57 protein-coding genes (2 of these 57 cut by a window edge) are annotated in these 56,174 nt (G+C 45.7%); 29 read left to right on the forward strand and 28 right to left on the reverse strand.

The genetic code is table 11. From position 1 onward, the window contains the following. A protein-coding gene (ribA, locus tag L3V32_RS14025; RefSeq protein ID WP_074190277.1) for a GTP cyclohydrolase II crosses the window boundary here: on the forward strand, positions 1-289 show its final stretch. 773 nt of this gene lie to the left of the window's left edge; the window shows 289 of its 1,062 coding nt (coding positions 774-1,062); the start codon falls outside the window, past its left edge; it ends in the stop codon at positions 287-289. Between the two features lie 71 nt (positions 290-360). On the opposite strand, the gene L3V32_RS14030 is transcribed toward ribA, so the two are convergent. Beyond that, positions 361-1,116, reverse strand: coding sequence for an ABC transporter substrate-binding protein (locus L3V32_RS14030; protein ID WP_006740908.1), 756 nt, complete (start codon positions 1,114-1,116; stop codon positions 361-363). Between the two features lie 68 nt (positions 1,117-1,184). Here L3V32_RS14030 and L3V32_RS14035 point away from each other — a divergent pair, with 68 nt between their 5' ends. From L3V32_RS14035 to L3V32_RS14045, 3 genes are all read left to right on the forward strand, one after another. Then, entirely contained in the window at positions 1,185-3,080 is a 1,896-nt protein-coding gene (locus L3V32_RS14035; RefSeq protein WP_237284549.1) for an ATP-binding protein, read from the forward strand. Positions 3,081-3,180: 100 nt separating this feature from the next. Further along, on the forward strand, positions 3,181-3,390 hold the full coding sequence (locus L3V32_RS14040) for a DUF3283 family protein (RefSeq protein WP_005374484.1): 210 nt from the start codon (positions 3,181-3,183) through the stop codon (positions 3,388-3,390). A 135-nt stretch (positions 3,391-3,525) separates the two neighbouring features. Next, entirely contained in the window at positions 3,526-4,242 is a 717-nt protein-coding gene (locus tag L3V32_RS14045) for a YebC/PmpR family DNA-binding transcriptional regulator (protein ID WP_005392082.1), read from the forward strand. Between the two features lie 73 nt (positions 4,243-4,315). Here L3V32_RS14045 and rodA read toward each other — a convergent pair whose 3' ends face one another. Continuing rightward, on the reverse strand, positions 4,316-5,398 hold the full coding sequence (rodA, locus tag L3V32_RS14050; protein ID WP_005392081.1) for a rod shape-determining protein RodA: 1,083 nt from the start codon (positions 5,396-5,398) through the stop codon (positions 4,316-4,318). A 407-nt stretch (positions 5,399-5,805) separates the two neighbouring features. Here rodA and L3V32_RS14055 point away from each other — a divergent pair, with 407 nt between their 5' ends. The 8 genes from L3V32_RS14055 (at position 5,806) to L3V32_RS14090 (ending at position 13,142) form a co-directional block, all read left to right on the forward strand. Further along, on the forward strand, positions 5,806-6,474 hold the full coding sequence (locus tag L3V32_RS14055; protein WP_017189795.1) for a hypothetical protein: 669 nt from the start codon (positions 5,806-5,808) through the stop codon (positions 6,472-6,474). Positions 6,475-6,483: 9 nt separating this feature from the next. Further along, positions 6,484-7,182, forward strand: a complete 699-nt coding sequence (locus L3V32_RS14060; RefSeq protein ID WP_237284550.1) for an ABC transporter ATP-binding protein — start codon at positions 6,484-6,486, stop codon at positions 7,180-7,182. Continuing rightward, positions 7,170-8,438, forward strand: coding sequence for an ABC transporter permease (locus L3V32_RS14065; RefSeq protein WP_237284551.1), 1,269 nt, complete (start codon positions 7,170-7,172; stop codon positions 8,436-8,438). The genes L3V32_RS14060 and L3V32_RS14065 overlap by 13 nt, the downstream gene beginning before the upstream one ends. Next, the gene (locus L3V32_RS14070) at positions 8,431-9,216 is read left to right on the forward strand and encodes an outer membrane lipoprotein-sorting protein (protein ID WP_237284552.1); all 786 of its coding nucleotides are present in this window, start codon (positions 8,431-8,433) and stop codon (positions 9,214-9,216) included. Before L3V32_RS14065 ends, L3V32_RS14070 begins: the two co-directional genes overlap by 8 nt. Before the next feature lie 45 nt (positions 9,217-9,261). After that, the gene (locus tag L3V32_RS14075) at positions 9,262-10,608 is read left to right on the forward strand and encodes a hypothetical protein (protein WP_237284553.1); all 1,347 of its coding nucleotides are present in this window, start codon (positions 9,262-9,264) and stop codon (positions 10,606-10,608) included. Then, the gene (locus L3V32_RS14080) at positions 10,609-11,631 is read left to right on the forward strand and encodes a sensor histidine kinase (protein ID WP_114322673.1); all 1,023 of its coding nucleotides are present in this window, start codon (positions 10,609-10,611) and stop codon (positions 11,629-11,631) included. A gap of 15 nt (positions 11,632-11,646) precedes the next feature. Further along, positions 11,647-12,438, forward strand: a complete 792-nt coding sequence (locus L3V32_RS14085) for a LytTR family DNA-binding domain-containing protein (protein ID WP_065645241.1) — start codon at positions 11,647-11,649, stop codon at positions 12,436-12,438. 68 nt (positions 12,439-12,506) lie between these two features. Beyond that, positions 12,507-13,142 (forward strand): DUF2268 domain-containing putative Zn-dependent protease, encoded by a 636-nt coding sequence (locus L3V32_RS14090; protein ID WP_114322672.1) that lies wholly within the window; start codon positions 12,507-12,509, stop codon positions 13,140-13,142. A 119-nt stretch (positions 13,143-13,261) separates the two neighbouring features. Here L3V32_RS14090 and L3V32_RS14095 read toward each other — a convergent pair whose 3' ends face one another. The 4 genes from L3V32_RS14095 to L3V32_RS14110 form a co-directional block, all read right to left on the reverse strand. Then, on the reverse strand, positions 13,262-13,756 hold the full coding sequence (locus tag L3V32_RS14095) for a peptidylprolyl isomerase (RefSeq protein WP_020195057.1): 495 nt from the start codon (positions 13,754-13,756) through the stop codon (positions 13,262-13,264). A 122-nt stretch (positions 13,757-13,878) separates the two neighbouring features. Continuing rightward, complete coding sequence (locus L3V32_RS14100; protein ID WP_114322671.1) at positions 13,879-15,540, reverse strand: methyl-accepting chemotaxis protein; 1,662 nt, start codon at positions 15,538-15,540, stop codon at positions 13,879-13,881. Between the two features lie 180 nt (positions 15,541-15,720). Further along, a complete protein-coding gene (locus tag L3V32_RS14105) occupies positions 15,721-16,107 on the reverse strand; it encodes a thiol-disulfide oxidoreductase DCC family protein (RefSeq protein WP_005392063.1) in 387 nt (128 codons plus the stop codon). Positions 16,108-16,134: 27 nt separating this feature from the next. Further along, positions 16,135-16,929: a DUF4344 domain-containing metallopeptidase gene (locus L3V32_RS14110; RefSeq protein WP_237284554.1), complete on the reverse strand. Its 795-nt coding sequence runs from the start codon at positions 16,927-16,929 to the stop codon at positions 16,135-16,137. Positions 16,930-17,794: 865 nt separating this feature from the next. Between L3V32_RS14110 and gltS (L3V32_RS14115) the strand changes: the two genes are divergently transcribed. Further along, positions 17,795-19,030, forward strand: coding sequence for a sodium/glutamate symporter (gltS, locus tag L3V32_RS14115; protein ID WP_006740921.1), 1,236 nt, complete (start codon positions 17,795-17,797; stop codon positions 19,028-19,030). A gap of 101 nt (positions 19,031-19,131) precedes the next feature. Here gltS (L3V32_RS14115) and L3V32_RS14120 read toward each other — a convergent pair whose 3' ends face one another. Genes L3V32_RS14120 through L3V32_RS14130 form a run of 3 tightly spaced genes read right to left on the reverse strand, consistent with a single transcriptional unit; the run spans position 19,132 to position 21,187 of the window. Further along, entirely contained in the window at positions 19,132-19,962 is an 831-nt protein-coding gene (locus L3V32_RS14120) for a hypothetical protein (protein WP_237284555.1), read from the reverse strand. Further along, positions 19,962-20,819: an ABC transporter ATP-binding protein gene (locus L3V32_RS14125; RefSeq protein ID WP_005392047.1), complete on the reverse strand. Its 858-nt coding sequence runs from the start codon at positions 20,817-20,819 to the stop codon at positions 19,962-19,964. The genes L3V32_RS14120 and L3V32_RS14125 overlap by 1 nt, the downstream gene beginning before the upstream one ends. After that, positions 20,816-21,187, reverse strand: a complete 372-nt coding sequence (locus L3V32_RS14130; protein ID WP_005392046.1) for a GntR family transcriptional regulator — start codon at positions 21,185-21,187, stop codon at positions 20,816-20,818. The genes L3V32_RS14125 and L3V32_RS14130 overlap by 4 nt, the downstream gene beginning before the upstream one ends. Before the next feature lie 415 nt (positions 21,188-21,602). On the opposite strand from L3V32_RS14130, the gene gltS (L3V32_RS14135) reads away from it, so the two are divergent. Beyond that, positions 21,603-22,829 carry a sodium/glutamate symporter gene (gltS, locus tag L3V32_RS14135; protein WP_046875620.1) on the forward strand — a complete coding sequence of 409 codons (1,227 nt, stop codon included), beginning with the start codon at positions 21,603-21,605 and terminating at the stop codon, positions 22,827-22,829. Between the two features lie 157 nt (positions 22,830-22,986). Beyond that, entirely contained in the window at positions 22,987-23,853 is an 867-nt protein-coding gene (locus tag L3V32_RS14140) for a glycerol kinase (RefSeq protein WP_237284556.1), read from the forward strand. Positions 23,854-23,944: 91 nt separating this feature from the next. Here L3V32_RS14140 and nagB read toward each other — a convergent pair whose 3' ends face one another. After that, the gene (gene nagB / locus L3V32_RS14145) at positions 23,945-24,745 is read right to left on the reverse strand and encodes a glucosamine-6-phosphate deaminase (protein ID WP_006740926.1); all 801 of its coding nucleotides are present in this window, start codon (positions 24,743-24,745) and stop codon (positions 23,945-23,947) included. 374 nt (positions 24,746-25,119) lie between these two features. On the opposite strand from nagB, the gene L3V32_RS14150 reads away from it, so the two are divergent. Next, positions 25,120-25,371: a DUF3081 domain-containing protein gene (locus L3V32_RS14150; protein ID WP_005392042.1), complete on the forward strand. Its 252-nt coding sequence runs from the start codon at positions 25,120-25,122 to the stop codon at positions 25,369-25,371. Positions 25,372-25,518: 147 nt separating this feature from the next. On the opposite strand, the gene L3V32_RS14155 is transcribed toward L3V32_RS14150, so the two are convergent. Then, positions 25,519-25,872 (reverse strand): DUF413 domain-containing protein, encoded by a 354-nt coding sequence (locus tag L3V32_RS14155; protein ID WP_005392041.1) that lies wholly within the window; start codon positions 25,870-25,872, stop codon positions 25,519-25,521. A gap of 148 nt (positions 25,873-26,020) precedes the next feature. Here L3V32_RS14155 and L3V32_RS14160 point away from each other — a divergent pair, with 148 nt between their 5' ends. Next, a complete protein-coding gene (locus L3V32_RS14160; RefSeq protein WP_005374436.1) occupies positions 26,021-26,914 on the forward strand; it encodes a LysR family transcriptional regulator in 894 nt (297 codons plus the stop codon). 81 nt (positions 26,915-26,995) lie between these two features. Here the strand turns inward: L3V32_RS14160 and L3V32_RS14165 are convergent, their stop codons facing one another. The 3 genes from L3V32_RS14165 to L3V32_RS14175 all read right to left on the reverse strand — a co-directional run bounded on the left by L3V32_RS14165 (position 26,996) and on the right by L3V32_RS14175 (position 28,673). After that, positions 26,996-27,691 (reverse strand): pirin family protein, encoded by a 696-nt coding sequence (locus tag L3V32_RS14165; protein WP_237284557.1) that lies wholly within the window; start codon positions 27,689-27,691, stop codon positions 26,996-26,998. A gap of 9 nt (positions 27,692-27,700) precedes the next feature. Next, a complete protein-coding gene (locus L3V32_RS14170; protein WP_074190260.1) occupies positions 27,701-28,144 on the reverse strand; it encodes a DoxX family protein in 444 nt (147 codons plus the stop codon). Between the two features lie 325 nt (positions 28,145-28,469). Continuing rightward, a complete protein-coding gene (locus L3V32_RS14175; protein WP_017633816.1) occupies positions 28,470-28,673 on the reverse strand; it encodes a hypothetical protein in 204 nt (67 codons plus the stop codon). 194 nt (positions 28,674-28,867) lie between these two features. Here L3V32_RS14175 and L3V32_RS14180 point away from each other — a divergent pair, with 194 nt between their 5' ends. The 3 genes from L3V32_RS14180 (at position 28,868) to L3V32_RS14190 (ending at position 31,633) form a co-directional block, all read left to right on the forward strand. Then, a complete protein-coding gene (locus L3V32_RS14180) occupies positions 28,868-30,235 on the forward strand; it encodes an AlkA N-terminal domain-containing protein (RefSeq protein ID WP_237284558.1) in 1,368 nt (455 codons plus the stop codon). Further along, positions 30,232-30,714 carry a methylated-DNA--[protein]-cysteine S-methyltransferase gene (locus L3V32_RS14185; protein WP_134646323.1) on the forward strand — a complete coding sequence of 161 codons (483 nt, stop codon included), beginning with the start codon at positions 30,232-30,234 and terminating at the stop codon, positions 30,712-30,714. The genes L3V32_RS14180 and L3V32_RS14185 overlap by 4 nt, the downstream gene beginning before the upstream one ends. Positions 30,715-30,814: 100 nt before the next feature. Continuing rightward, positions 30,815-31,633, forward strand: a complete 819-nt coding sequence (locus L3V32_RS14190; protein ID WP_237284559.1) for a hypothetical protein — start codon at positions 30,815-30,817, stop codon at positions 31,631-31,633. A 79-nt stretch (positions 31,634-31,712) separates the two neighbouring features. Here L3V32_RS14190 and L3V32_RS14195 read toward each other — a convergent pair whose 3' ends face one another. Continuing rightward, positions 31,713-32,321, reverse strand: coding sequence for a YitT family protein (locus L3V32_RS14195; protein WP_006740933.1), 609 nt, complete (start codon positions 32,319-32,321; stop codon positions 31,713-31,715). Between the two features lie 201 nt (positions 32,322-32,522). Here L3V32_RS14195 and L3V32_RS14200 point away from each other — a divergent pair, with 201 nt between their 5' ends. Further along, entirely contained in the window at positions 32,523-32,918 is a 396-nt protein-coding gene (locus tag L3V32_RS14200; protein WP_167427139.1) for a GFA family protein, read from the forward strand. Positions 32,919-32,955: 37 nt separating this feature from the next. On the opposite strand, the gene nhaD is transcribed toward L3V32_RS14200, so the two are convergent. Both nhaD and L3V32_RS14210 read right to left on the reverse strand, forming a co-directional pair. Then, complete coding sequence (gene nhaD / locus L3V32_RS14205) at positions 32,956-34,386, reverse strand: sodium:proton antiporter NhaD (RefSeq protein WP_005392020.1); 1,431 nt, start codon at positions 34,384-34,386, stop codon at positions 32,956-32,958. Positions 34,387-34,806: 420 nt separating this feature from the next. Further along, a complete protein-coding gene (locus L3V32_RS14210; protein ID WP_237284560.1) occupies positions 34,807-35,832 on the reverse strand; it encodes an acyltransferase in 1,026 nt (341 codons plus the stop codon). 251 nt (positions 35,833-36,083) lie between these two features. Between L3V32_RS14210 and L3V32_RS14215 the strand changes: the two genes are divergently transcribed. Both L3V32_RS14215 and L3V32_RS14220 read left to right on the forward strand, forming a co-directional pair. Beyond that, positions 36,084-36,674: a TetR/AcrR family transcriptional regulator gene (locus tag L3V32_RS14215; protein WP_005392013.1), complete on the forward strand. Its 591-nt coding sequence runs from the start codon at positions 36,084-36,086 to the stop codon at positions 36,672-36,674. A 129-nt stretch (positions 36,675-36,803) separates the two neighbouring features. Then, positions 36,804-37,661, forward strand: a complete 858-nt coding sequence (locus L3V32_RS14220; RefSeq protein ID WP_005392011.1) for an alpha/beta fold hydrolase — start codon at positions 36,804-36,806, stop codon at positions 37,659-37,661. 174 nt (positions 37,662-37,835) lie between these two features. Here L3V32_RS14220 and L3V32_RS14225 read toward each other — a convergent pair whose 3' ends face one another. Next, entirely contained in the window at positions 37,836-40,382 is a 2,547-nt protein-coding gene (locus tag L3V32_RS14225; protein WP_104973236.1) for a glycosyl hydrolase family 18 protein, read from the reverse strand. Between the two features lie 369 nt (positions 40,383-40,751). Continuing rightward, entirely contained in the window at positions 40,752-41,255 is a 504-nt protein-coding gene (locus tag L3V32_RS14230; RefSeq protein WP_046876126.1) for a DUF2850 domain-containing protein, read from the reverse strand. 326 nt (positions 41,256-41,581) lie between these two features. On the opposite strand from L3V32_RS14230, the gene L3V32_RS14235 reads away from it, so the two are divergent. Beyond that, on the forward strand, positions 41,582-41,866 hold the full coding sequence (locus tag L3V32_RS14235; protein ID WP_005392006.1) for a pyrimidine/purine nucleoside phosphorylase: 285 nt from the start codon (positions 41,582-41,584) through the stop codon (positions 41,864-41,866). 131 nt (positions 41,867-41,997) lie between these two features. Beyond that, complete coding sequence (locus L3V32_RS14240; RefSeq protein ID WP_041853103.1) at positions 41,998-42,279, forward strand: hypothetical protein; 282 nt, start codon at positions 41,998-42,000, stop codon at positions 42,277-42,279. A 3-nt stretch (positions 42,280-42,282) separates the two neighbouring features. Here the strand turns inward: L3V32_RS14240 and L3V32_RS14245 are convergent, their stop codons facing one another. Then, positions 42,283-43,431 carry a GGDEF domain-containing protein gene (locus tag L3V32_RS14245; protein ID WP_048625526.1) on the reverse strand — a complete coding sequence of 383 codons (1,149 nt, stop codon included), beginning with the start codon at positions 43,429-43,431 and terminating at the stop codon, positions 42,283-42,285. A 533-nt stretch (positions 43,432-43,964) separates the two neighbouring features. On the opposite strand from L3V32_RS14245, the gene L3V32_RS14250 reads away from it, so the two are divergent. After that, the gene (locus tag L3V32_RS14250; RefSeq protein WP_237284561.1) at positions 43,965-45,305 is read left to right on the forward strand and encodes an MATE family efflux transporter; all 1,341 of its coding nucleotides are present in this window, start codon (positions 43,965-43,967) and stop codon (positions 45,303-45,305) included. A gap of 97 nt (positions 45,306-45,402) precedes the next feature. On the opposite strand, the gene L3V32_RS14255 is transcribed toward L3V32_RS14250, so the two are convergent. The 3 genes from L3V32_RS14255 to L3V32_RS14265 all read right to left on the reverse strand — a co-directional run bounded on the left by L3V32_RS14255 (position 45,403) and on the right by L3V32_RS14265 (position 48,680). Beyond that, positions 45,403-47,082 carry an RluA family pseudouridine synthase gene (locus L3V32_RS14255; protein WP_237284562.1) on the reverse strand — a complete coding sequence of 560 codons (1,680 nt, stop codon included), beginning with the start codon at positions 47,080-47,082 and terminating at the stop codon, positions 45,403-45,405. Positions 47,083-47,199: 117 nt separating this feature from the next. After that, a complete protein-coding gene (locus L3V32_RS14260) occupies positions 47,200-47,820 on the reverse strand; it encodes a DsbA family protein (RefSeq protein WP_237284563.1) in 621 nt (206 codons plus the stop codon). Next, the gene (locus tag L3V32_RS14265) at positions 47,814-48,680 is read right to left on the reverse strand and encodes an MBL fold metallo-hydrolase (protein WP_237284564.1); all 867 of its coding nucleotides are present in this window, start codon (positions 48,678-48,680) and stop codon (positions 47,814-47,816) included. The genes L3V32_RS14260 and L3V32_RS14265 overlap by 7 nt, the downstream gene beginning before the upstream one ends. A 126-nt stretch (positions 48,681-48,806) precedes the next feature. Between L3V32_RS14265 and L3V32_RS14270 the strand changes: the two genes are divergently transcribed. Together L3V32_RS14270 and L3V32_RS14275 are read left to right on the forward strand one after the other, a co-directional pair. After that, the gene (locus L3V32_RS14270; protein ID WP_069486027.1) at positions 48,807-49,694 is read left to right on the forward strand and encodes a LysR family transcriptional regulator; all 888 of its coding nucleotides are present in this window, start codon (positions 48,807-48,809) and stop codon (positions 49,692-49,694) included. A 95-nt stretch (positions 49,695-49,789) separates the two neighbouring features. Beyond that, on the forward strand, positions 49,790-50,593 hold the full coding sequence (locus L3V32_RS14275; RefSeq protein ID WP_046875603.1) for a Cof-type HAD-IIB family hydrolase: 804 nt from the start codon (positions 49,790-49,792) through the stop codon (positions 50,591-50,593). A 110-nt stretch (positions 50,594-50,703) separates the two neighbouring features. Here L3V32_RS14275 and L3V32_RS14280 read toward each other — a convergent pair whose 3' ends face one another. The 5 genes from L3V32_RS14280 to L3V32_RS14300 all read right to left on the reverse strand — a co-directional run bounded on the left by L3V32_RS14280 (position 50,704) and on the right by L3V32_RS14300 (position 55,177). After that, positions 50,704-51,093, reverse strand: coding sequence for a hypothetical protein (locus L3V32_RS14280; protein WP_006740947.1), 390 nt, complete (start codon positions 51,091-51,093; stop codon positions 50,704-50,706). Between the two features lie 24 nt (positions 51,094-51,117). Then, positions 51,118-52,215 (reverse strand): GGDEF domain-containing protein, encoded by a 1,098-nt coding sequence (locus L3V32_RS14285; RefSeq protein WP_005391988.1) that lies wholly within the window; start codon positions 52,213-52,215, stop codon positions 51,118-51,120. A gap of 5 nt (positions 52,216-52,220) precedes the next feature. After that, positions 52,221-52,676 (reverse strand): oxidoreductase, encoded by a 456-nt coding sequence (locus tag L3V32_RS14290; RefSeq protein ID WP_237284606.1) that lies wholly within the window; start codon positions 52,674-52,676, stop codon positions 52,221-52,223. Positions 52,677-53,127: 451 nt separating this feature from the next. Further along, positions 53,128-53,967, reverse strand: a complete 840-nt coding sequence (fghA, locus tag L3V32_RS14295) for an S-formylglutathione hydrolase (protein WP_237284565.1) — start codon at positions 53,965-53,967, stop codon at positions 53,128-53,130. Between the two features lie 61 nt (positions 53,968-54,028). Then, positions 54,029-55,177 (reverse strand): S-(hydroxymethyl)glutathione dehydrogenase/class III alcohol dehydrogenase, encoded by a 1,149-nt coding sequence (locus tag L3V32_RS14300; protein ID WP_046875600.1) that lies wholly within the window; start codon positions 55,175-55,177, stop codon positions 54,029-54,031. Positions 55,178-55,469: 292 nt separating this feature from the next. Here L3V32_RS14300 and L3V32_RS14305 point away from each other — a divergent pair, with 292 nt between their 5' ends. Next, a protein-coding gene (locus tag L3V32_RS14305; RefSeq protein ID WP_065645258.1) for an arylamine N-acetyltransferase crosses the window boundary here: on the forward strand, positions 55,470-56,174 show its 5' portion. 102 nt of this gene lie beyond the right edge of the window; the window shows 705 of its 807 coding nt (coding positions 1-705); the start codon lies at positions 55,470-55,472; the stop codon falls past the right edge of the window.

The raw sequence follows: 56,174 nt of genomic DNA on the forward strand, positions 1-56,174 counted from the left end.
GGACGATGGCGCCGATACTGTAGAAGCCAATGAACGTTTGGGCTTTGCTGCCGATATGCGTGATTACGCATTCTGTAAAGGGATGTTAGAGCATTTGGGCATTGATGCGGTGCGACTAATGACGAACAACCCACGTAAGCTGGCTGCGTTAAAAGCGGTTGATATCAACGTCATTGAGCGTGTGCCCTTGCAAGAAGGTAATAATCCAAGCAATCAACACTACTTGCAAACTAAGGCGAGTAAATTAGGGCACATGTTTGATCCTAAGTTTGTCAATCACACCAAGTAAAGCATCATCTATGTCTCAATAGATGAAAACGCCAACGATAGAATCGTTGGCGTTTTCATTCGTTAGGTCATTTATTGATACCTTTGAATGATCTCATCAATTTCACCCGATGTTTTTAACTCAGCCAAACGTGTATTAATGTAGTCCTGAGTTTCTGGCTGCATTTGGGGCGAAAAGGCCAAATAGATCGAGTAGTCAGGGATAACTGAGTCGAAAGATTGGATCTGAAAATCTTCTAGCGACAAATTGAGGCGTTTTAAGTTGTACATAACGCGTGATTCCATTTCGACGAAGGCTGTATCTCCTGGTGTTCGGGTTATCACTCGATATGCGGCATCATAATCTTTAACGCGTATTTCATTCACACTACCATCCTCAAAGAATGGGATTAAATTCGGATAATCAAAACCGAGTAGTAATACGATAGATCGGCCATGCATGGTGTCCATATTCTTGAACTCTAACGGTTTCTCACTACTCGATACCAATACATGTTTTACAGTGTAAATGGGCTCTTCAGATAAGTTTTCTGATTGCACCTTGCCCCAATTTGGGCTGCCGTAAGTTAGCCAGTTTGGTTCGCCACCTTCTTCTAATATGGAGATCATTCGTTTAAACGGATAAGTATGATAATTCACCTGATAATCCGATTCAGCGAAAATGGCACTGACGATGTCAGTCACAATCCCGGAATGCATTTGCCCCTGTTGTTCTATTTGAAATGGCCTTGCTTGGTCGGCGATAACGTAATAGTTCACTTCAGCGGCAGTAGCATAAGTTCCTATCGCAATAAAACTAAAAGCCAATCTAAGTAGAAGTCTTTTCATCGTATCCTCGATTATTATTTGCGCGTGGCTATATTTAGAGTAGCGCAAGTTTATCGGAGCGATTTCATATGGATGAAAAAGAGCGATCTCAACGTCGATTTAGTATCGGCAACCAACTTATGTTGGCGGTGTTAACGTTGAGTTTAATCTTTACTGTCATCATTTCCGCTGTGAGTTTATATCGAGTTTTTAACGAAGATTTAGCCCATTTGCACGTCGAGCTAAAGCAGGTCGAATCCAGTTACTTATCGAGCTTTTCTGCCAGCTTATGGGTGGAGGATAGGGAGCTGTTACTCACTCAAGCAGAGGGCGCAATGCGCATGCCCTCTGTGGATTATTTACGTATCGCTAATGAAGATGAAGTTATCGTCGAATTGGGCACCGCTCTTTCTGAGGATGTCGTAGAAAGAAGTTGGCCGATGCAATATCGTGTTGGTGATAAAACCTATGATCTGGCGACATTGACTGTTCAGGCGGATCTGAGCTCGATTTATGAAGATCTTTGGCAACAATTTTTTTTCTTGCTCACGACAGAAGCGATCAAGATCCTATTGCTCATAATTGGCGTGCTTTGGGTCGCCTTCCGCCTCTTGGTCAATCCTCTCCAACTGCTTTCCGGCGCCGTGAGCGATTTTAGTGGCGGGAAGGTCCCAAGCAAAGTTACGCTCCCAAAGCGTTGGTGTTTTGATGAAGTGAGTGTGTTGGCGGAGAAATACAACCGAAGCGTTGAGAAAGTCCGTGAACATCAGACTGAGCTTGAAGAAGAAAGAGATAGAGCGGAAGTCGCCAACCGCAAAAAAAGTGAATTTCTTGCCACCATGAGCCATGAAATTCGAACACCGATGAATGGCATTATTGGTGTCGCTTCATTACTGGGTGACACCAAACTCGATCCTCAGCAAAAAGAGTTTGTAGAGATCATCGATAGTTCTTCTCACTCTTTAATGACGATCATCGACGATATTCTCGACTTTTCTAAAGTCGAAGCAGGTAAAGTCGAATTAGAAAATGCAAGCTATGATCTGCGCCGTATTTTGGATGATGTGATCAGCTTACATACTGTCAAAGCCAAGCAGAAGAATCTGCAATTGCTTAGCGATATTGATCCTCACTTGCCAGCGGAAGTGCAAGGTGATGCTGCACGCTTAAAACAGGTATTGAACAATTTGTTGAGCAACGCGATCAAATTTACTGATCGTGGTCATGTGAAGCTTCTTGTTGAGTTAACACGTCAAGAGCATGATGTCGCCATGATTCGATTTCGCGTCGTTGATTCTGGCATTGGTATTGCGAAAGAGAACCAACAAGCTATCTTCGAACGTTTCCAACAAGCCGATGGCAGTACAACCAGAAAGTACGGTGGTACCGGCCTTGGTTTGGCGATTGGTGCTCAGTTGGTGAACTTAATGGGAGGAGAAATCCAACTGACAAGTGAGTTAGGGCTCGGTAGTTGTTTTGAGTTTTCGATTCCAGTTGTAGTAAAAGCACGGTCTACCTACACGGAACGACCTAATGTTTTGACGTTTCCAAAAGTTGAAGATAATGAAACCAGCCTCCAGCATGGCAATCAACCTTGGGTATTGATTGTTGAAGATACCATCGTAAACCAGAAAGTCGTCCGTATTATGTTGGAAAAGCTCGGCGTTCGAGTGAGCGTCGCAAATCATGGTGAAGAAGCGCTTCAGCTATGTGAGAAGCAAGCTTTTGACTTGGTGTTTATGGATTGCCAAATGCCAGTGATGGATGGCTTCATTACTACTGAGCGTATTCGACAAATGGGAGAGTGGGGGAAACACGTTCCCATTATTGCGTTGAGTGCCAATGTTATTAAAGAAGATCAACAACATTGCTTTGACGTCGGTATGAATGAGTTTGTCGCCAAACCTGTGACCAAAGATCGGTTGCATCAAATATTCGAGCAGTTTTTACCAAAAGCGCTGAAAATCAGTGCGGGTCCCAAATAGTTAACTTGAAATTGATCAAGTTAAGTGCGTTTCTATTCTGCAATTGTAACTCTGTATGCTATAGTGCGCGGCTAGTATTTAAAGTACCTTGAGGCTGTAAATGTCGTTCAATCTATCCCTATTGCCGCCTGATGAAAAAAACAAAATCGAACTGGATAAACAAGCGTCGTTTTTGGTTTGGAAGCTCAGAGAGGCCAAATCTGGTCCTGAAGCAATAGAAGAACAGTTGTCCAAGATTAACGATGCTGATGAAAAAGCGTTTTTTCAGCAATCGGTCGAAAAGTACAAACGAGTAATGGGTGTCGCTTAACGCGAATCGTGACAACGGTATAAAACTATGTGGCGAATGAGGTAACCTCCCCATTCCTTTGCTAAGCGAAATTGAAAAGGTTTCGCTTTTTGCTAAAATCCTTCGCATTAAATTTGAATTTAGAGAGACATCCCGATGGGAAGAAGTTTTGAAGTGCGCAAAGCCTCTATGGCGAAAACTGCAGGCGCGAAAATTAAAGTTTATTCCAAATACGGTAAAGAAATTTACATGTGCGCGAAAAACGGCGGTAGTGACCCAGACATGAACTTGTCTCTTCGCCACCTGATCGCGAAAGCGAAAAAAGATCAGGTACCAGCGCATGTTATCGACAAAGCACTAGACAAAGCGAGTGGCGGCGGTGGTGAAGATTACCAACCTGCGCGCTACGAAGGCTTCGGCCCTGGCGGTACTAGTGTTATCGTTGACTGTCTGACCGATAACGGCAACCGTACTTTCCAAGATGTACGCCAATGCTTTGTTAAAGTGGGTGCGAAAATTGGTGTTGAGGGCTCAGTTTCTCACATGTTCGATCACCAAGCGGTATTCCAGTTCAAAGGCGACGATGATGAAATCATCCTAGAAACGCTAATGATGGAAGATGTAGACGTAACTGACGTTGAGCTAGAAGACGGTGTGATCACTGTATTCGCTCCTCATACAGAGTTCTTCAAGACGAAGACAGCACTAAATGGTGCGTTCCCAGATCTAACGATCGATGTGGAAGAAATCACTTTCGTTCCTCAAACTCACACTCCAGTAGCGGGTGAAGATGCTGAGAAGTTCCAGAAATTCCTAGATCTTCTAGATGACTGTGACGACGTTCAGCAGGTTTACCACAACGCAGAGCTATAATTTCTTAGCTTCCACCGTTGTAAAAAGGCTTCCCTCGGGAAGCCTTTTTTGATCGCACTCTTTGCTAGCAGCATTATACGTTGCGATATTTGGAATAACACAGTGACATGATCACACCAAAGCAGATGCCTTGCGTCAGCATGGCCGTGCCGCCGTAACTAAAGAACGGCAAAGGGCTTCCCATTACTGGCAACAAGCCGCTCACCATGCCTGTATTGATAAAAGCATACAGGAAAAAGCTCATCGCTAATGCACCACTCACAAGCCGACTAAAAAAGTGATCAGACTGACATGCAAGCAACATGACGCGCGCGGTAATAAACAAGTACAGTGCGAGCAAGACTAAACTACCAACAAAACCCCACTCCTCGGCATAAGTCGAAAAAATAAAGTCCGTATGACTTTCTGGAATAAAGCCAAGTGTTCCTTGCGTAGCATTCATCCAACCTTTGCCTTTCATTCCGCCGGAGCCTATCGCAATTAAAGATTGGATGATTTGGTAGCCCGAACCTAACGGATCCGACTCCGGGTGCAAGAACTGAGTAACGCGGCTTTTTTGATACGTCTCCATGACGAAGAACCACAAAATTGGCGCCAACGTTAATATACTCGCGACAAAGCCACCGATTATTTTCCAGCTCATGCCAGCTAAAAATAAAACGAATAAGGCGTAAATGACGGTAAAAACCGCACCGTCTAAATCCGGTTGTAGCGCGATTAATCCGGCAGGAATCATAGTGATGAGTAAGCAAAATGCAATTTTCCTACTATCTGGTCTGCCGCCTTCAATATGTAGCATCCACGCGATCATGATTGGAATCGAGAGTTTGATTAGCTCCGAGGGTTGAAAGCGAAAAAAGCCAATATCGAGCCAACGTTGAGAGCCATTAGTGCTATCGCCAAACAAAGCGACAGCAAGTAGCAGCGCAACCGCAATAATGTAGAGATATGGAGCTGAGCGTTGATAGCTAGCGGCGGGAATCGATGACATGACCAATATACAAACCAAGGTCAGTCCGCAGCGTGCTAAATGCTTGAAGAGCATGGCCTCATTAAAGCCACTGGCACTCCAAAGTGTTAGTGTACTCAATAGCATGATCGGAATGATCGCCATCAGCAGTGGCAAATCGACCCTGGGGAAAAAACGCTTATTCATTTTCTACGACCTAATAACGCACCCAGTTCGAGCGCGAAAACAACCAGAACTCGAGAGTTCGAACTATTCCGATGCTAAGAATCCTATTTGGAAATAACAGACACCATGCAAAGGTGTGTATGAGAGGAGCGTCGATGTCGTCTGTTATGGGTAAGCTGCTTGGAAAGCTGTGGAATGGATAAATACACTAGACGCAGGTTTTAAGCCAGTATTTTTATTCCTATTGTGGTGAAAGACAGACGCTTACAAACAAGCTGGGATAAATGTTCTCTTTAAGGATGGAATGTCATTCATCGCAGCAAACAACCATTCACTCCGCATAACTGCCATTGGTCGCATGCAAAAGCAGCGTGCGATCTTCTCCCTTAATCTGAAACCATCAAATCACGTTCAACTAAGGACAGTACATGATGGTTTCTCAATCTCGCTCAATCAAAGCTCTTAAACTGGCAAGTACGTTTATCGCCGCATTTGCACTTAGCAGCAATCTGGCGCTGGCTAATCCAAGCGAGCGCACACTCAGTCAATTCAACCAAGCAGCGCAAGGCGACTCTGGCTTAGTTGATACTGTTTATGGCGAACTATCCAAACAACTCGAAGAGCAGGGCGCAACGCCGGTGACCTTGGTTTACTTGGGTAGTGCGGAGACGTTGCAAGGTCGTGAGGCGTTTATGCCTTGGAACAAGATGAAGTTCACCGAGCGTGGTCTTGCCACTATCCAAAAAGGTTTGGATTTAATGGCGAATCAGCCAGTACCACTGCAAGAGCAACAGCGCTTACAAGGCTTGCCGGAATACCAATTAGCCACCGCCATGGCAGCCACCACATTTACTTCTCTACCTGACATGTTCAATCACTTTGAGCGTGGCTACGAGCTGTACCTTTCATTGCTCGATGAGCCGAGTTTTAGTCAGCAACCTTTCGCCGCAACGTCTTGGATTTATCGCTACGCCATTGAAGCTGCATTGCGTGCTGAAGATGTTCAACAAGCCAAAACATGGTTAGCGCAAATGGAGCAGTTAGGTGATAGCAATCTAGAAACGCAAACCGCGAAAGCGCTGCTAGCGAAATATTAGGGAGGCGTCATGATCGTTTTTAATCAACTTAGCCGCGATTACGCCCTTGGTAGCCAAACCGTGCGTGCATTGCGAGACGTGTCTGGTGAAGTATTTGCCGGCGAAATGGTGGCATTGTGTGGACCGTCTGGCTCAGGCAAAAGCACCTTACTTAACGTGCTTGGCATGCTGGATACTCAATACCAAGGTCAGGTGACATTTGCCGGTAGCCCATACCCAACCGAGCAAATGCAGGCGGCGAAAATGCGCCGTGAAAAGCTTGGCTTTGTGTTCCAAAAATTCAACCTTGTGCCTGTGATGACGGCATTGGAGAACGTGGCTTATCCGCTGCATCTCAACGGCTTTTCAAAAGCAGAACAAACCGAGCTCGCCACACAAATGTTAGAACACGTTGGCTTGGGCGAGTTTATTCATCACATGCCCGATAACTTGTCGGGCGGTCAGCAACAACGCGTGGCAATTGCTCGTGCGTTAGTGCACAAACCAGCATTGGTGATTGCTGATGAGCCAACCGCAAGCCTTGATAGCCAAACTGCCAACAAGGTCATCGACATTATGAAAGGGCTCGGACACGAGCTTGGCACCACTTTTATCGTCGCCACTCACGACCCTCGCATGGCATCCCGCTGCGATCGAACCATTGAGCTGGTGGATGGCAAGATTACCCAAATACACGAGAGTGTGGAGGAGGTTTCATGGGCAAGCTAATTCCAGTTTCCGTTCGCCTTGCTTGGTTGAACCTGCAACGCAATCGCCGTCGCAGTTTGTTGTCGATGCTGATCATCGCCATTGCCGTGTTTGCCTTAACCAGTGCGGGTGGTTTTGGTCTATACACCTACGACAGTTTGAAAGAGTCGACAGCGCGTGACACGGGGCATCTGACGTTAACCACGCCAGGTTACTTCGCTAAAGAAGAAGAGATGCCACTAAGTAACGGTTTAACTCACGCCGACGACATCACCAAGCAATTGATTGGCTTAAACGAAGTGCGAGGCGTGCAGCCACGAGTCGAGTTCAGCGGTTTGATTTCCAACGGCAACAAGTCCTCGATCTTTATCGGCATTGGTGTTAACGAACGCGAATTCGATATGAAAGGACCGTTTTTGGATGTGCGCGAAGGGCAGACGCTGTCCAACATTCATGCATCGCGTTATGACCCTGCAGAGCCAGAAGTGATGCTTGGCGTTGATTTAGCGAACAATCTAAGCGTGCACGTTGGCGATTGGATTACCTTACTGGCGACCACAACCGATGGTGCATTGAACGCGTATGACTTCAAAGTGCGTGGCATCTACTCAACAGGCGTGCCTGAGCTTGATAAACGCCAGCTTTACGTACACATCAACAGCGCGCAATCGTTGTTGGGCTCCGACAAAGTCAGTGCGTTATCGGTCTTCCTGTTCGATACCAATTTAACTAATCAAGTCGAGCAACAAGTGGCTTCGGTTCTGAGTAAGCAAAAACAGAACTTTGGAGATCAAGATATTGAGATTACGCCTTGGCAAGAGCGTGCGTTCTTCTATCTCAAAGTGAAAGATTTGTACGACCGCATCTTCGGCATCATGGGCGCAGTAATGGCGTTGGTGGTCTTTGTCGCGCTGTTCAACACCATGACCATGTCGGTCACCGAGCGTACACGTGAAATCGGCACCTTGTCAGCACTTGGTAGCTACCCTCGCGAAATCATTACTGGGTTCTTGCGCGAAGCAGGGTTACTCGCGGTGATTGGCAGCTTAATCGGCGCTTTGTTCACTGCATTAGTCACCATTTTACTGATGGTCGTGGATGTGCAAATGCCGCCACCGCCAGGACGCACAGAAGGTTACCCATTGACGATTTACTTCTCTTGGGAGTTGGTGGCTGTCGCAGGATTCGCAGTATTGATGATTTGTTTGATTGCGGCGTTTTTCTCGGCACGCAAAGGGGTGAACAAGCCAATTACGGAGACACTGATTTATGTTTAATTTCAAATCACTATTACCAATTGCATTGCTGACGGCAAGCGGTGTTGCAAGCATGAATACCAGTGCGAATGAAACAGCACTAGATGCACAGCAAGTCGCGCAATTGATTGAAAAAGCTGATAGCTACCGCTTGCAAGATGATTCCTCCAAAGTGGTGTCACTGGTGCGCTTATATCAAGACCAAGAGTTAGATAAAACCCGCCTTTACCACGTTTACACGCGCCCAAACCGTGAATCGCTGGTGGTGTTCAAATCGGCAGTCGAAGCTGGGCAAAAGATGTTGATGATGGGCGACAACTACTGGCTGCAAATGCCAAAGAGCCGCCGTCCGATTCGCATTACGCCAATGCAAAAGCTACTTGGGGAAGCGTCTATCGGCGACATCTCAACCCTGACGTGGAGCCAAGACTATCAAGGTGAATGGATAGCGACAGAAACCGTTTCGGTGAACGGAGAAAGTGTCGCGGCTTATCATCTTGCTTTAACCGCGAAAACCAAAGGGGCGAGCTATCAGAAGATCGACTTGTGGTTGTCTGAGCAAGATGCGTTTCCAATCAAAGCTGATCTTTACTTGCGCTCGGGCAAACTCGCCAAGCAAGCGCAATACGGACGTGCAACCGACAACGGTGAAGACTATGTCAGTGAGATGACCTTGCTTGATAGCATTCAGCCGAGCAAAAAGACCGTTATCGAGTACCAAGAAATCGTGTCTTGGCAGCTGGATAACAAGTTCTACAACCCAAGTTATTTGCCGAAAGCCAATACGACTCAGCTTTAGCCTGAACTCCGTAAATAGAACCATGAAAACGAGCAAGGAAGTCACATGAAATCGCACCAGCCTAACCTTAACAAAAGCCCCAGTTTGTTGATTGCTGCCTCATTGTGTGTGGGCGCGTCAGCCCCTGCTTTTGCCAATGATGAACTGAGTTTTGAGTGGGATTGGGCTGTCAGTTACGAAACTGCCAAGCAGCGTGACAGCGCATTTATGCAGGTGCAGAGCAGTTCTCGTGATTCACTTAATGCACTCTTGGATGTGCAGGTGAACTATCAAAACTTCAGTGGCTTGTTCGCTCTGTACAGCCAAGGTTTGTACCTCGATCAACAAGGAGAGAGTGATTGGTGGAGTGAAGCTGATAATCAACTGTTGATTAGAGAGCTGGCTTGGCTAGGGGAGTGGCAAGTCGGTGATACCACTCTTGATGTGAGTTTGGGTAAGTTGCGCGTGGATTGGGGCGTGGGTTATGGCTACCGACCTTTGGATCTGTTTAAGCCTTATCGACAAAACCCTGTTGGCTTAGTCGCAGAAGAAGGTGCGGGTGTGTTTTCACTTTCACACTACGATATGGCCGGCGAGTGGACCGTCATAGCGACGGATTCAAGCTGGGGACAACAAGACCAAAGAGCACTTGATCAAGCCGCAGAGCAACAAGGTATTGGTATTCGTCGTTATGCGCTGGTGGGTGACTCCGAGTATCAACTTATTGGTTATTACGATGATGTGCGCCGAGGTTTACTCGGCGCCAGTGCCATTGCCGTGTGGGATGAATCCATCGCCATGCACGGATCAATGCTGTGGCAAAAGCAAAGTGTCGGCTATCAGTTTCAGCAAGACGATCTTTACCAACCCGTTTCGGTTGAGGAGCAGGGCAGTGCATTCCAAGCCTTAGTTGGGGTGAACTGGGCAAACCAAGCCGGACACAACGTGATTGCTGAATATTGGTACGACAGCCGAGCATGGTCGAAAAGCGAATGGCAACAAGCAATGGAGCGTGGCGAATTACTTTCTCAGATCCCTGATCCTAACAACTCTCTGTTGGCTAGCAGCGCTCTACTTGCGACAAGCTACGCCCAAGGGTTTCAGCATGCCAATATCGTTCAGCATAACGTAATGCTGCACTGGAGTTGGGATGTAGAAGCATGGGCTGCATGGAACGGTAAAGCGGATATGGGCTGGTTAAGCGATATAACACCCACGTTGGATGTGATGTTGTCGCCGCAAGATGGCGGTGTGATTGTCACGCATTGGCTTAACTACCAATGGATTGATACCGGCGATCAAAGTGTAGAAGTGGAAGTTGCCGCACGCTTTTTAACCGGAGACGACCAATCTACTTACGCACAAATCAATGATAAGCATATGATTGTATTTAACATCAAAGGGAAATTCTAAATGTATTCAGCTAAGTTAATGGTAGAAAGTGGATGGCTACGCAGTGTGGTTGTCACGACTTTATTCTGTTTGTTTATCTCGGTAATGACATTGTCTGTTTGGGGTGGTCCTTACTATGTACATGTATTGGTGAGCTTTGGTTTTGGTTACTCCGCCTTGTTCTTCTCTTGGTTAGTCGACAAGTTGTTTCCTAGCATCCCTCGTAGACTAGAAATTGCTTTGTCACTGACCGCCTGTTTGTTGTTTGGCGTCATTAATGCGCAGTTTTGGCTCGGTGAATACTTCGGCATTTCGGGCATGCTGCCAGTGTTGCTGATGGGCTTGTTATTCAGCGGCATGTGTTACTTTTATTTTCACTCACGAGAGAAAGAAGCGATTGCTCAGCGTGAATTAGAGAGTATCAAGCGTGAAAAGGCAGAGCAGGAACGTGCGCTGTTGCTAAGTCAGCTTAAACAGATGCAAAGCCAGATTGAACCGCATTTCCTATTTAATACCTTGGCAAATATCAGCGTGTTGATGTCCCAGGACGTTGATAAGGCCAAGCAGATGTTGGATCAACTTACCGCACTATTACGTGCGACGCTAAAAAGCTCACGTGAAGAGCACACCACGATTGAGAATGAAATTGCCTTAATTGAAGCCTACTTGAGTATTCAGAAGATACGTCTGGATGGACGTCTAAGCTACAAAATTGAAGTAGAAGACGGTTTAGGAACAACAGAACTGCCACCGATGATGTTGCAACCTTTGGTGGAGAATGCCATTGTTCACGGTATTGAGCCAAAGCGAGAAGGCGGCGAAGTCAGTTTGCTCATCAAGCGCGAACAACAGAACTTGCAGATTGAAGTCAGAGACACAGGTGTTGGCTTAAATCACGTTAGTGGGCACATGGGCTCCGGCGTGGGTTTGAGTAATCTCAAACAGCGAGTTGAAGCTTTGTTCGCAGGGCAAGGAGAGGTTGTTATCAGTGAGTCTGCTCAGGGTGGCGTTTGTGTTCGCTTGAGCTGGCCAATGGAATCGTAAGCAAGGAAGAAAGGAATGAATACAGGGTTTACTGCCATTATTGCTGATGATGAACCGTTATTGAGGCGTCATCTTGATAAAAGCCTAGCTGAAGTGTGGCCAGAGCTAGAGGTAATAGCCAAAGTCGCGGATGGTGAACAAGCGTTGCAAGCTATTAAGCACAACCAACCTGACATTGTGTTTCTTGATATTCGTATGCCAGTTTTGGATGGCATGACACTAGCGCAAAAACTCAATCAACTCGCCAATCCACCTTTGATTGTGTTTGTCACTGCGTACGATGATTACGCCATCAAAGCTTTTGAGCAAAATGCCGCCGATTATTTGCTCAAGCCTATCTCGGATGAGCGCCTCCTGACGACGTGTGAAAGAGTGAAAGCACGCCTTGCTAAGCGAGAGCAAGAAAGCAGCAATGTGCAGATGAACAGCCTGTTAGAACAGTTACAACAATTATCCGCGCCACAAACGCCGCAATATCTTCAGTGGATCAAAGCAACGCAAGGGGAAGATATTCATCTGATCGCCACGTCTGATGTGCTGTATTTCAAAGCGGAAGAAAAATACGTTTCTGTGTATGCCCAACAAGGACAAGGTAAAGTGCAGGAGTATTTGATTCGCACATCGTTGAAAGAGTTGATAGGGCAGCTTAACCCAGAACAGTTCTGGCAAGTGCACCGTTCAAGCGTGGTGCAAGTGTGCAAAATTAGCAAAGTAAACAAAGACTTTGCTGGAAGAATGTTTGTTCACATTGGGGAAAACAAGCTCGCTGTGAGCCGTGCATCTCAAAGTTTGTTCAAAGGGATGTAATCGCTAGAACTGCTCACTCTTTACACTGTAAACTCGCTGCTCTTAACCTACATTATCAAGGAAGATAAATGAGTTATCGCGTCACCCTCTTAAATGCGACGGGAGAGTTGTCTCCACTCGCTGAGTATTTACATCAGAAACTTGATGACCTGAGCTCACAGCTTTCTAGTTACTTTGATTTAAGTAACGTTGACCTGACCATTAGCCCGTTTGATCGCAATGACGTACCGCAGACGGGGATTGGTGGCTATTGCTTAAGCGCCCATCGTGTAGAAATTTTGCTTGATACTCAACGTGCAGATATTAAAAACGTGATTGAGAAAGAACTAGCTGCGGTGCTAGCGCATGAGTTGCATCACCTTTTCCGTATGCGAGCAGGAGAGAATGGCGTTGCACTTGGTGATGTGCTGATTATGGAAGGGTTAGCTTGTCATTTCGAACGTAAGGTGAATGGTGGCGTCACTCCGAGCTTGTTTGAGAACATCAAAGATCAAGATTGGCGTCCTTTCTATGCTGAGATGAAAGACAAGCTGACCAGTTTAGATTACAACTTCGATGCTTACTTTCTTGGCAGTGATGAAAGCCGCTGGCCGAAGTACATGGGGTATTGGGTCGGGTACAACCTTGTCGCGGAATATCTGGCTGATTTTCAGGGCTCTGAGCTGGATTTGGTTGGAGCAAAAGCCGAGCTTTTCTATCAATAACTCCGTTACTAAACTTAAACTAATAAGCTGAGCCTTCAAAACAAAAAGCGCCTAAGTCATAAGACGTTAGGCGCTTTTATCGTTTTATAGTGACGACTTCTTCGAAGAGGCGAGTGTGCTTATTCGCTGATCGTCACCTTCTCAATAATGATTGGATCGCATGGCACATCATCGTGACCAAGTTTAGAGGTCGTTTTCACTTTCGCGATACGGTTTACGACATCCATACCCGCGGTCACTTTACCAAACACCGCGTAACCCCAGCCTAGGTTGGTGGTTGCAGTGTGGTCTAGAAAATCATTGTCTTCCAAGTTAATGAAGAACTGAGCTGTTGCAGAGTGTGGTGCATCGGTACGCGCCATTGCGATAGTGCCAACAAGGTTCTTTAGACCACGGTTTGCTTCGTTTGCGATCGGAGCGCGCGTTGGCTTTTCTGCCATGTCTTCGGTGTGACCGCCACCTTGGATCATAAAGCCGTCGATAACGCGGTGGAAAATGGTGCCGTTGTAGAAGCCATCTTCACAGTATTTTTTGAAGTTCTTTGAGCTAACTGGTGCTCGTTCTAGGTTCAGTTCAATCTCGATGTCACCGAAATTGGTGGTCATAATAATCATCTGGTTTTGCCCTTGTGGGTGCTAAGTTGGCGGCATTATAGCTAAGTCGCATTATGATAGCAGAAATAAAAACAGCGACGTTTTGGCGTCGCTGTTTGCATGTTGAGTGCTTGAGGAAAGCTCTAGACCGTAAAGCGACCGACTAAGTCGTACAGCTCGTTGGCTTTGTGGTTAAGGTTGCCACTGCCTGCACGGTTTTGATTCGCAAGGCTTGCCGACTGACTGCTTTGTTGAGAGATCACTTCGATGCGCTGTGAAATCTCTTGTCCAACTTGGCTTTGCTCTTCGGTCGCGGTAGCGATCAGCGTGTTCATGTCCATGATATTCGCAATCGCTGCTTGAATATCTTGCAGCGCAACCGATGCAGCACGTGCTTCTTCTACTGTCGCTTCGCCACGTGCTTGGCTAGATTCCATCGCTTTTACTGCGGCATCCGATCCAGCTTTAAGTTGATCGATCATCTTGTGAATGTCACCTGTGCTGTCCTGAGTGCGGCTTGCAAGCTTACGCACTTCATCCGCTACAACTGCGAATCCGCGTCCTTGGTCGCCCGCTCGTGCCGCTTCAATGGCGGCATTTAGCGCAAGCAAGTTGGTTTGTTCAGCAATATCTTGGATGACTTCAAGTGAGGATGAGATGTTCTGCACGTCACTCTCTAGACGTGAAATTACAGTGCTTGCTTCAGATACCTCATTTGCTAGCGCTTCAACGGAGTTAGCGGCGGAGTCCACGATGTGCTTCGCTTGTTGTGCGTTGTCATCGGCGTTTTTAGCGGAATCGGCGGCTTGGTTTGCATTGCCAGAGATCTCGTGAGCGGTGGCCGTCATTTCTGTCATTGCAGTCGCGACTTGTTCCGTTTCCTCACGTTGACCAGAAGCCAATTCATCCACTTGTGAGGCGCGTTGAGACATGTTGTTCGTTTCTGATACTACCTCTTGTCCGACATGGCTGACGCTCTTAATAATTCCTTGCAAGCTCTCAACGAAGATATTGAAGTTATGCGCGAGCTGCTTAAATTCTGGCACGCTAGATTCTTCCATCCGCGCGGTTAAGTCGGCGTCACCTTGCGCGAAAGATTGGATTGAGCTGTCAAACTGTTCGATAGGGCGCATAATGCTACGGTTGACGAGTACGGCAAAAATGGCCACGACAACGGCAATAGAGACACAAAACATAGCAATAGCGGCTAAGGTATTGTTTAGCTCATCGTTTGCTGTGTTTTCCATATCTGTAATGATCGCATCGATATCATCAGTATAAAAACCTGTGCCAATCATAATATCCCACTTGGGAATGAAGATGGAGTAGCTGAGTTTTGGTAATGCTTCGGTTTGTCCTAACTTAGGGAAGTAGTAGGTTGTGAAGTCACCCGTTTTGGCGTTTTTCAACAGGTCTTGGATCAGGTAGTTGCCTTTTTTGTCTTGAAGGTTATAGAAGTTTTCTCCAACCCCTTTGTTGTTTTTTCCGACAACAACACGCACGCCTTTTGAGTCGTACGCAAAAATATAACCTGATTGGCCGAACTCTAGCTCTTTGAGCACTGGAATAGCTTCTTGCAATGAGGCATTACGATCCAATAACGGTTTGAGTGCGGAATGAGCCATCTGCACATAGTTTTTCAGTTCCGCTTTCTTCATCGCCATCATCGTCGTGTGCGTATGATTGATTTGTTGTTGGTTGTAGGTACTGGTTTGGAGGTAGGTAAACCACATCATACCCAAAGCAATCGTTAACACGGGAATGATGGAAAGAATATAAAGTCGCTTTCTTATCGTTAGATTCATAGGTACTTCCTTACGTCTCGGCGCAGCGTTACAAACTGGTAAACTTCAATAGCTTTACCAAATAAAAGTGTTAATAATTATTTTTGTACTGATTGCAGATTAACCGAGTTGGCGGGTGAGAAGTACAGGAAGTTGGTGATCGTGGACGAGAGAGACTCACATTTTTAAGCAGGATCACAATTAGCGAGAGCATTGGCCCGAGTTGCAGCGGGAGCTACCAGTAAGCCAGTATGAGACACGATACCTATTGTTGGCAAAGCGCAGGTAAAGCCAGTCTGCAATTGGCTTGAGTAATGGCCAACGTAGTGGAGCATATAGCCAACCTCGTCCTACCAACTGCCATGCTCGGTGAGTCACATCAAGACCAAGTATCAGTTCATTGTTGTCATTCAGCGCATGCAAAATAGTATTGGCTTTTTGCGCGTCTATCTGTGGGTAATCAGAAAATTCATCGCTGTAGATATCGACGATTTTTATCGCTTGTTTTACATCTCGTCGCTTAAGTGCGTGCATTTCTTTGGCGCACAGTGGGCAAGTTCCGTCATAAAATATGGTGAGTTTTGTCATTGCGATCGTCTTATTATTTGATTTGTCTTACTGAGTTCTACGTGGCGATTTTTCTTTTGGTTCATTATGTTGCAGGTAGTGGTTCCAATTCGCGCGTATGTTCTCGTAGTTATATTGGCAAAAGTCTTTGCGATCTCGTAGGTAGTCTTTTTCAACTTCATCGAGAAGCGACTTGTACTGTTCCGGATCACTGCCGTACACTAAACATAAGGTAGAGAAGTAGCGTTGCAAATCAAAACTGTGCTCATCAATGTACTCACCGAAGTCGTAGTAGTCCGGTCTGTCATCGGACTCAAATGCGAACATGTCGGCGGCGCTAATGGCCATCTCTGCGCCATCTTCTAGGAAGTCAATCATTAAGATCGTGGCAAAATTATCGACGGCATCTTCTTCTTTTCCGAGAACAGGGATGTTTTGATCTTCGATGTAAGCATGCCCGGCTTCATGCAGCAAGGCGTGTAATAACGTATCTAACGCCCCTGTTTTTGGGGATTTTCCAAGGCGTTCTTCATACTGGTTATTGGAGAAGTAATTGAGTGATTCCAAATAAAAAGTGTAAGGAATGTGTATCGTGTGCGTATCGGGATCGTACATTGGGCCATCTTCTCCGCCGTAAATCAGTGTGAGTGGTTTGCGAAATGGAAAGTGGATCTGAGATAGCTCAAGAAAAATTGGGTTTACATCGCTGTTTTGGATAGATTGCAGGGCGATGTTTTCATGGGTTGTTTCCACGGGAGAATATTCAATACGGATATTTTCCGCTGCAGTGGCAGATGAGATGGCACAGAGTAATAGCACAGGGAAAAGCAAATGAATTTTCATGTAGGGCTCTTGTTATTTGAATAACTTACATAAAAATTATACATGTTTTTGTGTGATTCATAACTGGGATTGTTTTTATCACCCAGAATCGGGTAGTTAGCCTCGAAAGACTACCATGACAACACCGTACATTTTGGTTGCTGGGCCCTCCAAAAAGCCTATCAAAACACGTTTTATTCAGGAGACGATAGATAAGTGATTGGCTTTTAAGGTTTATTTTTTGGTGAGGCTAAGCTGAATTGGCTTTGCTCTTTTGTCTGTAAAAATGCTATTCAGCAGTTAATCATTATGGAATGAAACCATGGGATTGGTGAATGTCACTGAATTGAAGAAAATTATCAGCAATATGTTATAATCCGGCTCCGTTGTGACGAAAACGTTTGTTGCAGCTTGAGAGTTTCCTTGGATTCGGCTCGTTTACACACCATGAGCCAGAGTTGAAAAACTACGACAGGAACAAGCAAACCCAATTGTTTTGAACGCGATCTCGGCGTTTAGAGGTTACAACGGGAAGGAACTTTGTTTGATAGTAATTGACACATTCTGTTTAAGTAAGGGAGCCCCACGTGGTTCAGAAAGTGTCACCCAGAATTTACTCACAACACTATACCCCAAGCAGTAACGCACAGGTATTGCGAGGGGGCATTTGAAGGAGCTATATCGGCTCCTTTCACATTTAAGGGCTGGCTAACAGCGGAAAACTGACACATCGCTAAAGGAGCGTCCCTTAAACTAGCCTAAGGCGCATCTACACCAACTTTTGAGTATTTTCGAAACAGTAAAGCGAGAACATTTGCTATTGAATGAAGGTTAAATTAACACTCGATCATTACGGAGGATGAAGAGAACAATAATAAGAGGCGATATGAATCATTTAATATCTGTAGGTGCACTGGAGTCCTTCTTGGTCGCAATCAGTGTGCTTTTCCTGGGGCATTTTATTAATGCTAAGCTACCGATTTTAAAGAAGTTCAACATACCTGAGCCGATTGTAGGTGGCCTTATTGTGGCCTGCATGATTACTGCTCTTCATTTCAACGGCATCGACTTGGAGTTCGATTTGCCGTTACAAAATACGTTTATGTTAATGTTTTTTGCGACGGTTGGTTTGGCCGCAAATTACACTCAGTTGATGAAAGGAGGTGCGAAGGTTTTTATCTTCTTAGCTGTCGCATCGTTTTACATCATCATACAAAACGGCGTTGGCGTTTCACTCGCGGCGGCGCTCGGTTTAGATCCTTTGATGGGGTTAATTGCTGGCTCGATTACTCTGTCTGGTGGCCATGGTACAGGTGCTGCGTGGTCACAAACCTTCCAAGACGTGTATGGATTGGATAACGTTTTGGAAATTGCGATGGCATCAGCCACTTTTGGTTTGATCATCGGCGGTATCATTGGTAGCCCAGTGGCACAGCGCCTCGTAGAAAAAAACAGCATTGAATCGGAGTATGGTCGTGGTGGTCGGGATGCCAAAACTCACGAAAAATTCCCTGAGTTGGTGACCTACAACGAATACGAAGAAGATAAAGTAACGGCGAAAAAAGTGGTGGAGAAACTCTTCTTCCTACTGATCTGTGTTACGGGGGCGAAGTATGTTGAGCAATGGGTTAGCACGTATGAAATCTCATGGTTGATGATTCCAGACTTTGTTTATGCGCTGTTCATTGGTGTGATCATCACGAACTTCTTAGAGGTGACCAAGCTTCGTAAGTTAGACGCAGAAACCGTCGATATGCTCGGTACCGTTTCTTTGTCATTGTTCTTGGCGATGGCATTAATGAGCTTGAAGTTATGGAATATCTTTGACTTAGCGATTCCATTCTTGGTCATTTTAGCTGTGCAGTCTGTGGTCTTAGCTATCTTCACTTACTACGTCACGTTCAAAGTGATGGGACGCAATTACGACGCTGCGGTTATTGCGGGTGGTCACTGTGGTTTTGGCTTGGGGGCAACCCCAACAGCCGTGATGAACATGGGCTCTATCGTTAACCGATTTGGCCCGTCGCCGCAGGCATTTATGGTGGTGCCAATTGTGGGGGCTTTCTTTATCGACATCGTTAACTTAATCATTTTACAAGGTTACATTTCATTCCTTGGTTAAATTTAAGTTCATGATCTCCTGAGGTCGAAATAAAAACGGTCACAACACAGGTTGTGACCGTTTTTTTATGGCTCGATTTTGGCCGTTTATCGAACGACGGATTATTGAATGGTTCGGCTGAACTTGAGACTAGCTGTCCAACCAAGAACGCCGATGAAAGCGTAAATGCCAACGTTTAACCAACCCGCTTGAGGAATTGCATTAAATGGGCTTGGTGCAACAATGGCGTGCAGTGGAAGGTAAAGCACTTCGGAGAAGAACTGATCTAGGCCGTAATAGCCAAATAGTGCGATTGGCATCCAGCGCAGCGCATAAATGGCGATAAACAAAATGACCAGTGGTGAGTTCACTTTCTGAGAAATAGCCATTGCGGTTAATGCCAACGGTAACAGTAGAATACCGGCGAACAACATTCTGATTAAAAACTCTCCCCAATGCAGCAGCACGTAACCTAACGAGGCTTGGCGGTACAATAAAGCCAATTGGTGATCGGTAGAGGTGTTCAGCAACCACAGCATCAAATCTGCTGCGAGCACAAGCGCCGAGCAAACGAGCGGAATCACCAATAAGCCAAACCCTAGCTTCACTAAGTGAGTTTTTATATCGCTGACCGGCATACTACGCCAAAACATAATACTGCCCTCTGCGCGCTCTTTGCGCAGTGTTCTCGGGAAGTATTGAACGGCTAACAAGATAGACAGCAGTCCCGCCCCGCCGGTAATCAACATGTTTACATCGTCACCAAGCTCTTTGTGAATGTCACTAACATCACCACCAAAGCTCATTTGAAAAAACATATTGTGTTGTAGAGTGTCGTTACTCATTAAACTGACAAAGAGGATAAGTCCACATGCCAACACAAACAGTGGAATACGTAAAACAAGAGGGTTTTCTAACCACTCTTTTTGCAACATCGCGACAACTGAACGCATTACGCTGCCTCCTTCTGCAATGCTAAAAATAGATCCGCTAACTTCACCCCATGGATGGCCCCCATTGTTTCTGCTTGTTGGGCATACTGGGCTTTGAGTAACCATTTCGTTGAACCGAGCCCTTTTTGTGACGAGAGTGGGTTCATCGCTTCAATTTGTGTGCGGTATTCGTCGCTGGCCTCAAGGATGAAGTAGTCTTCACTGATACTGTCCATCGAGGTTTGCAGAACGGGGCGGCCATGCTTGAGAATCAGCACATCAGTCAGCAAGTGCTCAATCTCTGATACTTCATGACTGGCGATGATCAACACGCGCTCGCCGTCGTGAAACCATTCCAATAAGTGACGATAAAACGTATCACGATACACGAGATCTAACCCGAGTGTCGGTTCATCCAATATGAGGATTTGGGTGTTGGTCGCGATTACAATCGCAAGGTGCAATTGCACCTTCATCCCTTTGGATAAAGATTTGATGCGCGCACGAGGTTTGATGTCCGTTTGACGAAGCAGCGTATCTGCTTGGGCGCGATTGAACCCTGGATGCACGCCTTCGGTATAGTTAAGCAGTTGAGCGACAGTCATCCAATCTGGCAGAACGTTCACATCCGAGATGTAGGACAAGCTCTGCATTATTTTGTCGCGTTGCATAATGGGTTCAAATCCGTTGATACGAACAGTGCCTTGATATTCATGTGCGCCGAGTAGGGCATTAATAAGCGTTGATTTACCTGCGCCATTATGGCCGAGTAAGCCAAGTACTTGTCCTGCATGTAGGTCGAAACTCACTTCATGCAGTGCTTCTCCTTGTTGCTGATATTGCTTGGAGACGTTGTTTACACTGACTAATGCGCTCATTGGTCACCTTTCAAGTGTGGTTTTAGTTGTTGAATGAATTCGTCGAGTGACATATCCAGACGCTGTATTGTGTCGGCTATCTGCGGAATTTGTTGTTGAAGAAAACGTGCCTTCTCGTCTGCGAGCAATTTGAGCTTTGCCCCTGAAGCGACAAACATACCTTGACCGCGTTTTTTCTCTACTAACCCCTCATCAACAAGCAATTGATAGCCTTTCATGACGGTGAGGTGGTTAATTTTCATATCCGCAGAGATGCTACGAACTGAGGGTAGAGCATCGCCTTCTTGCCAGATACCTTGCAGTATTTGTTGAGTGATCTGGTCAGCCAACTGTCGAAAAATCGGTTGGCGATCATGCCAATTGGTCATGAGTGAATCTCTTGGCTGAAATGGTGTTATATATAGGTATAACACCTAGTGTGCCAGAGAGAAAGTAATAATTTAAAATTAAGCGTATGTTCCAGCCTTCGCTTTTCCTAAATATCTACCTATGTGATAGCTAATTTGAATACTCTGTTATGAGCATAAATTAAACACTTCTCATAAGTTGAGAAGTGTTATTTTTCTAATCCAATCAAGGCATTTACCACCAGCTTGGTATTGGTATTCTCATCTAATGATAATCAGTGAGATTTTGGGTACATCCATTTCTTACTTGATGAGAATTGACGGCAAATACACCCTAGAAAACAAAAGGTTCGAGAGGCAATCTGATTGACTTAGGCACCTATCTCACGTTGGGCGCTTGCTCAATGAATGAGAAAGAGGAGAGTAAAGAGGTCTCATGAATCAGGTAATATCTATCGGCCCACAAGAGTCGTTTCTCGTCGCAATTTGCGTGTTATTTTTAGGGCAGTTCATTAACACCAAATTACCAACCTTAAAGAAATTCAATATCCCAGAGCCAATTGTTGGTGGTCTAGTTGTGGCTTGCGTGATCACGACGATGCACTTAAATGGTGTGGATGTATCATTTGATTTGCCACTGCAAAACACCTTTATGCTGATGTTTTTTGCGACGGTTGGCTTAGCCGCGAATTACACCCAACTGATTAAAGGCGGTGCGAAGGTTTTCATCTTCCTTGTTGTGGCATCGGTCTACATTCTTATCCAAAATGCGGTCGGCGTATCCTTAGCAACCGCATTGGGGTTAGATCCACTCATGGGGTTGATCGCCGGCTCTATTACGCTTTCTGGCGGACATGGAACTGGTGCGGCGTGGTCGCAAACTTTTCAAGAAATGTATGGTTTGCACAATGTCCTAGAAGTGGCGATGGCTTCTGCTACGTTTGGCTTGGTCATGGGCGGGATTATTGGCAGCCCTGTCGCGCAAAAGTTACTCAACAAGCACAACTTAGAATCGGAATACGGACGCACCAACCAAAGCCATCAGAGTTTCCCTGAATTGGTGACCTATAACGAACATGAAGAAGATCGTGTCACGGCGAAAAGAGTTGTAGAAAGCTTATCCATTATTTTGCTTTGCGTGACAGGCGCGAGCTATCTGGAGAGTTGGGTGAGCAGTTTTGGCATCAAGTGGTTGATGATCCCAGATTTTGTTTATGCGCTGTTTATTGGTGTTGTCATCACCAACATCATGGAAGTGACCAAGGTGCGCAAGGTTGATTTAGAAACCGTTGATATTCTTGGTACGGTTTCGCTATCGCTGTTCCTTGCCATGGCTCTGATGAGCTTGAAATTGTGGAATATCTTTGATCTTGCGATCCCGTTCCTTATTATTCTTGCTATTCAGTCGGCCGTACTCGCGGTGTTCACTTATTACATAACATTCCGCATGATGGGCAGTAATTACGATGCCGCGGTGATCGCCAGTGGACACTGTGGTTTCGGTTTAGGTGCCACACCGACTGCGGTCATGAATATGGGCTCTATCGTGAGTCGTTATGGTCCATCACCACAAGCATTTATGGTAGTACCAATTGTCGGTGCATTCTTCATCGACATTGTGAACTTAGTGATTTTGCAAGGCTGCATTGCTTTTATTAAATAGCCCCCGCTTCTTTCAACTTAACATAACAAAGCCAGTCCCTTGAGATTGGCTTTGTTATTTGTAACACGAAATCTTGTTTCTCTGACTTCAAGCCGTGAAATCAATACGTTACTATGATGACATAGTGTTCAGTTTTACAGCAGCATGAGGTACCCACATGTCTGAAAAAATATCGACGTCGGCATTAGCTAAAATGCGCAAGGTTGAAGCCAAGCTGTTGTTTGCCGATCTCAAACGTGCCGGCTACATTGTTCGTCAAGACGAAAAATGGATTCTGACGGAAGAAGGCGCCAAGTTTGGCGGCGAGTATGTGGATCACCCTAAATTTGGCCAGTTCATCGTCTGGCCGACCAATTTACATATTGAGCTGACTTCCAGCTCAGGGAAAACATTAAGCGCCACGCAGCTGGGTGAAAAGCTGAAACTGAATGCGAAGCGCATGAACCAACTGTTGAGTGAGTTGGGGTGGATCGCCAAATCTGAAGAAGGTTGGAGTGTCACTGAAGCTGGTATACGCGCTGGTGGCCAGCAAAGAACCGATAAAGAGACACAAAATACCTTTGTCGTATGGCACGATGTGGTGCTGCGTAATAAGCGTCTTAAGCAGTCTGTCATTGAATTTTTAGGGCAAGATGCCGAGTCACACTCCACGGATAAATCGTACTCAAGCTTTCGCCAAAAGTTTGAAGCCAAACACCGAACATTAGATGGGCATTACGTGCGCTCTAAGGGGGAGTTGCTCATCGACAACTGGCTGTACTTGGCTGGTGTGGTGCACGCTTATGAGCGTCAACTGCCGATTGACCAAGGTGTCACCAGTGATTTCTATTTGCCAGGCGGTAAAGTCTATTTACAGTTTTGGGGAAGTGATACTGGGGAGATGGCTGAGGCTGACCGTGAGACCATTCGTACTGTTTATGAGCAGCATCATTTTAACCTTATCGAAGTCGAACCGAGTGAACTAGACAAGTTAGATGAAGTGCTGCCTAAGCGTCTTCGTCAGTTTGGTATTAAAGCTTATTAACGGCTTAAGCCCGCTGTTCAGATAAGAAAAAACCCGTGATCAATCACGGGTTTCGTATTTTTAGCGTGCATCTAGGCTGTCATCCTATGGATTAAAAACCTTTGATGTTTTCCGCTTCTAGCTCCGAGAAGTACTTCACAGTCTTCACTTTCAGTTCTTGTTGAGCTGGCTCGTCACATACGATCACTGCTTTAGGGTGAAGTTGAAGTGCAGAAACCGTCCATAGGTGGTTTACACAACCTTCTACTGCTGCTTCAAGTGCTTGAGCTTTGTTATGACCTGTTACCAGAATCATCACTTCTTCTGCGTCTAGCAGCGTACCCACACCGATAGTCAGTGCGTATTTAGGCACTTGGTTGATATCGCCGTCAAAGAAGCGAGAGTTCGCAATGCGAGTGTCTTCAGTCAGTGTCTTGATGCGAGTACGAGAAGACAGAGATGACGCTGGCTCGTTGAACGCGATGTGACCGTCGTTACCCACGCCGCCCATGAACAAGTTGATCTTGCCGTAAGACTTAATTTTGTCTTCGTAACGCTTACATTCTGCGTCGTGATCGTCAGTGTTGCCGTTCAGTAGGTTGATGTTTTCTTCTTGGATATCAATGTGATTAAAGAAGTTGTTGTACATGAACGAGCGGTAAGACTCTGGGTGATCTGCAGGGATGCCAATGTACTCATCCATGTTGAAAGTCACGACGTTTTTGAAGCTCACTTCGCCGGCTTGGTAAAGCTCGATTAGGGCTTTGTAGGTTGCTAGAGGAGTGCCACCAGTTGGTAGACCCAGAACGAATGGACGCTCAGCAGTAGGTTTAAAGTCGTTGATACGCTTAGCGATATGCGCAGCTGCCCACTTACCTACTTGTGCTGCTCGAGTTAACGGGATAAGTCTCATTTTGTGCCCCTAGTTATTGGAATTTACGATGTACCGAAACATTAATTCGCATTATAAAATAAGTAATGACGAACTGCTATTGTTTTAGGTCAAAATTTTGCTTTTTCTTTAACCAGTGTTGATTTTATCGACTGTTTTTATATCTAAATGCTTTTATAAGCCGATTTTTTACAAAGAAATTGCATTATGAAACTGACGAATTGATAGATAAAATTTATGATCTAAATTAAGTTCTGTCTTCGCACTTAACCTTGTTTTTTAACAACCTACAGAGTGTGAAACCGCACACGAACTTCAAATATTATGGGATGGACATGGCACGACGCTCATTCCTTAACCATAATTGAAATGTGTAAACCAGTGAGGAATTCGGTATGAAAAATGAGTTAGATCCGAGCAAAGTACTACAGGCTTACGAATGTGTGATGAACAACGGTACACCAACCGAATTTGGCAAAATGTATGAAGGTGTAGAAGCGTTTTCCGATTACGACGGGTACAACGTTTTCTTACGAGGGAATGGTGTTGAGCTAAAGGTTGGCTTCCACAATACCTATCAATTGGAGTACGACCAAGAGCACTTGAAAGAGAGCTTTTTGAAAAAGATCGCGATGCTTGCAAAGTAGACTGGCAGCACTAAATACTAAAAAAGCCCTTGGGAGAACGCGCCCTTGGGCTTTAGGAGAAGAAATGAGCTTGTTTTGCTCGCTCAGTCAAACCAAACGAGCTTTCGCCTACTGCTAGAAAAAGGCGAGAATTAGTTTATTTGGTTATTAATCGTCTTCGACCAAACTCTCTTCAATGTAATCTTCTGTCGCGTCAGGCTTATTACGACCATTTAGCGTGTGGAAGCGCTTGCGACCACGAGCAAGTTGGGTGTACTTTAGCCACGTACGCTCAAGTTTTGTTTTTGCTTTGCCTGGGTTTTCTAGCACCTTGATGAAGTGTTTCTCTTCGCTATTTTCAGGTGTTAATTCGCCTGACTCTAAGCCAAGCATAGTATCCCCATAAATTGTTAGGATTTCCTCTTCCGAGAGAGTAAAATCGCCAGACTTTGCAAAGCCGCGTGGGAATTTTACGTTGTCGTAAAAACGTTTTTTGCCATGACGGAATTCAGTGTCAGACATGTCAACAGCCTCTGTAACCGTTATTGATGAATGTAGTGAACTACGGCGAAAATTAGGCGTAAAGCTAACAAAAGAAAAACAAAACTTTTTTGTCGTCATGATTTTAATTAGTTGTTAATCTGGTTTTATATTAACCAGGAGATGGTTTATGGATGTAAAAGTCTTTCGAACATTTTTAGAGCTGGCAAGGGTTCGTCACTTCGGACGCGCCGCTGAGAATCTTTATATTACCCAAGCTGCAGTGAGCGCACGTATCAAACAATTGGAAAGTTACTTCGATACGCAATTGTTTATTCGTGATCGAAATAACATAAAGTTGACCTCTGCAGGTGAGCGCTTAATCAGTTATGCAGAGGTGATGGTCACCACATTGCAACAAGCGAAGCTAGAGTTATCGCTTGAAGATGGTAAAGCGCTGCAATTAACGTTAGGTGGTACGCCAAATATTTGGGACGCCTACTTGCAGAACTGTTTAAGTGTCGTCACGGATTCATTTGGAGGCTATGGCTTCATGGCTGAAGTGATGGGGCGGGAAATGCTCAGTCGCAGCTTGCTAGAGCGCACGTTAGATATGGCATTTGCGTTCGACCAAATCAAAGCTGATGAGCTTAACTGCAAAAAAGTGGCCGATGTTGTTCTCGTTCTGGTATCGACTGAGAAAGACTCTTTAGACACCGTTTTTGAAAACAAATACGTGTATGTGGATTGGGGAACGCGCTTCTCATCAGAACATTCTGAACGTCACCCTAAGATCCCGGCTCCGTATCTGCGCACGTCAACAGCGCGTATAGCATTGGACTTTATTTTAGAGAAGGGCGGTGCCGCTTACTTACCCATCTCTCTGGTAGAGCCATTTATCGCTAACGGGCAGCTTCACAAGGTGTCTGGCGTAGAAGATTGGTGTCGCCCTATCTATTTGAGCTATCGTAAAGCTAGCTCGTCTGTAGACGCGATTAAGCAAGTGGAAGAAATTGTCAAAGAGATTGATCCACTGACGGCTTACAGTTTTCAGCAAATTGGTTCCGGCACTTCCGACGAATAGCGTTGAGTGAAAAGTCAGAGAAATTAAAAAGCCGCCTTGGCAAATCCAGGCGGCTTTCTTTTTATCTCGATGAATCGATAGCTATGGCAAGTCAAATAGCAGGGCGGTTGTGCTCTCGTTCGATGTATTGCGTAAAACAACCTTACTTTGTTGTTCGATCTTCGCGCCGTCGCCTGCCGTCAAGGTGGTATTGTCGATGCTAAGGCTTCCCGTTACTTGGTGAACGAATAAGTTTCTACCCGATTCTATCTCAAAGTTAAGTTCGCTATTTGGTTCAAGAATTAACTGATGTAATGTGGCATCTTGCTTAATAAGTAGCGTACCGTTTTCTCCTGTTGGAGTCGCGATAGTTGTTAATCCAGGCGTGCGACCAAAGTCTTTTTGCTGATAACCTGGTTTGGTTCCAAATGTATTTGGCTGAATCCAAATTTGTAGAAAGTGCAGCGTGTCGCGGTTCGACGCATTGTACTCACTGTGGTAAATCCCTTTCCCTGCCGACATGAGTTGGAATTCCCCAGCAGGTAATGTTTTCACGTTACCTTCGCTGTCTTTGTGTGCGATAACACCTTCCAGCACATAGCTGATGATCTCCATATCACGATGGCCATGTGTATCAAAACCTGCGCCAGGTTGGACTACATCGTCATTGATGACTCTCAATTCAGAAAAGCCCATATGTTGTGGATCGTAATAGCTACCGAAAGAAAACGTATGTTTGCTATCAAGCCAACCAAAGTTTGCTCGACCTCGGTCTGCTGCAAGTCTTACCGTAATCATAAGACCTCCCTAAGAGAGCTTTTTGTTCAAGAAGTTATCTAGCGCGACCTTACCTGCGCCAGAAAACGCCAGTGAAACACTTGCTGCCAGTAAAGCTAAGCCAAACTCGTAACCGTTGTTTGCCATGAACAAACCGTTTTCAAAGTGGACGGAGAATATCGCTACCACCATCGTGAACGCTAAAGCAACGGCTGCTGGGCGAGTTAGCAGGCCAAGCAAGATGAACAAGCCGCCAAAGAACTCTGCGCTGCCAGCAAGGAATGCCATTAGCACGCCAGGACCTAAACCGATGGATGCCATCCACTGACCTGTACCTTCTAACCCATAGCCACCAAACCAACCAAACAGTTTTTGTGCGCCGTGCGCCATAAAGATAATGCCGATTGGAATGCGAAGTGATAGTGCGCTGTAACCTGCGTTTGAAGTGGTGATTTTCTGTAATAGTGCTTTCATGATTCTGTCCTCTGACTCTTTTCAATGAGTGGGAAGCGTGTGCTCCCGTGCTGTTGAGAACAGTTTAGGTGGCGGTGAGAATAAAAATAACGGGAGTATTTTGATAAACTCGTTCTAAAAAGTTGAATAATGGTTTTTTGTTATTTTTAATCAGTTGCTTGAGTGTTTTTTATGAGTTTTTTATGCCAGTTTTGTCGTGTTTTAAATCAGGATCCATCATTATTTTCGATAAACATTTTTGCTGTTAAACAAAAAAAGAGCACAGGTTGCTGTGCTCTATTGCTTTCGCTATTAACAAGGGAGAAAGGTGTGTTAAAGAAAACCGTCAGAGGTTCATTAAGCTCTCTAGTGACTCCTCTACATTGTTGTAGTGATAGGTTCGAATATTACGCCCATCCGTGGCATTAATTTGAATTTCTGAGATCTCGTTATCTGAGTCTCGTTCGATAATTCCAATTGAATGATCTACGGATTTACTGGTAATAACCTTTTGGTTTCTTAGTACAATTACGCAAGTGTGTAAGTCCATGCCAATTCCCTTTAGCCGACGTTGTTGTGATGTTCTGAATCTAACTTTAGTGTACAAAAGCGCTAATGCCAATAAATCTCAATATTGAGTTCCGAAAATGGCTAATTGTAGACGCTTAAGCAAGCTACAATAACATTATATTGAACGATGCCTATGAACAATAAATGACAAAAGGCATGAGCAAGGAAAGCACTATGTTTATTCACCCCCATACCTCACTGACTTTCGAGCAGTGTCATAAGGCGCGAGTCGCGCGAGACAGCCGCTTTGATGGGCGATTTTATGTGGCTGTGAAAACAACGGGGATCTTTTGTCGCCCAATTTGTCCGGCTAATTTACCTAAAGAAGAAAATGTAGATTACTTCACCGATAAAGCGCAAGCTCTCCAAGCGGGGTACCGTCCATGTTTGCGCTGTCGACCTGATAGCGCGCCGGGTTCTTGGGCATGGAAAGGCGTAGAAACGACCTTTCAACGAGCGATTTCGTTAATTGATCGAGGGGAGTTGCATCACCACTCGGTGTCTGAGCTAGCAGAGCGTGTTGGGATTTCGGATCGCTACTTACGTATGTTGTTTGAGCAGTATCTAGGCATGTCACCCAAGCAGTATGCGCAATATCAACAATTAATGTTCGCCAAACAGTTACTTCATTCCAGTTCTATGTCGGTCACGGAAGTAGGCTTTGCCGCCGGTTTTAATAGTACACGCCGCTTTAACGATGCTTTCCAAAAGTTTCTCAAACTGACGCCTTCTCAAGTCCGTCGCAAAGAGTTTGACGGTATGGGTAGCAATCGAATTGCCTTGCCTTATCGAGGTGAATTGAATTGGCAGCACATGTTGGACTTCTACCGTTTACGAGCGATTGAGGGGGTTGAGCTGGTGAGTGATGAGAGTTATCAGCGCAACGTTTGTCTGGATACCAGTAAAGCGTGGTTTAAAGCAACCAAAGGTGAAGGGTACCTAGAGCTAGCGTTTGAAATTGAAGACGTAACGAAGCTGCAAAACTTGGTGTCTGACATTCGTCGTATGTTCGATCTTGACGCCGATATTTGTACTGTTGAGCAGCATTTGGATTATGTTGCACCAGGGCTTGTGTCGAGTAAAGGTATTCGGATTCCTGGTGTATGGAATGCATGGGAGGCTGGAGTTCGAGCGATTTTAGGCCAACAAGTGTCGGTTAAAGCGGCGATTGGTCAACTTAACTTATTGGTGACCACACTTGGTGGAGAGTCAGAAAAACGCTTTTTCCCGACACCAGATGCGATAGCGAATGCCGACGTGAGCTTTTTGCGCATGCCGCAAAGCCGTAAAGAGACGCTAGTGCGCTTCGCCCAGTTCATGCAGGATAACTCAGACGCCGACCCCCAGCAGTGGCTAGCCTTGAAAGGCATTGGACCTTGGACAGTCAGTTATGCTCAACTGCGAGGGCAATCTCAACCCGATTGCTTTTTAGATAAAGATTTAGTGGTGAAAAAGGCGATGCAGCGTTACCCATCACTGAATACGCACACTGCGGCCCCTTGGGGAAGCTACGCGACGTTTCACTTATGGAATCAATCATGAAAACATTTTATACCGAAATGCCGAGCCCATTAGGAACGGTGACCATCCAATCTAACGCTGAGGGCTTGCTTGGCATTTGGTTTGAAACATGCACCACTAAGCCGAGTGAACTGGGAGCGCGAGACGCTCAACACCCAGTTTTGCGCCAAGCTGTTACCCAGTTGAATGAATATTTTTCTGGCCTACGTAATGAATTTGAGCTGCCTTTGGCGGCTACAGGCACGGATTTTCAAAATCAAGTTTGGCAGGCACTAACTACCATTCCATACGGCGAAACGTGGAGCTATCAAGATCTCGCCAACGCGATTGGCAACCCTAAAGCTGTGCGCGCTGTTGGGTTGGCAAACGGAAAAAATCCTATTTCTATCGTGGTGCCTTGTCATCGCGTTATTGGCAAAAGCGGTAAATTGACAGGGTATGCTGGTGGAGTAGAGCGCAAGCAACGTTTACTTGCGTTGGAGCAAGGTACACCGCTTTAAGTGAGGCGATTCTCATATTGTGACTAAGCGTGCTGCACAGGGGAAACGATAGTGTAGAGTTTCATATTCGTTATACGAATAGAAAAAGGATAATAAGGACATGCCTTTCAAAACGGATTTTGATGCATTCATGAGTGAGTGTTGGCAGCATCACGAAACACAGCCCGAACAAACTTATGCTCAATTGGAAACGGCTCTGAGTGAGGTGGAAAACGTTAGCCACATCGAGCGAATATTCGCATTGATGCTGCACACCGCGATTGGTCACCTCCAGTGCCCAGAACAGTTTCTTACCTGTTTAGAGCACTTTGATGAACGCAAGGTTGCCGAGAGTTCGGCATTGCAACGCAGTATTGCCGTTGCGCGCTTTTTCGTTGATGGCACTGACTGTGTGGGGTTGTTAGCAGAGCAAGACCAACGCCGAGTTTACGCTCTGATTTCGAATGAACTTTCTGCACTTACTCAGCTTGAGCTGGCGAGCCAACGGCTGGCGAAAGCCGCGCTAGGTATGACACCACAAGATGCTAAAGGGCCGCTAGCGCGCTCTATCGCAATCACGGCAAACAACTTGGCGTGTCAGTATGAAGCGCTGGCTGAGCGCACGGATATGGAAAAATCGAGGATGCTAGAAGCGGCCAAGCTCGCGTTGGACTACTGGAAAGTGGCGGGTGGTTGGATGCAAGAAGAACGTGCAGAGTACCGCTTAGCGATGAGTTTACTCAAAGCGGGTGAAGCCGGACAAGCCAAGCAGCATGCCGAGCGCTGCGAAGCCATTTGTCAGCAAAATGGTGGTGACGCGTTTGAGCTGTTCCATGCGCATGATTTGCTGATGCAAGTGCACTTCCATCTTAGCCAGAAATATAAAGCTCAAGTGGATGTGGGGATGCAGCAATACTGCACAACGAGTTCGTTGACATGATCTCAACGTTGAATAAAAAAGCCCCGAGCGAATGGCTCGGGGCTCATATTTTGTAAGTTCACTCATTACACGATGTTGATTATGCTATTTGCGCTTTTGCCTGGTATCGTCCTGGTTTATGGTTCATCGCCAAAATCAAGTTTGTCGCCACGGCACCCAGGACGGATAGAGCGATAAGGTGCACATCCACAATGAACAGCGACATCACTACGATGGCACAATCGAGCGCCATCTGAACTTTACCAGCTCGAATCCCAAAACGTTCCTGAAGGTACAACGCTAGAATGTTAAAACCGCCTAAACTCATCTTGTGACGGAAAATCACCAACATACCTATTCCAATTAACCCACCACCTAGAAGTGCTGCATAGAAAGGTTCGATTCGTGAAATTTCAATCACATGGTGCAGATGATCGACCGCAAAAGAAACAATCGAGACCGCAATGAAGGTATTAATGGTGAAGCGCCATCCCATGCGCATTACAGACAAAATATAAAAAGGGAGGTTGAGAGCGAAAAATATCTGACCAAAGCTGAAGTCACTCACTTTGGTAAGGAAGATCGCCAAACCAGCCGTACCGCCAGTGAGCAATCCTACTTTGCTGAAAAATATTACCCCAAGCGACACTAACGCACTGCCGAGCGTCAGAGCCAAGAGGTTCTCTCTTAGGCTATGATCTTTATCCATAAAATTTTTTCCTTGGTTTAAAAAACGCGCCGGAGACAACACGTCCATCCAACGCGATAAACAGTTGCCAAAGTAGCAACTAACAAATCGGCCAATAAAATGTCGCGAAAAGTGATGAATGTCGAGTTTTTGGACAAGATTGTGCTGATGCTAGCCTGTTTAACATAATGTACACAGGTAGAAAAACAACAAGGAAAAGTTATGATTAAGACAGTCGGCACTACCCAAATCAACGCATTACATCGACTGAGTTGTCACTGCGGAAAAGTTGAGCTGGAACTTGCATTACCTAATGGTATTGAGAAGCCGAGACGATGTGATTGCTCCATGTGTCGACGTCGCGGCGCGATTGTGGCATCTGTGCCTCTGAATGGTATTCGTATCGTGCAAGGCGAAGACGTTTTGAAGCTGTATCAATTTAACACTCGCACAGCGAAGCACTTTTTCTGTGGCGAATGTGGTATTTATACGCACCATCAGCGTCGCTCTGACCCGAGTGAGTACGGCTATAATGTCGGCTGTTTAGAGGGCGTCAACCCATATGAATTGGGAACTATCGAAGTGATGGATGGCGTTAACCATCCATCCGACAGTTAGGTTATATCGCAAGTTAAGCGCCTGACTCACGGTGCTTTTAGGTAAATAAACCGCTATTCATCCACAAGTGCACTGCAATACTGGCGGCATAACCCAAGGCGATGACGGGAGCCCATTTTAGGTGGCCAAAGAAGGTATATTGACCACGCGCGGCTCCCATTAATGCGACACCTGCCGCAGAGCCAATTGAAAGCAAGCTGCCCCCCACACCCGCAGTCAATGTGACAAGTAACCAGTTCCCCATCGACATGCTTGGTTCCATAGTCAGTACAGCAAACATAACCGGAATGTTATCGACGATGGCAGATAGAACACCAACCATCACGTTGGCCCAGACAGGGTTCCATTGGTTGTACATGACGTTTGAAACCAGTTCGAGATAGCCAAGTAAGCTCAAACCGCCGACACACATCACTACGCCGTAGAAGAACAGCAAGGTGTCCCATTCTGCGCGAGATACACGGTGGAACACGTCAAACGGAACGACTGAACCTAAGCGTTTTAATGCGTGATCGTCGCCATTGGCAATTGCCATGGCCGCTTTTTTTGCCAAGGAATGTTTGAGTGTTTGGCGTAAGAAGTAGCCGAAAAATTGTAAGTAGGCCAAGCCCATCATCATGCCCATAACGGGTGGGAAGTGCAGCAAAGCGTGGAAAGAGACTGCGGTGGCAATCGTCAGAATGAATAGTGCGACAATGCGTCTCGCGCCGCGTTTCAGTTCTACGTGTTGGTGAATCGTATTCGGTTTGGTGTTTGGAACAAAGAGTGACATCAAAAATGCAGGAACCAAGTAGTTCACCAGTGACGGGACGAATAACGGGATGAATTCAGCAAAGCTGACATGCCCGGCTTGCCACACCATCAGGGTCGTAATGTCACCAAATGGGCTGAATGCACCGCCAGCGTTGGCAGCGATAACAATGTTGATACAGGCAAGATTCACGAATCTAGGATTATCACCAGAGACTTTCATCACCACAGCGCACATCAAGAGGGCTGTGGTTAAGTTATCGGCAATCGGTGAAATAATAAAGGCGAGAAACCCCGTCAGCCAAAACAGCTTTTTGAAGCCAAAGCCTTTGCCGACCATCCACGCCTGTAAGGCATCGAAGAGTTTGCGCTCTTCCATAGCATTGATGTAAGTCATCGCTACTAACAAAAACAGCAGCAGTTCCGCGTATTCCAACAAGTTGTGCTCTAGTGCGGATTTGGCGATTTCTGGCTGGTTGTGTTGAGCAAAAGTGTAGCCAATTAGAATCCAAATTAACCCTGCAGCGAGCAGCACAGGCTTGGATTTTCTCATTTTCAGATACTCTTCCAACATAACCAGTATGTAAGCAATCGAAAAGATAATGAGAGCCGCGTAACCGACACCAGAATTAACAAGGTTCAGTTCATTGGTGGGGGCAGCAAAGGTGGCGCTAGAGAACAACAAACAGCAGAAAGCTACAATTGGATAGATTGGCATAGACATTTCTCCTTTGTCTGGTTGGAGAAATATTAGCCACAAATTAATGAGTTAGTTGTGAGAGAGCTCGAATTAACAGTAGGAGTTAGGAAATGATAGTGTGCGCCACTATTTTCTGAGTGACGCAATGCTTGCTGCGCCAAATAAAACCACAGCGGCATACAAACCGTAAGTTAACCAATGGCTAATCTCTAAAAAAGGAACGAGTCCTTGACCTGCCCACATACAGCCTCCGTTTAATGAGCAATGTTGTAATAGTCGAGCCAATTTAAAGGAAATGAACAATGTTTTTTGTGAGTGACGGCAAATTCTGAAGGATTAGAAAGTCAAAAATTGGTCAGTGAGAGAGAAATCTCATTTTTAACTGGCTAGCTCTAACCCTTTTGAGCTAGAGCTAGCTATATCGAGCGCTGAATGGATTTAGCGCAGCAGCCATTTTCTCAACGGAGAAGCCTCAATTGCTTTCACAAGTATTGTGGTTGCGACAATCGTTGCAGGATAAATAAATGCGTCTTTCGCGAGGTGTTGCAACCCGATAAATCCAGCGACATTCATCATTATAATTATCACAAGCAGATGGCTAACATAAATGCCTAACACGCTAGGAGATAGTTTGAATACCCAAGGCATATCGCCAAAATGTGGGTGGACTAACAGCCACATGAAGACACCCAGGGCCCAGATAACAGTACCAAACAGGAAGTCGTGAGAATTAAAAGCGACCTCGTGTTGCATTAGCCAATAAGCTTCACCAAAATGCAGCGCCATACCAAGAAGAATGCATCGAATCGTATTGTTTCGCGACCATCGCCATTGTTCTTCTCGTGCTAGATAACCCAGTGTTACCAGCAAAGTACTGAAAAACGGCCCATTACGAGTAAAGAAAGGCGCTGGCAGATCGGTAATGGTCGAATAACTGCCAGCAAACACGCCGTATATGTATAGCAATACGGCGGTTGGCAGTACCAATTGAGCCATATTGATATGCACGAGGAAGGCAATTAAGGCAACGGCAATGACCAGAGCTGGAATAAACCACAGGTGAACGAGCCCGCCTTCGACGAGTGAATTGAACGGGGTCGACATTAAGTAGCCCCAGTAGCCCTGCCTTTCGGCGAGATACCCCGCCTCAGCGACAGTTTGCCACTGGAATGGCATCAATAAACTGATCACGCTCCAAATGAGCCAAACCTTCATCAGTGGTTTGGCGTAGTTTTTTAGTGTTTCGATAGGTGCGCGGCTTAACTTGGGCTGGATAAGATAACCAGAAATGAGAAAAAACAGTGGCACAGCAAAACGAGCCAATTGGTTGAGCATATAGCCAACCCACGGTATTCCATCCCATTGCCAGTATGTCAGGGCCATCTGGCAGTGCAATCCTATAATTGCAAACATCGCAATAATACGCGCAAACTCTAAGCTGGCTATTTTTTGTTTCTTTGCCATTACATTACTTACCTAAATAAAAAAACTTAGGTGAAAGTAGCAGGTTGTGGCTGAATTAATGCGTGAAAAAGTCAACAGACTCGCGCTTACACTGAAGCTGTGTTTAAATTTAAGACTTACTTCAAACTTCTTAATTATTAACCCATTAACCAACTCAATACGTGATTAGCGAGTCGAAAATGACACTAATGTATGGTTAGACCAGTTAACTCTAGATTGCAAAAAAGAACGATCGTGCTAAAAATAAGATTATGCAAAAAGGAAAAGTGACAAAAGAGTTTATTCTGCAACGGGCTTTTGAGATCGCCAGCGAAGACGGATTAGAAAGTCTTACGATTGGTGAGTTAGCCAAGCAATGCGGTATGTCGAAAAGTGGTCTGTTTGCCCACTTCAATTCGAAGTTGAATTTACAACTATCGGTATTGGAGCACGCCAATAAAGTGTTCGCCGCCCGAGTTATTGAGCCTGTTCGTGAAGCAGGGGATGGCAATATCGAACGTAAAATTCGAGGGTTGCTCGACTCTTGGATGACTTGGAACCACGCATTTCAAGGAAGTTGTATGTTTCTAGACGCTTGGAATGACACGGCAGATAAAGATTGCCCACTTCAGGCCGGACTGCGTAAATCCATAGACACTTGGCTGAGCTATTTGGAGATCCAAATAACGAAAGGCAAAGAGAAGCAAGAATTTGCAGCAGACTTAGATACACGCCAAGCAACGTTTGATTTATACGGTCTTTATTTGAGTGCGCATGTTTTTTACTCAATTAAAGGTGAGGAAGAAAGCTTGCGCCTGTTTTGGCAAGGGATCGACAACTTATTTTCTCGCTGGAAAGGCTGATACCAGTTATTCGCTTTCCAGATTTGTAGACATAAAATCATAAAGAGCGGCTGAGTTCGCTCTTTCTTATCAGCATAAAAAGCACGACCGTTCTATTTTTGTGCGTAGCTGATAGTTAAGGACATAATCATGAGTGAAAAAATTTACTTTAATACATCGCAACGTTTCAGTATTAAGCGCAGTTTGGTGAACATCAGTACGCGTTTACACCATACGCTGGCCCCTTCCCATGCAAAGAATACCGCGCGTAAGTTGCTCCTGACACCTGCTCGCACAGCACCTAAAAACACCGAACCTCAAGGACTTGCCAAAGGTGAAATTAAAGGACATGCAGGCATTATCAAAACCTACACTTTGGGCTCTGGACCTATTTGGGTGTTAACTCATGGTTGGTCTGGCACCGCAAGTCAGTTTTATCCGTTGATGGAACATATTGCGTCGAAAGGTTTCACCGCTTTGGCATACGATCATCCAGCACATGGTGAGAGTGAAGGGCAGTATGGGCACATTCCGGGTTTTGTCAAAGGGTTAGAAGATGTGTTAGATACGGTAGACGATATTGTTGGTCTAGTTGGGCACAGCATGGGCACCGCTTCTGCTCTTGAGTGCAGACATAGCAAATTAGAAAACAAGCCTTTACTGCTTATTGCACCGGTATTGAATTACGTAGAGAACCTATTCGGTAGCATTGCGCGTTCAGGTTATTCGATGAAGCTTTTTAATGCTGTGGTTTCAGAAGTTGAAGATCAATTTGGTTACCCATTACAGTCAATTGATCCGCTAAAGCGTTTGGCTGAGCGCTCGTCTCCAGCCATCATTGTTCATGATGAGCAGGATAAGTTCACTAAGTACAGTATTTCTGCACAAGCCGCTGAAGAGATTGAAAATGTTGAGTTAGTGACAACGCAAGGTCAAGGCCATGGCCGAGTGATGAAGTGTGCACAAGTCTTCAGTAGTTTTGACCGTTTACTCGATCGTTCTTGGTAATCTTCATGCTTGCTAATTGGCTCGATCCGTTTTGGGCTAATTCGATTTGAAAGTAATACCTCGGATGGTTTTTCGTCTATGGTATCGCTTTTCTCGTTATGAGATAAAAACAAAAAAGGACAGCCGAAGCTGTCCTTTGATCGTTAACTTTACAGAAAGTCTGCAAGGTTGGGCTTAGTTACAGTTAGCTACGCCAACTTCTTTCCAAACGCCCCATTCGCCAGATTGGCTAGGATCGTCACCCTGAGTCCACCATTTCGCTTCCCAAGTTTTACCTGCATGAGTGACTTGGTTGCCGCCTGTGTACACTGCGCTTGCATCCCATGCGTTGTCACAGGTACCAGGGTTTGGATCGGTGGTATGCTGTGCAACAACAACAGTTGCGCTTGCCGTTGAAGACGCTTTGCCATCGCTCACACTTACGGTAAAGCTTAGGCTAGTGTCTTGCGGGTATTCAGCAGCAGTGAAAGTTACTTTAGAACCTTCAACCGTTGCGTTCAAACCTTGAGGCAGCGTCCAGTTGAAAGTAAGAGTATCGTTGTCTGCATCGCTAGAGGCTGACGCATCTACAACCACAACGTCACCAGCGTTTGCTGTTGCTGGAGCAACAACTTGCGCTACTGGTGCATTGTTCGCTGGGTCAACCACACCTGCTGGTTTCACCGTTACTACAACAAGGTCAGATGCCGCTGCCCCTTCGTTGTCAGTCACCGTTAACTTGAAAGTTAATTGCTCCTCAACAGTAACTTCTGCTGCATCAAAGCTTGCTTTCGCAGTGTTGGCGCCAGCTAGTACCACTGCAGTGCCAGAGACTTGCTCCCAAGCGTAGCTTGCGATAGTGCCGTCAGAGTCTTTCGATAGGCTGCCATCTAGAACCACACTTGCAGGGCCAGTTACAGATTGATCTGCGCCAGCAGCTGCGGTTGGTTTACGGTTTGGTTGAGGAACTACACCGCCAGCCATACCTTCGTGCATTGCGTTGAGAATGTCGCCGTTATCCGCGTCGATTTCCCAAGAGAATAGACCCGCAAGACCTAGAGACTTAGCGTAGCTACCTTTTGCTAGCACTGAACGGTGGTCATCAAATGTGATCAACTCGCCCGTAGTACGGTTCCATACCCATGGTGCTTCTGCTTGTGCATCGTAGCCGTACTCGAAGCCGTTAATGCCAGTGTTGTTGGCACCTAGCATGAATGACTTAATGCCTTTGTAGTCAATTACGCCATCTTCCCAAACACCTTGCGCTGTACTGCCCTTCAGTTTACCTGTAGCAGTACCTGTCATTGGGTCATTTGGATCGGTTAGCGTATCTGGAGTTACGCCTTCCCAGCCACGACCGTACATTGCTGTACCAAGTACTAGCTTGTTCGCAGGAACGCCTTGAGCAAGAAGAAGCTGGATGCCGTTATCTGCTGTGTAAGCAGGACCTTTGTACGGTTCGCCGTTCTCATCAACGCCACTACCGTCACACTGACCAGGGCGCATGAATGAACCACAGTAAAGCGCAGTCTGGTGACCAGGAACGTTGTTCCAACCGCCATAGAAGTCGTAAGTCATCGCGAAGATGTAGTCCATGTATTGAACCGCATCTGCATAGTCTACGTCTTCAATCTTGTCGTAACCGACACCGATAGCTGACGTTAGCTCGTAAGTACGGCCTGTCTCAGCTTCTAATTCATCAAGCATCACGCGCAGTTCGCGCATCAGTGCGATGTAAGCTGGGCCATCGTTTACAGGGTCGCCCTTATCCGCGGCTGCACCGCCACCACCAGGGAATTCCCAGTCGATATCAACACCGTCGTAGAATTTCCAAGTTTTCAGGAACTTCTTAACCGATGCGACAAATGTGTCTCGGTTTTTCTTGTCCACGAAATCGAAGAATGGGTCAGACAGCGTCCAGCCACCGATAGATGGGATGATTTTTAGATCAGGGTTACGTTGTTTCAATGCCATTAGCATTGCGTAGTTACCCTTGATAGGTGTGCTGTATTCATGACCAGCTTGTGGGAAGCTCTTCTGATAAGCGGCCCAAGGGTCGTGGATCACGACTTCGTAGTCAGGCACACCTGTACAAGCGGTTTGTAGTGCATTGAAACTGTTGCCGCCAACAGACTTCACAGACTCATTTGGGCCACAAATTGGGATAAAACCGTAAAGGATGTGAGTCAAGTTGTCGACTGGCATGTTATCGACCGTGTAGTCACGACCATAGATGCCCCACTCAACAAAATACGTACCCATCACGACGCTTGGATCGGTATTGTACGTTTTGTTGTTTGGATCAACATTCATCGTCAGTGGCTTCAAGTGAGAACCATCGGTATCTGCAATCGTGATTTCAGCTGGTGCGCTTTTCGCACAACCTGTCGCATCACACGCCTCGATTTCCATTTGGTATAGGCCGCCCTGACCATATTCAAATGTCGCTGTTGTTTGGCTACCAGTGATTGGGCCGGTTGCTACTTTTGCACCATCAAAATAGACGTTGTAAGTATCACCTGGCGTGCCACTCCACTGGTTAAACTTAACAGTGATCTTCGCTTGCTCATGGTATTTCACCATGTCGTAGTAGCCTGACGTGGTTTCCATCGCGAGTTCAATTTTAGAAAACTGAAGGTTGTTGGAACCGTACATATCGATACTTGGCGCGGTTGGAGCCGCAACTGCAGCACCTGATAGTGCTAAAGCAACGCCAGCTGCACATAGGTTAAATCGAATCATAACTTCTCTCTCAATCCTTGGATTCATGTTCTACCTAGAACATAGGCTGCTCTTGCACCAGATAAGATGATTGGATTTACTCCATGTGCAAAAGCATCACACTCAGCATTTCAGAGAGTTTTTTTTCGTCAAAAAAAATTAAGACGGTTTTCGAGGCACTTGAGAGAACTTAACTAAAACTCGCACTCTGTTACACAGAAAGTGTCAGACTGAGTCAATAATTTATAAAATCTCAGCAGAAACTAAAATTATTGTTTACTCAGTAGCGAGTGTGATAAATGCGATGAATACCTTATTTCATTGTTTATTAAGGTTTTGTTTCATCGAAATAGAAAGAGAATTGAAAGGAGAAATAGCCGTGAAGACGTGCTAGTCACGGCTGAAATGTTCACTTAATGCAGCGCGACGTTTTGAAGCCGCTCCGGTTTCTGAGCCTTGAACGGTATGCTCAAATCCCTTACGGATGAATCGTTGATCTGGAATAAGAGGCTCAATACGGCGAATCTGAGGTGAAAGGTGAGAGCCCGAGAGCTGGTACGCGGTTTTTCCTAATCCAGTGTTCAACGTGATGACCTTTCCATCGAATTCAAATTCCGTCGTGATGAGTCGATGGTTTCGATATACCCCATCTTCTGTGAAAGTCAGACGTTCTGTTTGGTAGGGTGGCGCGCCGATCTCAATCCACTCGCCGTAGACTTTTTTCGGGTCAATATGGTCTTGATAGGATAGGTGGATTTGATAGCTGAAAAACGTCAAAAGACCCACCCCGAAAACGGCAAATGCGCTTTTGAGGGCTTTGGATTGGTGGCGAGCCCAAAATGAAAGTTTTGGTTCCTGTCTTGTTTTCCGCCTTCGGCGAGCTGAGTCCGTCATTGGTCTACTTTTCTTCCCTTTTTTAATATGGTGGAAACCTTCCTTCTCAAAAACAAACAATCCCGCCATTAAGACTAAGAAATTATGATCTAATGTCCACTTTTACATTCGGATACACTCTTATTGATGGTTTTATTGTTTGCTAGCGTTAACTAATTCACCGACTTTATCTCACTAATTACGTCGTCTGGTTAAGCCTAGAAAAAGGTGGCCTCGCTCAGTAGCAAAGGATGTGCTTTATAACGTTGAGCTTAATGGCTTTCAGAGCTTGAGTAACAGGAAGAAACAAGGTAAAAAAGAGCGGACTTTTGATAAGGAAACCAATAATGAGTATTAAGGAAAATAGCTATTTTGCAGGTAGTGTAAAATCACTAGGCTTTAACCAGAATGATCAGGACGTTAGCGTTGGTGTAATGCTTCCTGGTGAATACACGTTCGGCACTCAAGCGCCTGAGCGTATGACGGTTGTAAAAGGTGCACTTGTGGTCAAGCGTGTCGGCGAGAGTGATTGGACGACTTACCAAAGTGGTGAGTTTTTTGAAGTGGAAGGGAACTCCTCATTTGAGCTTCAAGTGAAAGACGCGACTGCGTATTTATGTGAGTACTTCTAAAGCGTCCTTTTTGCCTGTAACAAAGCCACCTTCGGGTGGTTTTTTCGTCTATGTCCTTCACTTATAACGCATCTTTTGGTTATTTGGGTATATACTTAATAAAAATGTACCCATTGGCCAGGGAGGAAGTGATGGCAGTACAACGCAAGCATTCTGATCTCCCTCCTCGTTACGAGGACAAAGATCTCACCAATGAGCAAAGACATCGTTTTACCGAGGTCGCCAATGCAGCCCATAAGAGACGTGAATTCTATCGACGTGCTCTAGGAAAAGGCTTAATGGGCAAAGTGAAGGACCGTGCGTTTAAAGGCCAATTCGGTCGCCAGCAAGATAAGCCGAGCAGAGTGCTGCAAGCTGTGTGGCTAATCGTATTTCTGGTGCTGGGGCTATGGGTGATGCATGTATTCGCTTAACCGTTAGCAAGCTTCTGACACAGCCGGCGTTTCAGAGGCTGACTTCTCTTCGGTATTGCAGTGTTCGTAATACGCGTATTGGTTTTTCCCTGTGTGTTTAGCCGCATACATTGCTTTATCTGCGCACCGAGTCAATTCAGATAAATCCTTCGCATCTTGTTTGTAGATAGCAGCGCCCACACTCATTGTTAACTCGTTAATCATATCGTAGCTTCGGTAGCCTTTTGGGAATAGATTCACAATACGCTTCAAAATGCTGTCGAGGTCATCTTTACTGTTTATGTCGTACAGCATGAGCACAAACTCGTCGCCCGCAAATCGAGCGATGGAGTAGTCGTGTTTGTCGGTTTTTCTGTCTTTATGGCGAACATTGTTTTTTAATCGAGTTGCAAAGGCTTGAAGCACTTGGTCACCAATATCGTGTCCGTAGGTGTCGTTAATATGTTTGAAGTTATCAATATCTAGGAAGACCAGAGCAGTGATACTGTCATCAGATGAATGGTTGATCTCATCGAGCTTTGCTCGCGCCCAAGTTTCAAAGCTCCAGCGGTTGGCAAGCCCTGTGAGTTGGTCAAAATACGCCAACTCTTCAATCCCTTCACGATAAAGTGTTTGAATGTAGTTGAGGACTTTTGTGTAGTAATACGAGAATGTGTGACACACAAATGCAGTTGCTATCAGGGTCAGCATAAATCGTCGTTCTATGATGTCACTGGCTGTTGGTAGCCGATCTAAAAAAACGACGCCAAAAAAGATCAGTAAGATATAGGTGCCACTAAACAGCAGACCGACTTTAAACTCATTGATCAGCACCAGAGTGGCGACAATGGGGTATAGCCATAATAGTTTACCTGAGGGGGCATCGTTATACAGAAGTAGCAATAACCCTTCGAACATCAAGACTGCACTCAGCCATAGGTCGGCATATTGATGATGTCGTTGGACCTTTATTACATAACTGATACCTAAACAGGCTAAGGCACACAGAGCATGGAAAAAGCTTAATCCCCAATTATCCTCAAACAATTGAGCAATGGAGCCATAAGTTAAACATGCCGCGGCGATACTGGAGCATAAAAAGACAATTTTCTTTTTTCTTGTTGAGCGGATATCCGCCATTTCCTCTAAGCGTGCTCCAGCCAATGTCGACATTACGTATCCTTGCTTAATTAACGTGTACGCTTATTCTAGGCGGTATTTTAGCGATGAATAGAACAACAAAGTTTCCAAATGTGATGTCAGTCATTTTTAGTATGGGCCTAGAAGTGTGGTTTGGTGAGAGTGCTCAAAGCTCAACAAAGGCTTATAAAGTTTTCCATGGCGGATCTTTATGGCTTCAGATGGTTCGATTAATAATTCAAAGTAATGCATTTCCACCGCCGTATTTGCAGGATCTATCCTGACTCAACTCTGTTAGGAGTAGCATGAACTGCGCCTTCTACCTATTGAGCTCATTGTTCGTCAATCGACGATCTCTAAATTCCGGCAATGAGTTTTTCGTTGTGAAAAAGCATTAGAAATATTTTTCCGAAACAGATCGAAATATTGTTGTCGTTGTGACCAATATGCGACTAGAATCCGCGCTAAATCACGACCTCATATCGAGCTTCATTCGAGTTACTCTTTTTCCAAACTGCTTCACACATTTTGTGAGGCAGTTTTTAGTTGTAGGAAAGGTTAAAAACATGCCTAAAAGCCAAAACATCAACCAACGAATGTCCATCGTGGCATTGGCTTGGCCGATTCTTGTCGAAATTTTGCTACGGACGGCTTTAGGAACCAGTGACGTGTTCATGCTGAGTGGCTACTCAGACAAAGCGGTATCCGCTGTTGGTGTGATCACGCAGATTACCTTTTTCTTAATCATCGTTTCGACGTTTGTCAGCAGCGGAACGGGGATTTTGATTGCCCAATACAACGGCGCTGGGCGCGAGCAAGAGTCTGTGAACGTCGGCGTTGCAAGTATTGCGCTGTCCGTGATTGTCGGTGCGTTCTTGAGTGTGATTGCCGTGCTTGGCGCGATATTCCTGCTCCCGTATTACGGTTTGGAGGCACAAGTCGAGCAATACGCACGTGAATATCTGCTGATCAGCGGTGCGATGACGTTTAACGTTACGATTGGCGTTGTTTTTACGACCATTCTGCGTAGCCATGGCTATTCGCGCTCTCCAATGGTGGTGAACTTGATCTCGGGTGTGTTCAACATCATTGGTAACTATATTGCGCTTTACCAGCCATTCGGTTTACCTGTGTATGGTGTGCAAGGTGTAGCAATAGCAACCGTCGTCAGCCAAGTCATCGGTACGTTAATGTTATGGTTTATTCTCGCTCGCAGCAGCATTGAACTACCAATGTCGACCATGAAACAAGTGCCCGCAGAAATTTACAAAAAGATCTTAAAAATCGGCGGTATGAACGCGGGTGAAGTGCTGTCTTACAACGTGGCGCAAATCTGCATTGTGTACTTTGTGGTGCAAATGGGGACGGCATCGTTGGCGGCTTTCACTTATGCACAAAACATTGCCCGTTTCTCGTTTGCTTTCGCGTTGGCAATTGGTCAGGCTGCGCAAATTCAGACTGGTTACTACATCGGCAAAGGTTGGGTGAGCAGCATTTTAAAACGCGTACAAATCTACTTCTTAGTGGGATTTGTGGCATCAACGGCGGCAACCACACTGGTTTACCTGTTTAGAGAAGAGATTCTGCGCGTATTTACCGATCAACCAGAAATACTCGCATTGGCAGGTTCGTTAGTCATGGGCTCAATTTTGCTCGAGGCCGGACGTGTGTTTAACCTGATTTTTATCGCGGGGCTCAAAGGCGCGGGTGACATCAAGTTCCCAGTGCAAATGGGGATTTTGAGTATGTGGGGACTAGGCGTGTTTTTCTCCTACATCTTTGGCATCCACATGGGTTATGGCGTTTTAGGGGCTTGGATGGCAATCGCTCTCGATGAATGGGTGCGTGGTATCATCATGGCAAGGCGTTGGCGCTCTCAGGTGTGGACCAAGTTTAAGGTGAGCTAACGGTTTTCGGTATTGCGCATCACGCTTATTCTGTTGTTAGAAACCCAAAAAGGCACTGTTAGTCAGTGCCTTTTTGTTATTTAAAATCTGGAAGAAGTTAGAATTCGCACTCAGCTTTGAACACCATGCGCTCTTTGCTGTATGGATGATCCAGCTCTAGCATCTCAGCATGCAGGTGTAAGCGATTCGCTTTTTCGCCGTATAAACCATCACCAACCATTGGCATGTTTAACCCCATGTGATGAGCACTGTGTACACGTAGTTGGTGAGTTCGCCCGGTTTTCGGATACATGTATACCTTGCTGCGTCCATCTTTGACTTCAATCAGTTGCCAGTAGGTTTCTGCATGTTTACCGTGTTCAAAACACACCAGTTGACGTGGGCGGTCGTCTGGGTCACCACGCATTGGCAGTGAAATTTCTCCTTCCGGCTCGTTCAATACGCCTTCGAGTAGTGCCATATAACGTTTTTGTACGCCGCGAGCCATAAACTGTTTTTGCAGACTTTTGTTCGCGCGTTTAGTTAAGGCAAACACCAAAATGCCAGAGGTCGCCATGTCGAGGCGATGAATCACAAACGGCCCTTCCACATCAGGGAACATCGCTTGTAGGCGCGTATAAGCAGAGTCCTTGATAGTTTTACCTGGCACTGAAAGTAAGCCCGAGGGCTTGTTGACGACGACCATAGCGTCGTCTTGGTAGATTATCTCTAGTTCTTTGTCTTCTGCCCAATTCTCCGCCAATGGGTTAGGTTCTACATCCAGCCCTTGCATCATATGGCCCAAAATCGGCTGACATTTGCTATTACACGATGGGTAGAATTTTTTGTGTTGGCGAACTTCAGACTTTGGCGAAACACCCCACCAAAATTCTGCCAGCGCCAGCGGTTTGAATCTGTGTTTAAATGCGTATTGGAGCAGTTTTGGCGCAGCACATTCCCCCGCACCTGCTGGTGGGATTGGGTTTGTGGTGTCCGCAAAAATGTCCACCAAGTCGCGTGCTTCGCCATGGCTGTTTAGGAAGCGGTATTGTTTATGCAGTTTGTGCTGTAAAGCGTTGGAGAGTGTCTTGCGCTGCTCTTTCAGGTGAGCAAGTTGCTGCTCTAACTCAGCCAATCGCGCTTCTTTGATTGCAAGCTTTTCATCCCACGCTTGCTTTAAGTATTTGAGAACATTTTTCTCGGCGACACTTTGCTTACCCAATTCATCCAACAAGATTTTGAGATCATCGGCATTGAGCGTTTGCTCTCCCTGTTGGCGCTGTCGTTTGCGTGCGGCGCGGCCGTCTATCATCACTTGGCGCTGTGTTTGCTCTTCTTGCTGATAAGCGGCTCGGTCGGCTTGGATTTGCGCTTTAAGATCTGCCAATTCCGGATTCGCAGCACAGGTTTTGTACTCCGCATTGGCGGCGTTGATGGCATCCGTTTCTGCGCGGAAGAAGCCTTCATCGGTCAGCATGTCGTACACAGGAGGGACAAATCCTGGAATCAAGTTTTGGTCAGCAATTTTGCCAGAAAATGCACTTAAAAAGCCGAGCTCGCCTTGAGGGCTTTCTACCAGCAATACGCCAAACATTTTGCCTCGCCCCGTTTCTTCATTAACCAAACCAAAATCGTGTTCGAAGTCGGTTTGCGCTAATAAGTGCTGTTGCAATTGCTTTGCGGCCAAAACGCAAAGAGGATGCGGCGTGTAGTAGAACGGAAACGTAAACTGCGTTGGTAATTCATAGTCAGAAGTATCAGCAGTAAAACGTGTAAAACAATGTTCAGGCGAGTGCATGGTGGGTATCCGCGCGAGTAAAAATTCGAGCGAGGATTGTACCTGTTTGAGTCAGGATTGCCATGTCGGTGTTGGCACTCGCTCTTGGCTTAAGAACAAGAGCGAGTGGGGAAGAGCTTATTGCAGTTTTCGTAATGCAAGCTTCCACTGTGCCGGTTTGTCGTAGTAGGTCGAGTGCGGCAAGGTCAAGTACTCGCCATTTACTTCTGCAATCAGGGTTGGATAACCACCAACGTGTAACTGGCGCATCAACTGTCGGCTGGAGCGAATTCTTTCGTTTAGCTCGGCTTCGCTTAACGTCATGTTTTGCTCCCACGCATCGTTTGCTAAGCCTAGCGATTCTGCAATGGCTTTGAGCGTCGATGCTTCATTTACTTTTAACCCGAGCTGATAATGCGCGGATTGGATGGCCTTTAGCATGTGCCATGGATTCAGCCCCATTTTCTCCGCACTCAAGATCGCTTGTGTGGGTAGATAAGAATCAAGAACAAACGCATCTTCGCTTTTCACGCGTTGCAGATATGCTTCACCAAACGTTGCTCCGGTTTCGGTTGCGATACGAGCGTCACTGTTGATGATGTGCTGACGAAATTCAGGCTCAATCGCGCGTTTCTCAATCATGCCGCCGGGATGAAGCACTACCTTAAATTGAGAGGTGTCCATCAAGGCTTCGATGAGTGGTGATGCCCCGTAGCACCAACCACACATGGGATCGAAGAAGTAATGCACGGTTACCATGACATTTCACCAGTATGCACTTTTGCACCGATTTCTAGCGCGATTGGTAATTGAACTTCTGGGTATTTCGCTGACATGGTGTCAATGAGTTGAGCGCTGTTATTGCTGTGTTTTTTCGCTTGCTGAAAATCCTGCAAGTATTGTTGCGAGTAGCGAATGGTGTCTGCGTTCAGCTTTGTGCCTGCTTTCATGTGACCAGGAATGACCACTTGAGGTTTAAGCGCAAGCATCTCGCTAAGTTGTTGCTCCCAAGCATTGATAGCGGTTTGGTCAGCGGCATCGGCCATCCACAAATGTACGTTTGAGTACACGGCTACGTTACCTAGAATCGCTTTGTTATCTGGAATCCATAGGTAAGGGCGGTGTGCTGATGTGCCATGGTTACCACGGATTTCAATCTTATGACCTTCTAGCTCTAATGATGCTTTATCGTACGCGACAGGGATCACTGGTTTTACCGGTGCGTTTGCGCCAAGCTTTGGCCCCCAGTACGCCAGCTTTCCAGCCAATTTCTCTTTAATAATTTTTTGAACCGCAGGCGTTGTGATGATCTGCGCATCAGGGAACTGTTGGTGTAAGGCCTCTGCGCCAAAGTAGTAATCTGGGTCCGCTTGGCTGATAAAAATGGTTTTAAGTGTTTTGCCTGAGTCCAGCACTTTAGCGGCAATGCGCATCGCGTCAGCTTTGGTGAAGCCAGTGTCGATAACCATGGCGTCAGTCTCACCGTATACCAAGGTTGAGTTTACGTGGAAGCTGTTACCGTCGGCGTTGTAAACCTCAAGAGTAAGGGGAGAGTGGTTTGCCGCTAGAACAGGGCTTGCCATTAAAATGGATGCAGCAATCAAAGTGAATTTTTTCATAATAAGCTCCTAAAGAATTTGGGGCCAAGCGACCATGGCTTGGGAACGGGAGCTATATTAGGAAATTGATACGCTCGGAAAAATACACAATAATGTGCATCACTATTTCTTATTTCGAGCAAATGTATGGACAGAGTAACGGCAGCAAAAGTATTTGTGGATGTGGTGTATTCTGGCAGTTTTACCGCGACCGCCGAGCGGTTAGACATGTCTCGGCCAATGGTGACTCGTTATGTAGAGGCGATGGAGAACTGGTTGCAAACTCGTTTGTTGCACCGCACCACGCGCAAGGTGTCGCTCACCACCGCAGGGGAGCGCAGCTTGCCTCAGATTGAGCGCTGGTTAAAACAGGCCGATACGTTGACGTCGAACATTGCCGTTGATGGTGAGCTGTCCGGAAAAATCCGTCTCGCGTCGAGCACTTCATTTGGGTTCTCACAGTTGATCCCAGCAGTAAACAGTTTTATGCAAAAGCACCCCAAAGTGCATATAGACATAGATCTGCAAGACTCAGTGAGTGATCTAACCGAGCAACGCATCGATCTGGCAATCCGAATTGCGTCAGATCCCGATCCTTCTTTGATTGGTAAGCCGATTGCGGTGTGTGAATCGGTGTTGGTGGCATCGCCACAATACTTGCAAACTCACCACGCGATCGCGCATCCGCGAGATTTATCTTCACACGACTGTTTGGGTTACAAAAACTTTGAGCGTCACGTGTGGCATTTGTCTCAGGGCGACCTGTTCGAATCGGTGGGAATTGAGTGTCGCCTAACCAGCAATGAGGCCACGGCGTTATTGCATGGCGCTTTACAAGGCATGGGTATTTCGATGTTGCCAACCTATTTGAGCAATATCTATCTGCAATCGGGTCAGCTTGAGTCGGTGTTGCCGAATTGGAAGCCAAATGATCTCAACATTTACGCGCTGTATTCATCGCGTAAACACTTGTCTCCTGCGGTGAGAGCTTTCATCGATCACAGTGAAGATTACTTTAAACTACACCCTTGGTAATCGCGAAAGGCGTCGTCATCCCGACTTGAGATTCATACAAGATCCTGTACCTTACATGGATTATATTTTCGCAGCGTCATTTAGAGTTTTAGTTAATGTCACAAGTTCGCATCAAATTTATTGCTTCCGATATGGACGGCACTTTGCTTGACCAATACGGTCGTTTGGATCCAGAGTTTTTCGATCTGTTTTTGCAATTGGAAGAGCAAGGTATTTTGTTCTCCGCTGCGTCTGGTCGTCAGTATTACAGCCTGCGTGACACGTTCGCGCCAATCAAAGATCGAGTGTTGTATGTGGCCGAAAACGGCACCTTGGTGATGTACCAAGACAAAGAGCTCTACAGTTGCACCATTCCTAAAGCGGAAGTGGCGGAGATTGTGAAAGCGGCTCGTGAAATTGACGGGGCGAACATCGTATTGTGTGGCAAGCGCTCGGCGTACATCGAAACGCATGATCAGCAATCACTGGAAGAGTTTCAAAAGTACTACCACCGCTGTGAATACGTGCCGGATTTGCTTGAGGTCGAAGACGAGTTTATTAAGGTGGCAATTTGTCACTTTGACGGTTCGGAAGAGCTCCTGTTCCCGACCATGAACGCGAAGTTTGGCGCAACGCATAAAGTTGTGGTGAGCGCAAAAATTTGGCTGGATGTGATGAATGCCGAGGCGTCTAAAGGCGCGGCCATTCAGCACCTTCAAGAGACGATGAATTTTACTCCGGCAGAAACCATGACGTTTGGTGATTACCTCAACGACCTCGAAATGCTGCAAGTCAGTGAGCATTCGTACGCGGTTGCTAACGCGCATGAAGAGATTAAGAAAATCGCTCGTTATTCTGCGCCAAGCAACCAAGAGGCTGGGGTACTAAAAGTGATTAAAGAGAAAGTGTTAGCGAAGTAACGCTCATCCTTTCGATGTTCTTTTCTTGTTAACGTAAAAAGCCCCGCAGTGCATGCGGGGCTTTGTTTTTTTGTGTGTGTGGTGGGAGGGGGTAGTAATGTTCCCGTTTTTTAGCGCACGTACTTAGCGGTTGCGCTGACCAAAAAGTGCTGCAACTTTCCATTCGATTTTGGTACCCACAAGTCGTTGTGGTATTGGTAGATACGGCCATTGACGGTCACAGACAAGGTGTTATCACCCGTTTGTTCCATGCGAATAAACTGATCCGAAGTGACCAAAAACGGCTCTTGCTCTTCAATGCTCTGGCCAGTTGCCAATACGAAGTAGCCGAATCGGTTGCCAGCATCCGGATCGGTTGAGTAGATTCGATGCCCAACGAGGCTGTAGTCGTCGTTGAGTGCCTGCTCAAGCGTTTTTTGCCCGATGGTTTCGTGCGATGGAATAAATACCCAAGCCAACACACCTGCCGCAATGACTGCCAGTAGAAGCAGTATTTGCATGAACTTTCTCATCATAAATACCGTTTAACGTTGAAATTTCATTTTGTACATGCGCTTATCCGCTATGCTGATAAGAAAGTCAACATTGTTACTGTCTTTTGGGTATTGCGCTAAGCCCATGCTGGTTGATAGTGTTGCGACGTTGTCGGAATTTAGTATTGGCGCATCAAATACCGCATTGATATGCTCACGAACGCCTTCTTCATCAACATGCTCCCCTTCGAGGATGACGGCGAACTCATCGCCTCCCATGCGATAGACGGTAAAATCATTCAACGCCATAGATTTAAGCCGTCTAGCAATTTCACGCAGTACGGTGTCTCCCACTTGGTGACCGTGTGTATCGTTGACACTTTTAAAACCATTTAAATCTAAAATCCACAGAGAAAAAGGCCTTTTCTCTTGAGTGAGCTCATTTAGGTTGATAAATAGTGCATTGCGATTTCCAAGATGAGTCAGTGGGTCGCTGAGCGCCAGTTTTCTATGGAAATGGGATTCACGATAAAAGAAATAAGTCAGAGACAGGATCGACAAAACGAATGTAGCAAACAGCATATACTGCGCTTGCATTAACCGTTGCGTTTCTCCTTTCTGTGCCTCATAGACTTTGCTGCTTAGGCGAAAGTTCTGATTAACGAAATCGACCAAGCTTAAGTACAGTGTTTGAGTGGATCGATAAAATTGAGCCGCAGCTTGGCTATCGCCAGTTCTTGCTTCAACTAATTGCGCTTCCAGCCCCTGAAATTCCTCAAAAAGATCAATGAAATACTGATGCATATTATTTCGAGAGAAAAAAGTGTAGGCTTCATTACTACTAATTAATAAATCGAATCTACTCCAGGCCAATTCATATTGCAGCTCTGCACCTTCGATATTTAATACATTTTCATCGACTCGTCTCGCTTCTCCGACAAGCTCCGAAAGCTCTTTAGAGAGTTGGAATAAAAACCAGGTTGCTTGTTTTTGCTCATTATTAAAGTTTTGTGACAGTGCGCGTGTCTGCTGCAGAAGCAATACATTTGCGAGAAGCAAAGAAGTGGCAAACACCACAAGCAACATTTTACTGGTTGTAGAGTATTGTGGTGCTCTCTGCTTTTGATAGGTGGGTTCTGATAACTTCATTCTTATTATTTTGCTTTCATCTCATTTACTTGCCAGACCATTTGCGCGTGATATTTATTGTAGTTGAGCTCAGGATAGAGACTAAGAGAGTATATTATCCAAAATGGCCCCTTATTCCTGACTTTTATATAGTGTTGATCTTGTTGGTAAGCCAGTATTGGTTGGTATCTAAGAATGTCTTGTCGAGACAGTGTCGAGTGATAGTCATTCAAGCTACTGACATCAACTTGTTCTGGCACTTTGCCATAGACGTGGGTGAGGAGCGTGCTAAGTTTGACCCCAAGAAATTCAGAAGAAGCAGGGATCCAAGGCAGCGTGGTTGTGTAGCTGGTGGTTGGTAAAGATTGAATCTCTTCCAGTTTTAATGTGACACTAGGTTGTTGGCTACTGCTAAATACGATCGTACTTGCAGATAAGAATGGCGCAACAAAAAACAGACCTAGCGCGACTATCTTTTTCATCATATGCCCTTTGAGTTTTATTCTTTTTGCTGAGCTAGGACAAAGGTGCTAGCGGTACTTTATTTGTAATTGTAATAATAGAGCCAACCGGATGAGATTTTATAATATGTTATGTTTGAAAAGTAACTGTCGGTTTACTGTACGTCAAGGTTATTAAGTGACTTCTTAATTAAAAGGTCAGAAATATGCGTTATTATTTCGCTCTATAACGAATTCGTGTCAGTTCGCAGATTTTTAATGGAAATTAATCCTATTTTCAACCGATGAATTGTATTGTGAATGAGAATTAGAAGGGTTAATGATTGAGGTATAAGCAAATCCGATTTCATCCTTACATTGTTCTCTATCTTTATTCCAATGTTATTTAAGATTGGTATGTTAATACGCACCAAAAATAAAGCCACCTAGGTAGGTGACTTTATTTTTTAATTCATCAAGTTACTTCTATGAATTAGGCAAACAAATACTTCGCATGGAAGTTGAGATGATCGTCAATAAAGCTTGAGATGAAATAATAGCTATGGTCGTAACCAGATTGCATTCTTAAGTTCAGGTTTGAATCATGCACTTTTGCTGCAGCAACCAGCGCTTCTGGCCTAAGTTGCTCGTTAAGGAAGCCATCAGCATCACCTTGATCAACCAAAATAGGAAGTGGTGATGGTTTTTGCTTGAGAAGCTCACTTGCATCGTATTGTTTCCAGCTCTCAATATCTTTGCCTAAGTAAGCAGTAAAGGCTTTTTGTCCCCAAGGGCATTGGACTGGGTTACAGATAGGGCTAAACGCCGATATTGAGCGATATTGTTCTGCGTTTTTCAGACCAATGGTTAATGCTCCGTGACCTCCCATGCTGTGCCCAGAAATGGATTTTACTTCTGAGACAGGGAAATTGCTTTCAATGATCTCTGGTAACTCTTTAGTCACGTAATCGTACATGAAGTAATGCAGTGACCAAGGTGCTTGAGTCGCATTAAGGTAAAAGCCAGCTCCTTTACCCAGGTCATAGCTTTCATCGTCAGCGATACCTTCGCCTCTTGGACTCGTGTCCGGAGCAATGATCGCAATGCCAAGCTCGGCCGCCATACGAAATGCGCCCGCTTTCTGCATAAAGTTTTCATCGGTGCAGGTTAAGCCCGACAACCAGTACAAAGCGGGTACGGGGTTCGATTTAGTGGCATTCGGTGGTAAGAAAATCGCAAAGCGCATCGTGCAGTTTAGGGCTTTGGATTCGTGTGTATATTGTTTGTGCCAACCGCCAAACACTTTGGCCTGGCTTACATTTTCAATGGTCATGAATAAACTCTCTAACAACAGAATGAATTCAGGCTCCCCAAAAGGAGAGCCTGAGGTAGCATTATTGATCCATATGAATAACAGTACGGATGCTCTTACCTTCGTGCATCAGATCAAACGCTTTGTTTACGTCAGCCAATCCCATTGTATGAGTAATGAACTCTTGCAAGCCAAACTCACCAGCCATGTAACGGTTTACGATTTCTGGAAGCTCAGAGCGGCCTTTAACACCACCGAAAGCCGAGCCACGCCATACACGACCAGTTACGAGCTGGAATGGACGAGTTGAGATCTCCTGACCTGCCCCCGCAACACCGATGATCACCGACTCACCCCAACCTTTGTGACAACACTCAAGTGCCTGACGCATCACGTTTACGTTACCGATACATTCGAATGAGTAGTCAACACCACCGTCAGTCATTTCAACAATCACTTCTTGGATAGGCTTGTCGAATTTCTGTGGGTTAATCACATCGGTTGCGCCTAGCTGTTTTGCAAGATCGAATTTGCTTTCGTTGATATCGATACCGATGATGCGGCTTGCACCCACCATGCGTGCACCGATGATCGCTGAAAGACCGATACCACCCAGACCGAATATCGCAACCGTGTCGCCTTTTTCAACTTTTGCCGTATTCATAACTGCGCCCATACCGGTTGTTACGCCACAACCTAACAGACACACTTCTTCAAGTGGTGCATCTTTGTTTACTTTCGCTAGCGAGATTTCAGGGAGTACCGTGTACTCAGAGAAAGTAGAACAACCCATGTAGTGGAAGATGGTTTCACCGTTGATAGAAAAACGGCTCGTGCCATCTGGCATCAGGCCTTTACCTTGTGTTTCACGCACGGCCTGACAAAGGTTGGTTTTGCCCGATTTACAGAACTTACACTCGCCACATTCTGCGGTGTACAGTGGAATTACGTGGTCGCCTACCTTAACGCTAGTGACACCTTCGCCCACCATTTCAACAATGCCGCCACCTTCGTGACCAAGAATAGAAGGGAAGATGCCTTCTGGATCGTCGCCTGACAGAGTGAACGCATCAGTATGACAAACACCTGTTGCGACGATGCGCACTAGCACTTCACCCGCTTTAGGAAGCTGTACATCCACTTCTTCCATTTTCAGTGGTTCGCCAGCGGCCCATGCAACCATTGCCTTGGATTTGATGTGAGTTTGACCAGGTTTGATTTCAACAGTCATTGGATTTTCCTTTATATTCTCAGTATATGGAGTGACGTAATAAGCGTAGTTAAGGTTTGCTTACTGCGCTGCGTCGTTTTGTTGGTATCTATTCTAGGTGTTTCAATAAAAATGATAATCCGTCCATTTTGAAAATGATTTTTACATATACGTAATAATGGTAAGGTAAGCAGATTATAAGAGTGTGACGTCTCCTCAACGCGGCAGGGAAAGCGGAAAGGCAGTTGACCTGAAGTTAGCTAGAGGGGCTAGAGTAGAACGCAATCAACCCATCAGCGAAGTAAGAGTAATTATGAACAAGACGGATCTGAATGCCTATTTAACCAAGCTCGGTTTGCCAAGAGAGCTACCTGCCGATTTAGAAACATTACACAAAGTACACGCGGCACAGCACCGCAGCCTGCCGTTTGAGAACTTTGATATTGCCTTGCAGCGCGGCATCTCTGTTGAGATTGAAGACATCATTCAAAAAACGGTGTATCACTCTCGCGGTGGTTACTGCTTTGAATTGAATGGCTTAATGCTTGAGGTACTCAATACTCTCGGATTTGAAGCACGCAGTTTACTAGGACGTGTGCATGTGTCGGGCACACCAACGGGCCGTAGTCATCAAATCACGTTGGTGACGCTAGATGAACAAGCATGGATTGTTGATGTGGGCTTTGGCTCCAATACGCCGCGTGCGCCATTGCCGTTTATCCTCAACCAAGTGATTCAGACGGATTTACAAACCTTCCGCTTTGTCGAAGATGCTCAGTTTGGTTACTTCCTTCAAGTGTTGTCAACGGATGGAACGGACACATGGAACAACCTTTATAGCTTCGATTTAGAGTTTGTGTTTGCGGGTGATATCGCGTGTGGCAACTTTTTTACTTCCACTTCTCCTCACTCGCGTTTTACCAGCGCAAGAGTTGCGGCGAAAGCAACAGAAAGTGGGTTGGTGACATTGCTTAACTACACACTCAAATACACCAGCCAAGGTGAGCAGACAGAATTG

It is taken from the genome of Vibrio sp. J2-4, assembly GCF_021728155.1.
In the GTDB taxonomy this organism is placed as follows: Bacteria; Pseudomonadota; Gammaproteobacteria; order Enterobacterales; family Vibrionaceae; genus Vibrio; species Vibrio diabolicus.

Excerpts from the sequence above, each read along its gene's own strand:
- L3V32_RS14030 (WP_006740908.1), bottom strand. The coding sequence starts at position 1,116 with ATGAAAAGACTTCTACTTAGATTGGCTTTTAGTTTTATTGCGATAGGA.
- L3V32_RS14035 (WP_237284549.1), top strand. The coding sequence starts at position 1,185 with ATGGATGAAAAAGAGCGATCTCAACGTCGATTTAGTATCGGCAACCAA.
- L3V32_RS14040 (WP_005374484.1), top strand. The coding sequence starts at position 3,181 with ATGTCGTTCAATCTATCCCTATTGCCGCCTGATGAAAAAAACAAAATC.
- L3V32_RS14045 (WP_005392082.1), top strand. The coding sequence starts at position 3,526 with ATGGGAAGAAGTTTTGAAGTGCGCAAAGCCTCTATGGCGAAAACTGCA.
- rodA (WP_005392081.1), bottom strand. The coding sequence starts at position 5,398 with ATGAATAAGCGTTTTTTCCCCAGGGTCGATTTGCCACTGCTGATGGCG.
- L3V32_RS14055 (WP_017189795.1), top strand. The coding sequence starts at position 5,806 with ATGATGGTTTCTCAATCTCGCTCAATCAAAGCTCTTAAACTGGCAAGT.
- L3V32_RS14060 (WP_237284550.1), top strand. The coding sequence starts at position 6,484 with ATGATCGTTTTTAATCAACTTAGCCGCGATTACGCCCTTGGTAGCCAA.
- L3V32_RS14065 (WP_237284551.1), top strand. The coding sequence starts at position 7,170 with ATGGGCAAGCTAATTCCAGTTTCCGTTCGCCTTGCTTGGTTGAACCTG.
- L3V32_RS14070 (WP_237284552.1), top strand. The coding sequence starts at position 8,431 with ATGTTTAATTTCAAATCACTATTACCAATTGCATTGCTGACGGCAAGC.
- L3V32_RS14075 (WP_237284553.1), top strand. The coding sequence starts at position 9,262 with ATGAAATCGCACCAGCCTAACCTTAACAAAAGCCCCAGTTTGTTGATT.
- L3V32_RS14080 (WP_114322673.1), top strand. The coding sequence starts at position 10,609 with ATGTATTCAGCTAAGTTAATGGTAGAAAGTGGATGGCTACGCAGTGTG.
- L3V32_RS14085 (WP_065645241.1), top strand. The coding sequence starts at position 11,647 with ATGAATACAGGGTTTACTGCCATTATTGCTGATGATGAACCGTTATTG.
- L3V32_RS14090 (WP_114322672.1), top strand. The coding sequence starts at position 12,507 with ATGAGTTATCGCGTCACCCTCTTAAATGCGACGGGAGAGTTGTCTCCA.
- L3V32_RS14095 (WP_020195057.1), bottom strand. The coding sequence starts at position 13,756 with ATGATTATTATGACCACCAATTTCGGTGACATCGAGATTGAACTGAAC.
- L3V32_RS14100 (WP_114322671.1), bottom strand. The coding sequence starts at position 15,540 with ATGAATCTAACGATAAGAAAGCGACTTTATATTCTTTCCATCATTCCC.
- L3V32_RS14105 (WP_005392063.1), bottom strand. The coding sequence starts at position 16,107 with ATGACAAAACTCACCATATTTTATGACGGAACTTGCCCACTGTGCGCC.
- L3V32_RS14110 (WP_237284554.1), bottom strand. The coding sequence starts at position 16,929 with ATGAAAATTCATTTGCTTTTCCCTGTGCTATTACTCTGTGCCATCTCA.
- gltS (WP_006740921.1), top strand. The coding sequence starts at position 17,795 with ATGAATCATTTAATATCTGTAGGTGCACTGGAGTCCTTCTTGGTCGCA.
- L3V32_RS14120 (WP_237284555.1), bottom strand. The coding sequence starts at position 19,962 with ATGCGTTCAGTTGTCGCGATGTTGCAAAAAGAGTGGTTAGAAAACCCT.
- L3V32_RS14125 (WP_005392047.1), bottom strand. The coding sequence starts at position 20,819 with ATGAGCGCATTAGTCAGTGTAAACAACGTCTCCAAGCAATATCAGCAA.
- L3V32_RS14130 (WP_005392046.1), bottom strand. The coding sequence starts at position 21,187 with ATGACCAATTGGCATGATCGCCAACCGATTTTTCGACAGTTGGCTGAC.
- gltS (WP_046875620.1), top strand. The coding sequence starts at position 21,603 with ATGAATCAGGTAATATCTATCGGCCCACAAGAGTCGTTTCTCGTCGCA.
- L3V32_RS14140 (WP_237284556.1), top strand. The coding sequence starts at position 22,987 with ATGTCTGAAAAAATATCGACGTCGGCATTAGCTAAAATGCGCAAGGTT.
- nagB (WP_006740926.1), bottom strand. The coding sequence starts at position 24,745 with ATGAGACTTATCCCGTTAACTCGAGCAGCACAAGTAGGTAAGTGGGCA.
- L3V32_RS14150 (WP_005392042.1), top strand. The coding sequence starts at position 25,120 with ATGAAAAATGAGTTAGATCCGAGCAAAGTACTACAGGCTTACGAATGT.
- L3V32_RS14155 (WP_005392041.1), bottom strand. The coding sequence starts at position 25,872 with ATGTCTGACACTGAATTCCGTCATGGCAAAAAACGTTTTTACGACAAC.
- L3V32_RS14160 (WP_005374436.1), top strand. The coding sequence starts at position 26,021 with ATGGATGTAAAAGTCTTTCGAACATTTTTAGAGCTGGCAAGGGTTCGT.
- L3V32_RS14165 (WP_237284557.1), bottom strand. The coding sequence starts at position 27,691 with ATGATTACGGTAAGACTTGCAGCAGACCGAGGTCGAGCAAACTTTGGT.
- L3V32_RS14170 (WP_074190260.1), bottom strand. The coding sequence starts at position 28,144 with ATGAAAGCACTATTACAGAAAATCACCACTTCAAACGCAGGTTACAGC.
- L3V32_RS14175 (WP_017633816.1), bottom strand. The coding sequence starts at position 28,673 with ATGGACTTACACACTTGCGTAATTGTACTAAGAAACCAAAAGGTTATT.
- L3V32_RS14180 (WP_237284558.1), top strand. The coding sequence starts at position 28,868 with ATGTTTATTCACCCCCATACCTCACTGACTTTCGAGCAGTGTCATAAG.
- L3V32_RS14185 (WP_134646323.1), top strand. The coding sequence starts at position 30,232 with ATGAAAACATTTTATACCGAAATGCCGAGCCCATTAGGAACGGTGACC.
- L3V32_RS14190 (WP_237284559.1), top strand. The coding sequence starts at position 30,815 with ATGCCTTTCAAAACGGATTTTGATGCATTCATGAGTGAGTGTTGGCAG.
- L3V32_RS14195 (WP_006740933.1), bottom strand. The coding sequence starts at position 32,321 with ATGGATAAAGATCATAGCCTAAGAGAGAACCTCTTGGCTCTGACGCTC.
- L3V32_RS14200 (WP_167427139.1), top strand. The coding sequence starts at position 32,523 with ATGATTAAGACAGTCGGCACTACCCAAATCAACGCATTACATCGACTG.
- nhaD (WP_005392020.1), bottom strand. The coding sequence starts at position 34,386 with ATGCCAATCTATCCAATTGTAGCTTTCTGCTGTTTGTTGTTCTCTAGC.
- L3V32_RS14210 (WP_237284560.1), bottom strand. The coding sequence starts at position 35,832 with ATGGCAAAGAAACAAAAAATAGCCAGCTTAGAGTTTGCGCGTATTATT.
- L3V32_RS14215 (WP_005392013.1), top strand. The coding sequence starts at position 36,084 with ATGCAAAAAGGAAAAGTGACAAAAGAGTTTATTCTGCAACGGGCTTTT.
- L3V32_RS14220 (WP_005392011.1), top strand. The coding sequence starts at position 36,804 with ATGAGTGAAAAAATTTACTTTAATACATCGCAACGTTTCAGTATTAAG.
- L3V32_RS14225 (WP_104973236.1), bottom strand. The coding sequence starts at position 40,382 with ATGATTCGATTTAACCTATGTGCAGCTGGCGTTGCTTTAGCACTATCA.
- L3V32_RS14230 (WP_046876126.1), bottom strand. The coding sequence starts at position 41,255 with ATGACGGACTCAGCTCGCCGAAGGCGGAAAACAAGACAGGAACCAAAA.
- L3V32_RS14235 (WP_005392006.1), top strand. The coding sequence starts at position 41,582 with ATGAGTATTAAGGAAAATAGCTATTTTGCAGGTAGTGTAAAATCACTA.
- L3V32_RS14240 (WP_041853103.1), top strand. The coding sequence starts at position 41,998 with ATGGCAGTACAACGCAAGCATTCTGATCTCCCTCCTCGTTACGAGGAC.
- L3V32_RS14245 (WP_048625526.1), bottom strand. The coding sequence starts at position 43,431 with ATGTCGACATTGGCTGGAGCACGCTTAGAGGAAATGGCGGATATCCGC.
- L3V32_RS14250 (WP_237284561.1), top strand. The coding sequence starts at position 43,965 with ATGCCTAAAAGCCAAAACATCAACCAACGAATGTCCATCGTGGCATTG.
- L3V32_RS14255 (WP_237284562.1), bottom strand. The coding sequence starts at position 47,082 with ATGCACTCGCCTGAACATTGTTTTACACGTTTTACTGCTGATACTTCT.
- L3V32_RS14260 (WP_237284563.1), bottom strand. The coding sequence starts at position 47,820 with ATGGTAACCGTGCATTACTTCTTCGATCCCATGTGTGGTTGGTGCTAC.
- L3V32_RS14265 (WP_237284564.1), bottom strand. The coding sequence starts at position 48,680 with ATGAAAAAATTCACTTTGATTGCTGCATCCATTTTAATGGCAAGCCCT.
- L3V32_RS14270 (WP_069486027.1), top strand. The coding sequence starts at position 48,807 with ATGGACAGAGTAACGGCAGCAAAAGTATTTGTGGATGTGGTGTATTCT.
- L3V32_RS14275 (WP_046875603.1), top strand. The coding sequence starts at position 49,790 with ATGTCACAAGTTCGCATCAAATTTATTGCTTCCGATATGGACGGCACT.
- L3V32_RS14280 (WP_006740947.1), bottom strand. The coding sequence starts at position 51,093 with ATGCAAATACTGCTTCTACTGGCAGTCATTGCGGCAGGTGTGTTGGCT.
- L3V32_RS14285 (WP_005391988.1), bottom strand. The coding sequence starts at position 52,215 with ATGAAGTTATCAGAACCCACCTATCAAAAGCAGAGAGCACCACAATAC.
- L3V32_RS14290 (WP_237284606.1), bottom strand. The coding sequence starts at position 52,676 with ATGAAAAAGATAGTCGCGCTAGGTCTGTTTTTTGTTGCGCCATTCTTA.
- fghA (WP_237284565.1), bottom strand. The coding sequence starts at position 53,967 with ATGACCATTGAAAATGTAAGCCAGGCCAAAGTGTTTGGCGGTTGGCAC.
- L3V32_RS14300 (WP_046875600.1), bottom strand. The coding sequence starts at position 55,177 with ATGACTGTTGAAATCAAACCTGGTCAAACTCACATCAAATCCAAGGCA.